The 57,671-nt window shown below is 47.8% G+C and carries 51 protein-coding genes (2 of these 51 running past the window's edge); 15 read left to right on the top strand and 36 right to left on the bottom strand.

Features of this window, described 5'->3' with window-relative positions; genetic code table 11:
- The 6 genes from QGP82_RS18465 to QGP82_RS18440 all read right to left on the bottom strand — a co-directional run.
- Positions 1-1,071, bottom strand: the 5' portion of a protein-coding gene (locus tag QGP82_RS18465; RefSeq protein WP_499060624.1) for a lipoxygenase family protein. It extends 822 nt beyond the left edge of the window; only the first 1,071 of its 1,893 coding nucleotides appear in the window; the start codon lies at positions 1,069-1,071; its stop codon lies off the left edge, out of view.
- A 426-nt stretch (positions 1,072-1,497) separates the two neighbouring features.
- A complete protein-coding gene (locus tag QGP82_RS18460) occupies positions 1,498-2,037 on the bottom strand; it encodes a mechanosensitive ion channel protein (protein WP_163671046.1) in 540 nt (179 codons plus the stop codon).
- Between the two features lie 130 nt (positions 2,038-2,167).
- A complete protein-coding gene (locus QGP82_RS18455) occupies positions 2,168-2,926 on the bottom strand; it encodes a cysteine dioxygenase (protein ID WP_499060623.1) in 759 nt (252 codons plus the stop codon).
- A 178-nt stretch (positions 2,927-3,104) separates the two neighbouring features.
- Complete coding sequence (locus QGP82_RS18450) at positions 3,105-3,632, bottom strand: GNAT family N-acetyltransferase (RefSeq protein WP_499060622.1); 528 nt, start codon at positions 3,630-3,632, stop codon at positions 3,105-3,107.
- Positions 3,632-4,669, bottom strand: coding sequence for an ATP-grasp domain-containing protein (locus tag QGP82_RS18445; RefSeq protein WP_499060621.1), 1,038 nt, complete (start codon positions 4,667-4,669; stop codon positions 3,632-3,634). The genes QGP82_RS18450 and QGP82_RS18445 overlap by 1 nt, the downstream gene beginning before the upstream one ends.
- Positions 4,670-4,933: 264 nt before the next feature.
- Entirely contained in the window at positions 4,934-5,836 is a 903-nt protein-coding gene (locus QGP82_RS18440) for a LysR family transcriptional regulator (RefSeq protein WP_499060620.1), read from the bottom strand.
- A 118-nt stretch (positions 5,837-5,954) separates the two neighbouring features.
- On the opposite strand from QGP82_RS18440, the gene QGP82_RS18435 reads away from it, so the two are divergent.
- Complete coding sequence (locus QGP82_RS18435) at positions 5,955-6,368, top strand: YHS domain-containing (seleno)protein (protein WP_163671051.1); 414 nt, start codon at positions 5,955-5,957, stop codon at positions 6,366-6,368.
- Positions 6,369-6,377: 9 nt separating this feature from the next.
- Here QGP82_RS18435 and QGP82_RS18430 read toward each other — a convergent pair whose 3' ends face one another.
- Positions 6,378-7,379, bottom strand: a complete 1,002-nt coding sequence (locus tag QGP82_RS18430) for a DMT family transporter (RefSeq protein ID WP_499060619.1) — start codon at positions 7,377-7,379, stop codon at positions 6,378-6,380.
- Positions 7,380-7,624: 245 nt separating this feature from the next.
- On the opposite strand from QGP82_RS18430, the gene QGP82_RS18425 reads away from it, so the two are divergent.
- Both QGP82_RS18425 and msrB read left to right on the top strand, forming a co-directional pair.
- Positions 7,625-8,521 carry a hypothetical protein gene (locus QGP82_RS18425; protein WP_499060618.1) on the top strand — a complete coding sequence of 299 codons (897 nt, stop codon included), beginning with the start codon at positions 7,625-7,627 and terminating at the stop codon, positions 8,519-8,521.
- A gap of 333 nt (positions 8,522-8,854) precedes the next feature.
- Entirely contained in the window at positions 8,855-9,427 is a 573-nt protein-coding gene (gene msrB / locus QGP82_RS18420; protein WP_163702854.1) for a peptide-methionine (R)-S-oxide reductase MsrB, read from the top strand.
- 337 nt (positions 9,428-9,764) lie between these two features.
- Here msrB and QGP82_RS18415 read toward each other — a convergent pair whose 3' ends face one another.
- Positions 9,765-10,475 (bottom strand): DUF4336 domain-containing protein, encoded by a 711-nt coding sequence (locus tag QGP82_RS18415; RefSeq protein WP_499060617.1) that lies wholly within the window; start codon positions 10,473-10,475, stop codon positions 9,765-9,767.
- Between QGP82_RS18415 and QGP82_RS18410 the strand changes: the two genes are divergently transcribed.
- Positions 10,474-10,896, top strand: coding sequence for a CGNR zinc finger domain-containing protein (locus QGP82_RS18410; protein ID WP_499060616.1), 423 nt, complete (start codon positions 10,474-10,476; stop codon positions 10,894-10,896). The two genes, QGP82_RS18415 and QGP82_RS18410, sit on opposite strands and share 2 nt — an antisense overlap.
- Before the next feature lie 245 nt (positions 10,897-11,141).
- Here the strand turns inward: QGP82_RS18410 and mazF are convergent, their stop codons facing one another.
- From mazF to glpX, 6 genes are all read right to left on the bottom strand, one after another.
- Entirely contained in the window at positions 11,142-11,489 is a 348-nt protein-coding gene (gene mazF, locus QGP82_RS18405) for an endoribonuclease MazF (protein ID WP_163671057.1), read from the bottom strand.
- Positions 11,483-11,725 carry an AbrB/MazE/SpoVT family DNA-binding domain-containing protein gene (locus QGP82_RS18400; protein WP_163671058.1) on the bottom strand — a complete coding sequence of 81 codons (243 nt, stop codon included), beginning with the start codon at positions 11,723-11,725 and terminating at the stop codon, positions 11,483-11,485. The genes mazF and QGP82_RS18400 overlap by 7 nt, the downstream gene beginning before the upstream one ends.
- Before the next feature lie 572 nt (positions 11,726-12,297).
- Positions 12,298-13,974, bottom strand: a complete 1,677-nt coding sequence (gene bicA / locus QGP82_RS18395; protein WP_499060615.1) for a bicarbonate transporter BicA — start codon at positions 13,972-13,974, stop codon at positions 12,298-12,300.
- Positions 13,975-14,391: 417 nt separating this feature from the next.
- A complete protein-coding gene (locus tag QGP82_RS18390; RefSeq protein ID WP_499060614.1) occupies positions 14,392-15,120 on the bottom strand; it encodes a class I SAM-dependent methyltransferase in 729 nt (242 codons plus the stop codon).
- An 88-nt stretch (positions 15,121-15,208) separates the two neighbouring features.
- Positions 15,209-16,498: a glutamyl-tRNA reductase gene (locus QGP82_RS18385; protein ID WP_499060613.1), complete on the bottom strand. Its 1,290-nt coding sequence runs from the start codon at positions 16,496-16,498 to the stop codon at positions 15,209-15,211.
- Between the two features lie 311 nt (positions 16,499-16,809).
- Positions 16,810-17,847 (bottom strand): class II fructose-bisphosphatase, encoded by a 1,038-nt coding sequence (gene glpX, locus QGP82_RS18380; RefSeq protein WP_163671062.1) that lies wholly within the window; start codon positions 17,845-17,847, stop codon positions 16,810-16,812.
- A 457-nt stretch (positions 17,848-18,304) separates the two neighbouring features.
- Between glpX and QGP82_RS18375 the strand changes: the two genes are divergently transcribed.
- Positions 18,305-18,928, top strand: coding sequence for a precorrin-8X methylmutase (locus QGP82_RS18375; protein ID WP_163671063.1), 624 nt, complete (start codon positions 18,305-18,307; stop codon positions 18,926-18,928).
- A 55-nt stretch (positions 18,929-18,983) separates the two neighbouring features.
- Here QGP82_RS18375 and QGP82_RS18370 read toward each other — a convergent pair whose 3' ends face one another.
- The gene (locus QGP82_RS18370) at positions 18,984-19,643 is read right to left on the bottom strand and encodes a class I SAM-dependent methyltransferase (RefSeq protein ID WP_163671064.1); all 660 of its coding nucleotides are present in this window, start codon (positions 19,641-19,643) and stop codon (positions 18,984-18,986) included.
- A gap of 124 nt (positions 19,644-19,767) precedes the next feature.
- Between QGP82_RS18370 and QGP82_RS18365 the strand changes: the two genes are divergently transcribed.
- The 6 genes from QGP82_RS18365 (at position 19,768) to QGP82_RS18340 (ending at position 30,056) form a co-directional block, all read left to right on the top strand.
- Positions 19,768-20,739, top strand: a complete 972-nt coding sequence (locus tag QGP82_RS18365) for a calcium/sodium antiporter (protein WP_163671065.1) — start codon at positions 19,768-19,770, stop codon at positions 20,737-20,739.
- 132 nt (positions 20,740-20,871) lie between these two features.
- Positions 20,872-23,796 (top strand): UPF0182 family protein, encoded by a 2,925-nt coding sequence (locus tag QGP82_RS18360; protein WP_499060612.1) that lies wholly within the window; start codon positions 20,872-20,874, stop codon positions 23,794-23,796.
- 384 nt (positions 23,797-24,180) lie between these two features.
- Positions 24,181-25,368, top strand: a complete 1,188-nt coding sequence (locus tag QGP82_RS18355; RefSeq protein ID WP_163702863.1) for a sigma-70 family RNA polymerase sigma factor — start codon at positions 24,181-24,183, stop codon at positions 25,366-25,368.
- 46 nt (positions 25,369-25,414) lie between these two features.
- Positions 25,415-26,608, top strand: a complete 1,194-nt coding sequence (locus QGP82_RS18350; protein ID WP_499060611.1) for a DUF1822 family protein — start codon at positions 25,415-25,417, stop codon at positions 26,606-26,608.
- Between the two features lie 21 nt (positions 26,609-26,629).
- Entirely contained in the window at positions 26,630-29,095 is a 2,466-nt protein-coding gene (locus QGP82_RS18345) for a CHASE2 domain-containing protein (RefSeq protein ID WP_499060610.1), read from the top strand.
- 208 nt (positions 29,096-29,303) lie between these two features.
- A complete protein-coding gene (locus tag QGP82_RS18340; protein WP_499060609.1) occupies positions 29,304-30,056 on the top strand; it encodes a DUF928 domain-containing protein in 753 nt (250 codons plus the stop codon).
- Between the two features lie 118 nt (positions 30,057-30,174).
- On the opposite strand, the gene QGP82_RS18335 is transcribed toward QGP82_RS18340, so the two are convergent.
- From QGP82_RS18335 to QGP82_RS18320, 4 genes are all read right to left on the bottom strand, one after another.
- Positions 30,175-32,811 (bottom strand): CHAT domain-containing protein, encoded by a 2,637-nt coding sequence (locus tag QGP82_RS18335; RefSeq protein ID WP_499060608.1) that lies wholly within the window; start codon positions 32,809-32,811, stop codon positions 30,175-30,177.
- Positions 32,812-33,220: 409 nt separating this feature from the next.
- A complete protein-coding gene (locus QGP82_RS18330; protein WP_499060607.1) occupies positions 33,221-35,992 on the bottom strand; it encodes a two-partner secretion domain-containing protein in 2,772 nt (923 codons plus the stop codon).
- 243 nt (positions 35,993-36,235) lie between these two features.
- A complete protein-coding gene (locus tag QGP82_RS18325) occupies positions 36,236-36,550 on the bottom strand; it encodes a hypothetical protein (RefSeq protein ID WP_499060606.1) in 315 nt (104 codons plus the stop codon).
- A gap of 1,565 nt (positions 36,551-38,115) precedes the next feature.
- Entirely contained in the window at positions 38,116-38,556 is a 441-nt protein-coding gene (locus QGP82_RS18320; RefSeq protein ID WP_499060605.1) for a hypothetical protein, read from the bottom strand.
- A gap of 313 nt (positions 38,557-38,869) precedes the next feature.
- Here QGP82_RS18320 and QGP82_RS18315 point away from each other — a divergent pair, with 313 nt between their 5' ends.
- Positions 38,870-39,091, top strand: coding sequence for a hypothetical protein (locus tag QGP82_RS18315; protein ID WP_499060604.1), 222 nt, complete (start codon positions 38,870-38,872; stop codon positions 39,089-39,091).
- A 69-nt stretch (positions 39,092-39,160) separates the two neighbouring features.
- On the opposite strand, the gene QGP82_RS18310 is transcribed toward QGP82_RS18315, so the two are convergent.
- Entirely contained in the window at positions 39,161-39,472 is a 312-nt protein-coding gene (locus QGP82_RS18310; RefSeq protein ID WP_499060603.1) for a hypothetical protein, read from the bottom strand.
- 311 nt (positions 39,473-39,783) lie between these two features.
- Between QGP82_RS18310 and QGP82_RS18305 the strand changes: the two genes are divergently transcribed.
- Positions 39,784-40,263 carry a hypothetical protein gene (locus tag QGP82_RS18305; RefSeq protein WP_499060601.1) on the top strand — a complete coding sequence of 160 codons (480 nt, stop codon included), beginning with the start codon at positions 39,784-39,786 and terminating at the stop codon, positions 40,261-40,263.
- A gap of 68 nt (positions 40,264-40,331) precedes the next feature.
- Here QGP82_RS18305 and QGP82_RS18300 read toward each other — a convergent pair whose 3' ends face one another.
- From QGP82_RS18300 to QGP82_RS18230, 15 genes are all read right to left on the bottom strand, one after another.
- The gene (locus QGP82_RS18300) at positions 40,332-40,643 is read right to left on the bottom strand and encodes a hypothetical protein (RefSeq protein ID WP_499060600.1); all 312 of its coding nucleotides are present in this window, start codon (positions 40,641-40,643) and stop codon (positions 40,332-40,334) included.
- A 1,150-nt stretch (positions 40,644-41,793) separates the two neighbouring features.
- Positions 41,794-42,750, bottom strand: a complete 957-nt coding sequence (locus QGP82_RS18295) for an Rpn family recombination-promoting nuclease/putative transposase (protein ID WP_499060599.1) — start codon at positions 42,748-42,750, stop codon at positions 41,794-41,796.
- Between the two features lie 796 nt (positions 42,751-43,546).
- Complete coding sequence (locus QGP82_RS18290) at positions 43,547-44,185, bottom strand: helix-turn-helix transcriptional regulator (RefSeq protein WP_499060598.1); 639 nt, start codon at positions 44,183-44,185, stop codon at positions 43,547-43,549.
- Positions 44,186-44,471: 286 nt separating this feature from the next.
- On the bottom strand, positions 44,472-45,623 hold the full coding sequence (locus QGP82_RS18285; RefSeq protein ID WP_499060597.1) for a transporter substrate-binding domain-containing protein: 1,152 nt from the start codon (positions 45,621-45,623) through the stop codon (positions 44,472-44,474).
- A 70-nt stretch (positions 45,624-45,693) separates the two neighbouring features.
- Positions 45,694-47,223 (bottom strand): GH3 family acyl-acid amido synthetase, encoded by a 1,530-nt coding sequence (locus QGP82_RS18280; RefSeq protein WP_499060596.1) that lies wholly within the window; start codon positions 47,221-47,223, stop codon positions 45,694-45,696.
- A complete protein-coding gene (locus tag QGP82_RS18275; protein WP_499060594.1) occupies positions 47,207-47,863 on the bottom strand; it encodes an acyltransferase in 657 nt (218 codons plus the stop codon). Before QGP82_RS18275 ends, QGP82_RS18280 begins: the two co-directional genes overlap by 17 nt.
- The gene (locus QGP82_RS18270; RefSeq protein ID WP_006516505.1) at positions 47,847-48,074 is read right to left on the bottom strand and encodes a hypothetical protein; all 228 of its coding nucleotides are present in this window, start codon (positions 48,072-48,074) and stop codon (positions 47,847-47,849) included. The genes QGP82_RS18275 and QGP82_RS18270 overlap by 17 nt, the downstream gene beginning before the upstream one ends.
- 32 nt (positions 48,075-48,106) lie before the next feature.
- On the bottom strand, positions 48,107-48,868 hold the full coding sequence (locus QGP82_RS18265) for a sterol desaturase family protein (RefSeq protein WP_499060593.1): 762 nt from the start codon (positions 48,866-48,868) through the stop codon (positions 48,107-48,109).
- Between the two features lie 3 nt (positions 48,869-48,871).
- Positions 48,872-49,888: an aromatic ring-hydroxylating dioxygenase subunit alpha gene (locus QGP82_RS18260; RefSeq protein WP_499060719.1), complete on the bottom strand. Its 1,017-nt coding sequence runs from the start codon at positions 49,886-49,888 to the stop codon at positions 48,872-48,874.
- On the bottom strand, positions 49,878-50,186 hold the full coding sequence (locus tag QGP82_RS18255) for a 2Fe-2S iron-sulfur cluster-binding protein (RefSeq protein ID WP_499060592.1): 309 nt from the start codon (positions 50,184-50,186) through the stop codon (positions 49,878-49,880). The genes QGP82_RS18260 and QGP82_RS18255 overlap by 11 nt, the downstream gene beginning before the upstream one ends.
- Positions 50,187-50,190: 4 nt before the next feature.
- Positions 50,191-51,345, bottom strand: a complete 1,155-nt coding sequence (locus QGP82_RS18250) for a Rieske 2Fe-2S domain-containing protein (RefSeq protein ID WP_499060591.1) — start codon at positions 51,343-51,345, stop codon at positions 50,191-50,193.
- A 24-nt stretch (positions 51,346-51,369) separates the two neighbouring features.
- Positions 51,370-52,683 carry a P-aminobenzoate N-oxygenase AurF gene (locus QGP82_RS18245; protein ID WP_499060590.1) on the bottom strand — a complete coding sequence of 438 codons (1,314 nt, stop codon included), beginning with the start codon at positions 52,681-52,683 and terminating at the stop codon, positions 51,370-51,372.
- The gene (locus tag QGP82_RS18240; RefSeq protein ID WP_499060588.1) at positions 52,676-53,599 is read right to left on the bottom strand and encodes a ferritin-like domain-containing protein; all 924 of its coding nucleotides are present in this window, start codon (positions 53,597-53,599) and stop codon (positions 52,676-52,678) included. The genes QGP82_RS18245 and QGP82_RS18240 overlap by 8 nt, the downstream gene beginning before the upstream one ends.
- Positions 53,596-54,657 carry an aromatic ring-hydroxylating dioxygenase subunit alpha gene (locus QGP82_RS18235; protein WP_499060587.1) on the bottom strand — a complete coding sequence of 354 codons (1,062 nt, stop codon included), beginning with the start codon at positions 54,655-54,657 and terminating at the stop codon, positions 53,596-53,598. The genes QGP82_RS18240 and QGP82_RS18235 overlap by 4 nt, the downstream gene beginning before the upstream one ends.
- A gap of 21 nt (positions 54,658-54,678) precedes the next feature.
- Positions 54,679-55,395 carry a hypothetical protein gene (locus QGP82_RS18230; RefSeq protein ID WP_499060585.1) on the bottom strand — a complete coding sequence of 239 codons (717 nt, stop codon included), beginning with the start codon at positions 55,393-55,395 and terminating at the stop codon, positions 54,679-54,681.
- 371 nt (positions 55,396-55,766) lie between these two features.
- On the opposite strand from QGP82_RS18230, the gene QGP82_RS18225 reads away from it, so the two are divergent.
- Together QGP82_RS18225 and QGP82_RS18220 are read left to right on the top strand one after the other, a co-directional pair.
- Positions 55,767-56,219, top strand: coding sequence for a hypothetical protein (locus QGP82_RS18225; RefSeq protein ID WP_163662924.1), 453 nt, complete (start codon positions 55,767-55,769; stop codon positions 56,217-56,219).
- A 193-nt stretch (positions 56,220-56,412) separates the two neighbouring features.
- Positions 56,413-56,850, top strand: coding sequence for a hypothetical protein (locus tag QGP82_RS18220; protein ID WP_163662921.1), 438 nt, complete (start codon positions 56,413-56,415; stop codon positions 56,848-56,850).
- A 33-nt stretch (positions 56,851-56,883) separates the two neighbouring features.
- Here the strand turns inward: QGP82_RS18220 and murJ are convergent, their stop codons facing one another.
- Positions 56,884-57,671 carry the final stretch of a murein biosynthesis integral membrane protein MurJ gene (gene murJ, locus QGP82_RS18215; protein WP_163662918.1) on the bottom strand. 817 nt of this gene lie beyond the right edge of the window, so the window shows 788 of its 1,605 coding nt (coding positions 818-1,605); the start codon falls outside the window, past its right edge — the gene reads right to left on this strand; the stop codon is at positions 56,884-56,886.

Genomic DNA, 57,671 nt, shown 5'->3' with positions numbered 1-57,671 from the left:
GCCTTGGAAGTGGGGGCGCAGGAGGAGACTGAGGGGATGATTGTCGGGTAGCTGGCGGTGGGTTGCGATCGCAAATGGCCCAATGAACAAATGAGTCCGCGCCAGATGGGTAACTGCCTCATGGAAGTTCGCATCGGCAACCTGCACAATGGTCTTAGCGCAGAGCCATGCATAGGGATTGGAGTTGGGTGTATGGATGGGAAAATCATTAGGGTTTTGCCCACATTGAATGGCCACCGGACGCAGACGACGATCGCCCACATCGGCTTTCGGTACAGCAAATAAAGCTAGGGGGGCGTAAAGATATTTCTGATCGGCGGGAAATGAGCCATTGATTGCCCCCTCTAGAATGGCGTAATCCGTCAGGTATACACGTCCCTCGGCATAGGCCTCTGTCAGAGAATCCGCTGCTCCCATGACGGCTTGATATTGAGTCTCTGTGATCGGCAGCCGTGCCTCAGGTTCTGTCAGTCGCTGTAGCATGACCGGGTTAGGCCCCGCTACCCGCATGGATGCAAATACCTCATCCTCCTCATAGGTATAAGCGATAGCAGGTAGATCAATGGTTTGGAATAGCTCCTGAAAATCTTTGATGTCATCCCCTTTACCTTTAGGAGAGTCCAGTATTAATTTTTGCTGTACGTTAGCTGCAAAATCTCGGAGGAAATCAGCGCTGACACTTTTGATAATGTCTGTGATCAGATCTTCAATCTCTTCTACATTGATAGATAATCTGCCGAATAAGAGTCTAGGGGTATATTTTGCCCCTTGCCAGAGAATCTTTAAGCGAGAAAAACCTTTATAATCTACCAATGTTTCCTTAACCGTTTCTATCAGAAACATTTTGACATCATCGGCTGCTCCAGATTTACCCTGATCTCCACGATTAGCAATAATGGTGTTAACGAGTAGTTCAAAACCAACCTTGGCCACTAACAACCGCCATCTAGGAGCAAACTCCTCCTCTTCTGACAGTTTGTCTACCATGGCCACAGGTGGGATATGGGTATAGTTATACTGATATTGCTGCTTTTTTTCTTGCAGATTTTGATTTTTATAGCTTGCAGTCATTATAGTCCCCCTCAAAAAATGAGTTGTTTTCTGCAAACACCCATTGATTGATGAAAGTATGGAGATCTGAAAGGTCTCCTGAGAACAGGCTTCCAGATCTTTAAATACACTTTATTTAGCCCATATTCCGCACTTAAATTGATATATTCAAATCCTCTTGAGAAAATCTATGTATTAAAGGTTTTCAGGTGTCAGAAGATTATTAATGTATGTAAAACAGTGGGATGTGAGATCAGATAAGGAACTCATTAAGAGCTCAAAATACTGTTTTCACGAGTGTTTATGTCAAGGATGTGAGGGCAACACACACATGACAAGTTATTCAGTAGTCAATACCTATCTAGCCAAAGTATAAGCATTCAGCTGTGATTTGTATCAAAATGTTGCAAGGTCGCAATAAAGTCCGAGGTACTAACTGACCCATGGTTACCGTTCATCCCAACGAAAGCGATAGAAGAAGTAACCATCCTGGAAAGCTTGTTCATCTAGAACATGATGGATCCAGTTTTCATTGATTAAACGTTGACCAACAGTGACGGCATCTGGTCGAGAAATCTTTAGATGAGCTACTAGCCAATCTACAGCTTCACTGCCGACAAAACATTGCGGATAGCTCTTGAGATGAAACTGACGTTCTTTAATATGGATGCCGCCAACGTTTCTCATTGCCGCAACTAACTCTTGTAAATCCAGAGTAAGCAGGGGACTCACCTTTTCCACAGTCTTATCGTGATACCAGAGGGTGATGGTATCGTACTCTTCGACAAGAATCATCGGTTGGCCTTTAAGTTCTAAAACCTTTTGTCGAGCTTTTTGAATAGCGGTTGACCGATCTTGCTGTTCGTAGGTTTCACCTTTGATATAGAGCTTGCGCTGATATTCTAGGCCCGGTATCTGAACAATTTGGTTGCCAATGCGACTATTCAGGGTGCAAAAATCAACTTGTTCAGCTTGAAGTATAAACATAGATGGCTCCTGATAATCATGGGGGTTTAAAGAAAATGCCTCAGTTTGAGTGAAAGATAATGTCTCTACTGCTGTGGGAAGCCACAAGATGGTTGGAGCAGTGAGTGTTGAATTAAATCCTAACGAACTACTATAAACTGAGTTGTTGGATCTGTTGTTGTAAGCGAGTCAGCCTTTGACTTAAGTCAGGATTGTGACGTGTTTGAAGAATGCGCTGGATGCGATCGCACATCAAACGATGGTGCCGTAGGGTAGTTTCTCGATCAGCTTCTAAGCCATACCGTTTCTGATTAATTTGGTCTTCTGGCAAGCCATAGAAAACGCCACTATCGGTATACTGAAGACTGCCCTCAAATAAATCAAAAATACGAGCGTTCCCCGTAATTGGCCCCTGAGCGTCTTGACAGCCATAAACATGCAAACTGAGAAACGGCTCACGACCAGGGTTGCCCATGTGGTGAATTAAACTATGGTCCACTAGGTGAACCATGCCAGGGCTATAGTGAGCCGGTTGTAAGGTGTATAAGACTCCTTGCGTAAAGGTGTAGATGAAATGTTCTGCGGCCCCAAAGCATTGCACCGCGCCCCATTGGGTGGCTCCATGATCGTGGATAGCACTAAAATCACCAGGCATCCAGGACATCACCATGATTTCAAAATGCCCACCGTCAAAGACGAGCTGACGACCATAGCTATCGGTGACAGGATGATTAAAATCAGCCCACGGCATCAAGTCTTGGGCTGAAATGTCAGCCTTTACGACCATGGTTTGAATGTCTTCAGGGGTGAAATCAGGTGTTTCTTGAAGACTATAAATCAGTTTTTGCAGATTAATGGGGTAGGTGGCAATGGATATATCCGTTGACGCTGGAAAAGCAGCTTGAATCATTTCAAAAACCTCAATTAGGTCTAACAACAGAATGCAAACCTGACGAATGTTATTATTCGACCGTGGGCGAATGCCCTCAGTGCCTCAACTAAGGGCATGGTATCGAGTCGAAATTATTCAAGAATGAGAGAACTCTAAAAAGTAACTATAGAAATTCCTGATGGAACCTAAGTGACTCCTAAGAGCTGGATAAAATGCACTGCATGATAACAACGTCATGCCAGGTGTCATTCATAAAGCCAATCTCTTTTTGAATACCAACGATGTCAAATCCGTAGCGTTGATGAAAACGAATGCTGCCTTGATTAGCCGCTAAAATTTTAGCCACAATGTGGTGATAGCCATAGTCTTTAACCTTCGCCATGAGGGCCTTTTGTAACTCGCTACCATATCCTTTGCCGGTGGCTGAAAAACTTAGATAAGTAGAGGTTTCGCAACAGAATTGGTAGCCGATGCGATCGCTATAGCGTTTGATAATGCTCCAACCGATAACGCTGGACCCTGCATCAGCCACAATCAAGGCTTCACGGGGGTGCATTTTTTGGACGATTGCCTGAATATCCTGTACTGTCTGAGGTTGACCATCCATGGTGATACCGCCATGGGCAATGGCTTCATTGTAGATAGATGCGATCGCGGCATAATCTTGAGGTTGTACTGGACGAATATTCAAAACCACTGTGTCAGCCTGAATGATTTTAGACATCACGCTACTCCAACCATTGTTGAGGAGTCAATCTGCGCATCAGTGCGTTTGGCATAGTCCAGCATCCAGCTAATCAAACGATCCATCACCGGTTGCCCGGTTAATAGTTCCAAACGGGCAAAGCCACCAATATTACCGGCATTAATTTCGCTAATATGCCAGGTACCGTCATCATCCAACAAAAAGTCATAGCCCAGGGTACGCAACCCTAGTGCCTGATACTTGCCCACAGTACGGTGGATGGCATCCACCTCATCAGTTGTAATATCCGCCAGGGTACACCCCCCATCGCTGCTGACATTATTGACCCAGTGACCACTTTGAGAACGGCGTAAATAGCTGCCATAAATTTCGCCGTCTACCACCACCACACGTTTATCTCCAGCGTTGGTGCGCGATAGATATCGACAGAATTGAAGCGGTTCAGTTTGATTAGTCTGTAGCTGCGCCATGACAGCCGCAAATGTCGACCATGATTGTTTCCCGGTCACAATATTGTCAACATGAAAAGTCCCATCCCCATACCAGATTTTGAAAACACCCCGCCCGCCACAGCTGTTGGCCTGTTTAGCAACGATGACTTGAAACTGCTCAAAAAATGCCAGCGCTGTGGTCCAGTTGGCTGTAACTATGGTTTCAGGGATATAGTCCCGAGCAATTCTCAGTAAAAACTCAGATTTCATCTGTTCTTTTTTGCCCGATGGTCGATTGACAAAACGCACCACCTTTTCCCAGGTGACTAAGGCATCTAAATACCCTATGGGAAAGGGCTTGAGGGTACGGCAAAAGACCACATCAATGTCGTGTAAGCTAAGCCAGTGTTGAGCGTGCTCGCCTAGCTTTAAAAATGCTTTATAGGGTAAGTCTCCGACTGATGGGGCTGTTTGCACTTGCGGAAACTGGCTGGTAAACACCTGGGGTGTGGGAATGTGGTAAAAATCTAACTTGGGATCGAGAGAAAGCTTTTGGTAAAAGGTGGGGACATCCAGCGGAGGACTGCCATATTGTGTGGGGTCGCAAATACTCAGAAGTTTCATAGATACTTGAAAGGTCTTTAGCTAAAGAACCGTATCAAGATGAAGATAGCCTTTAAGGGCTATGATCAAACCCTGAAAAATTTCGAAAATCAGCAGTTTTGCTGGACAATGCCTTAAAAATTGTAATTTTTAGTTGAGAATCAGCTCACTCTAATTTAGGCTTGCTTAGATAGCGATCAGGTTTATATTGTTCTTGTTAACATGCATCCTGCTAACGTTCTTTTGATCCTGGCCTTCGCAGATGGTGCACTGATGGTGTTTTCCCTAAGTGGTTCGATCAATAGTTAGATGATCGAGGGAGACGTCTATGTCCAAATCATATTCCATCACAAAGTTACAGAACCATGCAACGGGTTCGACCATTTGTAGTTTGCGCCAGCGTAACCCGATGGTGCGACTCAAGCTTAAGTCAGTCATAGATACATAGGTGATGGCGGTCAGATCTGCCCAAACAGGCATGATGCTCATGCCCATGCCTACCTGAATCAGGGAGATGACCCATTCTTCATTGTTGGAAGAATAGACAATGTTTGGCTGGATACCCGCGTCTGCAAACAATGTGTCATAAGCTCGCCAAAATTCACAATTAATGCGCTCAATATAGGGCTGTCCATCTAAATCTCTAAGGCAAGCACTTGTAGCTTTAGCTAAGGCATGATCACGAGGGACCGCTAAGGTGAGGGGTTGATGAAATAACAATTGAGAATTTTCATCGCTATCTTGTTCCTGTAACCAGGTGATGGCTACGTCAATTTTTCCCTGCTCTAGCCAATCTTTTATATCTTGCAAATAGCCGTTTAAAACAACCACCGTTACATTGGGATATTGCTGCCGAAATGCGCCAATAAGTTTGGCAATATGATGGCTGCGTAATGTATGTAGCGTGCCAATGCGTAATGTAGGCTGCTCTTTTAGTTGTTGTAAATCCTGACGTGCAGCTTGATAGGCCGCCAGAATAGATTTAGCACTTTCCTGAAATCGCTGACCTGCAGGTGTTAATAAAGTGCGCCGCCCACCTCGTTCAAATAAGATGACATCTAATTCTTGTTCTAGTTTTTTGATGCCCGCAGAGAGAGAGGGTTGGGATACATATAACAGCTCTGAAGCTTTAGTAAAGCTCTGAACGTCTGCAATGGTTAAGAAATACCGAATCTGGTAGAGATCCATAACTATAGATACCGTCTATCGGTTCAATCAGAAAAAACGCCTTGTTGAGTTTTGGAAACCGCTTGATGATAGTTCCTGAAGTGAATGAAACGCAAGTTGTTATTAATTTGAGGCTACCATGGCACATCTGCAAAATCTTAACGAAGCAGGGGTTGCATTACAAGGATATGATCCAGTTGCATATTTTTCTAATCAGCCTGTTGAAGGCGATGCCAACATTGCTGTCACCTATGAAGGTGCAATCTATTACTTCAGCAGTGAGGGCAATAAATTAATCTTTGAAGGATCTCCTCAACAGTATGTTCCTCAATATGGTGGCTTTTGTGCAGTTGCTGTGTCCGAAGGTAAAACATTTCCCATTAATCCCCATGTCTATTCGGTAGAAGATGGTCGACTATACCTTTTCTATAATGGCAAGCTAGGTAACACAAAGCCCCAGTGGGAGGCTGATGCAGACATGCGTAAAGCCAATGCCGATGAGCACTGGAAAAATGGTGATTTGACCGTAGTATACCCCACAGTAGAGTACTAGAAATATGGATTATGGTGCAGATGCAGCGTTTTCAGGTTCCTCCATTACCATATCCATCGTTGTTTTTGGCTTTTTACTCTGTCCTCCGAGGCTGGCGATTAACACCCCAACAATCACAATTGCTAATGTTACAACCTGAATGGAGGAGGGACGTTCTCCATTTAATAAGAATGCATAGGTGACACCAAAAATAGGAGACAGTACCGTTAAACGTCCGATGGTGCGAGAATCTAAGTTGTTAATGGATGCATACCAAAGAAACTGGGCAAATACAATTACAATCAATGAATAGATTGCCATGAGAATCCACAGCTGACCACTAAAGGCATCTCCAAAGTGATCTGGACCAAAGAGGCGTATAGCGATAAAGAAAAAGAGAATTGACGATATAAAGTTGCGTGAAAATACAACAACGGGTAATGTGGCGGTTTTGGCAATCATCAAACGATTGACCAAGGAGGTGGCTGCAAATACCACTGTCGAAAGCAGAATATATAGATCACCTTGATTAACTTGGAAATTGCTAGTTTTCAGGGCAATGGTGATGACGCCAACTACAATGAGAGAAAACCCCAACCATTCGAGGTTGCGAATCTTTTTACCCAGTAACATAGCACCGACTAAGGCAAATAAAACAGGTCCCAATCGCCCTAGTAAGACAGCATTCGTGACCGTGGTGTATTGCAATCCGGTAAAAATCAATCCAGATAGTAGTGTGGCTAAACATCCATTCAGGATGAGTCCTGCCATGACCATCGGCTTGAGCGCTTTGAAGTCGTTGAGAATATTGCCAAAGCCAAACCAGAAGCCTACCACCAGTGAGGCACAAAAGTTGCCCACAAACAGCACATTACAGAAGGATATTGCATCAGCAATGCCGCCGCTCAAGACAGCTGCCTGGGCTACTAAAAAGGCAATCAGGGATGGACGCGATGCAGCCAGGGCACGGGAGGCCACCAGCATGATTTTGGGGTTGGCAAAGTTGGGTTGGTGAGCCGGAATTTCACTCATTACAGGAAGTTAGGATCGGTGACAGCTTAGGCAAGAGTGTACTAAATTCCATAGGGTTAGAGATGAGCTAATGCTGAACTGAGATGAAATAATGCCAGTAGTTAAGCTTATATTTTGTGAGCGATCGCAAAGGATATAGTTTGCTCAGTTTAGGGGTGTTTTAGACCATTCATACAGAGTCAATAAGCTGAGCAATGTTCAGTCTATGATCAACACTTAGTGAGTGTAGAGTGCTAGCTAGACCCATGAGCCGAAAATGGATTCGCTATCAATGGTTTCAGGATATCCCCCGTAACGTAACGCGGCGTGAGTATGAGCAATACCAGTTGCGTAATTTCGCGACCATTGCTTTGGGGGGCATGGCCGCATTGATGGCCATTGGTGGGATATCTGGACTGACGCTACAAACGTCGCGGAAACTGGCTGAGATTGAGGCAATGTCAGTTGAGGATGCCGTTGCCTATGGGGGCGATCGCATCGAGCTGATCCAACTAGAGGGCTATCTGGTGACGGATGACCCTTTGGTGATGCCAGATGATGAGGCCCAGAAAGTGATTCGCGGTCGGGTGAATCTGGTGGCCAGAGCTGACACGGACTCTGATACGACAGACCCCGAGGCACTTGTGCGGCGAGAAACGCTGTTTGAGTGGGAAGAGACAGCAGCGTCTGTCTTGTTGTCCGATGGCGATCATCGTATTCCCTTAGCCTTTGACCTGGCTGTGTTGCCGATGGAAGATGATTCTTTTGGATTCTCTCCTCGTAAGGTTCGAGAGGGAGAGTCTTCTAGAGTTAGCCGTCCTGTTGCGATTGAATATGGTGATGAGGTTTATCCATTACCTTTAGAACAGTGGGGGGAGGTGGATAGTGTGTTTAAGGATTTTGAACGAGAGACATTGCCCTATGGACAGTCGGTAGTAGTCGTTGCAAGTTTGGAGACAACGGTTGACGGTAATCGACTGATTGATCCCCTAGGTAATCGGTTACAGGTGCTGATGGGGACTGGAGAGGAGATTCGTCGGGAAGGGCAGCAGGCGCGAGTGATGTTTTTGCTGTTACCGATACCGTTAGGGTTTGCCAGCTTTAGGCTGGGAAAATCAGCGCGGCAGTTGCGACAAGGGTTTATTGAGCGGTCTAACCAGTAAAGAGGACTGCTGCACTACCGCACGAACTAATGGGATAGTTGCCTAGTCAGTATTGATAGGCCATACTGGTTGACCTTGTAGAATAGATGTACTTTCGAATAATTCGATCAGTACGTGATTGGGTGCAGACATTCATGTAAAAATTCTATGTCACGCTAGTTCCAGTTGATTTGAGAAACGACAACTGCTGTCAGAAACTGCGTTGATTGTTATGCTAGATAAGAACTTGGTTGGACGACACCATATTCTCCGGTTGTGAGAATCGTATTACGATGTGTCGTCGGTTTTAAGAACCATTGACTTTTTGCTATTGACGCTGTGATTAAGGGGCTGATGAAACGACTTTACAGGATTATTCTGAGCTGTGTGCTGCTAGTGGTATTAACTCTCTTTGCTCCAATCCATGCTGAGGTGGCTGCTCTAACAATAGAGCCTGTTATAACCGAGGCCAAGGCTGGGTTTCAGAAACCGGATGTCGATGCGTTGAAGGCCATGCTGACAGAGCAACAGTATGCCGTTACCCAGCAAGATGACACCGAACCGCCCTTTAGAAACGATTACTGGAACAACAAAAAGCCAGGTATCTACGTTGATGTGGTATCTGGAGAACCGCTTTTCTCGTCTCTAGATAAGTTTGCATCGGGGACAGGCTGGCCCTCATTTTTTCAACCGCTTGAATCTGTCAATGTTGTTGAGCGAAAAGATCGGTCATTTTTCATGGTCCGGACTGAGGTGCGCAGTCGCCAGGCTGATTCCCATCTGGGGCATGTTTTTGAGGATGGGCCAGCACCAACGGGGCGGCGTTACTGTATTAATTCGGCGGCGTTACGCTTTATTCCATTGGTTGATCTAGAAACGGAGGGATATGGTCAGTACGTTGCCAGCTTTGAGGCTGATGATATCTAGCTGTCCATGGAGTCTAAGTAACGAAACCCTCTTAAATTCATTTGCTTGTAACCAACGCCCGCTAAGGCAGCTGGGGTAGTCATCTAGAAGATAGGACCATCACTGATGCGGCTACTCCGCCTGCCAAGGACAACAACCAAAATAGTTTGATGATTTGAGGATTCGTTGGGTTACCCCGCAAGAAGCCTGGATGTTTGACTAGCATTGTAGTCGAGATACTTGCTGCCGAACTTGCCTTCGAGGTAAGTCTCTTCGGGAAGAATGGCTGTGATCTGGACAAGTAGGCAAGAAAGCGTTGTTGGATTAAGCTTACCCTGCCCACAGACAATCCCCTGCGCTAGGCTTTCAACACATTCTGCCATGCCTTTGCTGCTACCGCCTTTGCATCCATTTCGATCAAGTTCCCGTGTGCAATAATGATACGTTCAAATTCCCACGAGAGAATTTTTTCTAGCCCTTTTCTCACGATCTCTTTGTTACCCCATCCCAGCTGATATTCAGGCGCGGGTTTAGGGGTGTTCCACATGTGGAATACGGCTTTCCACCAGAATTTCAATAGAAGACCTGCTTCATGCGTATAATTATCGCCAATGTTCTCCAATAGATCCACAAGAATGAGTGTTCGGGTTGGTTTGTGGAGAAAGGCGACTTCGTTCATAATACGTGTGCCTTGGATAACGACCTGCTCGAAATCTAACGCCCAACGCGGATCGGGTCGGTTTCCCAAGATCCAGTCAAAACTGAGATCAGCGCGTTTCTTTTCCAGACCTGGGCAGAGAAAGGTTTCAGCGTTGGGGTAATCGGCTTGGAGGTCGGAGACATGGAGGTGGTGAAAGTTGCCGGGGGCAATAATGTAAGCGACTTCGCCGAGTTGATCAATTTCTGATTTGAGGAGTGCATCCAATTTGCACGGGCTATGTAGCCACAGTTTGCCATCGTTTAGCCTCACTATGGTCATACGGCTGAAGAGATCTATTCCGCCGAAACGGATGCCATACTCCACAATGTAAATCGTGCCCGGAACATACTCATCTATTGAATAGGCCATGATGGCGATCCCTCAGTCGGTTTTTCATAGCGATGCCGAAACTCACTTGACACATTCACGGCTTCATATTCGAATTCTTGCACTCCGAGACTTGGTACGGCGCTGCGTGTTAAAGCAAGTCTCTCCCGAACTCCTTACTGGTGGCGTATTTCAAATTTCTTTCGGAATGAAGTTCGAGGAAGATGGCCCAGTTCTTGTTCCCGAAACTGACTCAGCGAGCGAGCGTGTGATTGGTCAGCTAGTTGCAATCATCTACAACAGTATGATTGACGGCACTTGGGCGCGGTTCAAATGCTGTGCGCTGCCTACATGTGGTTGGGCTTATTACGATACGACCAAGAGTCGGACTAAGCGCTGGTGTTCGATGCGAACTTGTGGAGCTCGAAGCAAGGCTAGGCGATATTACGAACGGCCTCGATAGTTGATTAGGTGGCTGACAGCAATTTATCCTGCGTGCTGATGTTTGGTTAGATCTTGCACCCTGCGCGATTGTTCTTCCGTGGCTTCCGAGACTTTATCACATAGCACCAAGCATTTGTACTATTACTGCGGAGGAACTTTGGAGTTCAACGGCGGTAGTAACTTTAGCCTCTTATCAACTGCTTACGCTCCGCCGTTGCAACGCAGTGTTGGGCTGCTGATAAATACAGGTGGAGATTTAACCCTCTAGAAGATTAGAGGTTCAACCTTTGCTTGCACCTCCTCAATCAGTTCTTCTGGTACAGTTTCAACGAATTGAACTTTACGAGCTTTCCAATCCAGACACTTGATTTGATCAGCAAGTACCACCCCTTGAACCTGTAGCCCAGGTGGTAAAAGAACTTCGAAGGGATACCCTTTCTGCTGTCTAGTAACAGGCATAAACAGTGCTAAGGAGCTTTTAACGTTGTAACTACGAGGCGAAACCACCAGAGCAGGTCGATGTCCTCGCTGTTCATGCCCTTTAGTTGGATCAAAGTCTAGATAAACAATATCTCCTCGCCCTGGCGTATAGCGTTCTGTTGGATTTACCAAGCTTCATTCCCCACAGCCACACCACTTTCCACCTCAGAATGCAAATTTTCTGGTGTAATACCAGCGACTAATTCCTCCAAGGAATAACGCCTACGAGGTTTGGGTTTGACTACCAAGTTACCATCAAGCACCATAAGCTCGACTTCAGTACCTTCAGTTATCTGAATTTCTTTGACAATGTATTGGGGAATCCGAAGAGCTAAGCTATTACCCCACTTAGCAACCATTGCAACCATAGGAGCTCCTTGCATCTAGGGCGTTTAAACTATCACAATCTAATCTTTTAGATGTAGATACACTGTATCTACATCATAGTCGCTGATCACAATCTTTGGCAATAGTTAAAACGCATCAAACATGAGGCTCGAACTGCCTACAATCATCTAAAAGGTTTACTTACAGTATTGCTGAAGCTGTTCACTGTATGCCACCAAATTCATGTACCTCATGATGCTGACCATTGAAATGATCACGGCAACAGTGTTGATAGCCCATAATATCTTGGCTCTATGCCAAAACCTGATACACATACTAAATCCCAGTATCAAAGCTGTTGTTAACCAAATTATCCACATGCTGAGTGCGGTGAAAAGCTCGCCAACGGTATCACAGTCTGGAACAAATATGCTTGAACCTGTGTATTGGTTGGGCGCAAGCAAAAGCGCCCAAAATGCCCACCATAGCAACCACAGTAGCAGAGGAATCTGAAGCAGAAAAGGTGTTCCGGTGCAGCGAGGTTGTTATGTCGCGATAACTAGCTAAAAGCAGGAAGACAAAATTAGACTCAAGATGAACTTCAGTGGCAGAATTATGCAATTGCTTGCTGCTGCTGCTGCTTTACGAACGATAAACCTGCAGTTAGAGCTTGTAGGCGATCATCCATCCAATGATCATTGGGAATAAGTTTGTTGATTCCCAGCGTTTCTAACCGACGTTTAACTTTACCCGTTGCCCCTACGACAAGTACCTCTCGACCCTCTTCGGTGGCTTCTTGAATGGCGTTTTCGATGGCTAAAGAAGAAGTGACGCCTAAAACCGGAACTTCTCCGAGGTCAACAATGAGTACATCATAGGAGTCAATAGCATCATGCTCTCGGGAAATAGCCTTGGCTACGCCAAAAATCATCGGTCCACTGAGATGGAACAGTAGCACCCGACCATTGGCTGAATCTAACACCTGCTGTTCTTCCGGTGTCATCACAATTTGGTCATCTGCATCCGTAATCGCTTTTACCGATTCAGATTGCATTTCATCTAGACGGGCAATGGTCAGAATATTGGCAATAAACACACCTACGCCGACTGCTACCATCAAATCAACAAAGACCGTCAGTGCCACGACGCTATAAACAATTCCAGCTGCCTTCCAGGAAATCCGATGAACTCGCTTAAGAAAACCCCAGTCGATGATATCGATGCCCACCTTTAAGACAATGCCGGCCAACACTGCTAATGGAATTCCTGATGTCAAGGGAGCCGCCCACAGTACGACCACAAATAGAATTAGGGCACGGCTAAGGCCAGATAATGCTGTACGGCCTCCGCCTTGAATATTCACGACCGTAGCCGTCGTAGCTCCTGAACCTGCAATGCCGCCACAAAGACCGGTAATGATGTTAGCAATTCCCTGACCAATCAATTCTTTATTGGACTTGTGCTGAGACCGGGTCAAACTATCTGAAACCAAACAGGTTAATAGACAGTCAATGGAGCCGACCATGCCTAGGATCATGGCATTCACAAATATGAGCCTTAAATTACCAGGGGTAAACGTCGGCAGTTGCAAGGTTGGTAAACCTGGCGTGATTTCTCCAATTGTGGCAATGGTGCGAATATCGATATCCCGCAAAAGCGTCAATGATACTAGCGTTCCGATGACCAAAGCCACCAGTTGAGGGGGTACTACTTTCTTGAGATTGTTGGGATAGAAAAACAAGATCACTAAGGTCAGAATGCCTAAGGCTGTTTCCCAGGGATTTAAATTGGCGATTAGACTAGGCAAATTGTTAATCACGCCAATGACCCCACCTTTGGGGGCTTCTTGACCGAGAAAGGGCGCAGTTTGCATAAAGATTAAAATCACGCCAATGCCAGTCATAAATCCTGAAATGACGTTGTAAGGCAGCATCGTAATGTATCGCCCTAGCTTCAGCAGCCCAAAGCCAATCTGAAACACTCCCGCCAGCATGACCACGGTAAACGCCATGGCTAAGCCATTTTCAGGATCGCTGGCTGTGGTTTCAGCAATGACCGCAGTAATAATCACCGTCATTGGCCCCGTTGGCTCAGAAATCAGGCTGGGGGTACCACCAAATAAGGCGGCAAAAAAGCCGACCAAAATGGCCCCCCATAACCCTGCAGATGCCCCAGCACCAGAGGCAATACCCAGTGCTAATGCCAAGGGTAGAGCAACGACTGCAGCTGTCAGACCGCCTAAAACATCGCCTCTAACATTATTGAACTTGATACGATTCGTGATTGGCATAGGTTGCTTTTGGATGAAAATAGGGCGAGTTTGACCTAAACCGAGTGGGACTGAAACTCGCAAAACAGCTGTGTGTCTGCAACATTCAGATGAAGTTTAGCTACTTCATCATCTCCCGTTTTGGCTAAGGTCACAATGCGCAAGTTGCTGCCGCTAGCTTTTTCTAGATGCTGGAAATGAATGGTTAATGAATGATTAACGAGTCAATGGCATGTCAATTAATTGTCTCGCTGGGTAGAACCATCAGCCTGGACGAGAGAATTAGGCATGCAATTTCTGTACTGAAGCGTTTGTGTGTTGAAACTATCGAAGACACGTTGGTTCTGCAACATTTGTTCCGCAAGAGAGACGCTTCATGACTGACTCTTCTCGGCTTTCATAAGTAGAGTTGTTTGAGTAGAGTCGACAACAACTTTCCTATGACGCTTTCTCAAAAAATAACAAATGTTGCTGAGGCAGCCGTTCATCTGTTTTTATCCAGGTGAGTCCCACAGCAGCCATTTCTTTTTTGGCTTGTTTTTCACTCATCTTGTGTAGGCGCTTGATCATAATTAACGGATTCTCTGCCCGATATTCTGCTAGCACTACACGACCGCCAGGCCTCAACCCGGCTACCACCCCTGTCATCACCTCCCGAGGAGATGCAAACTCATGGTATGCATCCACCATGAGTACCAAATCCACCTGCTCAGATGGCAAATGAGGATTATCTTCTTCTGCCTGAATTGTTTGCACATTAGTAAGGCCCTGTTCATCGCCAGCTGCTTCTAACCGCTGAATCATCTCTGGCTGTAGGTCTACTGCCAAGACCTGCCCATCAGGCACTTTTCGAGCCATGCGAAAGCTTATATAGCCGGTGCCTGCACCGATATCGGCCACTGTATCCGTTGGACTCAGACCCAGGGCATCCACGGCCATATCAGGTCGTTCCTCTGTTTCGCGGCTAGGACGCTCTAACCAATAGGCTCCCTGGTGACCCATTACCTGGGAGATTTCGCGGCCCATGTAGACTTTGCCGATGCCGTCACTGCTGGGCTGTTTGTAGCTGTAAATGCTGTTGACGGTGCTGATATCAGCCTGGGTGCAGCCCAGACAGAAGATTGCAATTAATAAAGGAATCAGACGACGTAGCGATACGAGCACCATAGCAATTGGTAAAAAATAATGTAGGGGCGTTCCATGGAACGCCCCTACATTGTGATGTAATGCCCGTATTAATGGGTATTTGGGTTTTTTAACGCTTCGCCTTCGCCCTTTTCGCTTCCAGGTTAAACAATACTTGCAGCGTTTCCATGGCTTGCTTGCGGGACTCAGCATCTTCCTGCGCCCGTAGTTGGGTCATGGGGTCATGCAGAATCTTGTTGACAATGCCACGGGATAGGGCCTCAACTACACTGCGGTGCTTGTCAGAGAAGTCTGCACCCAGACGAGATAGGGCTTTTTCTAGCTCTTGCTCGCGGATAGCTTCTACCTTAGTGCGTAGACTGCTGATGGTGGAGACAGTATCCAGGGAACCAAACCACTTGATGAATTGTGCTAACTCCTGCTCCAGAATACCTTCAGCTTCCTGGGCCATCTTGCGACGGCTTTCCTGGTTCTTGGCCACGACTTCCTTGAGGTCATCAACGGTGTAAGCCTTCACTGCATCGAGTTCCTCTACGTTCTTATGAACATTACGGGGAACAGAGATGTCAAAAAGGCTTAAAGGACGACCGGCCAAGCAAGGCTTAACGTTGTCATGATGCAGCACAGGCTCTTCTGAGGATGTGCAGGTAAAGACGACATCAGCTTTGGTGACAGCGGCTTCCATGATGTCCATGGTGCCGGTCTTGATGTTCACATGGCTGTATTCAGCGGCTAGATCATCGGCTCGCTTGATGCTGCGGTTAAGCAAGGTGATGTTTATAGCTCGCTTAGAGACTAGGTGTTTCACTAACAGGCGACCCATTTTGCCTGCGCCGATGATGGTGATATGGCAATTGGTAAAGTCAGGCACCTTCATCTGAGCAAGTTCAGCAGCAGCAGAACTGACAGAAACTGCCCCTGTACCAATGCTGGTCTCGGTACGTACGCGCTTACCAGTTTTAATGGCATCTTTAAACAGGCGGCTTAAAATGCGACCTACGCCCTTGTACTTCTGGCTTTCTGCTAGGGCGTGTTTCACCTGAGCTAAAATCTGGCCTTCACCCAGTACCAAGCTATCTAGACCGGAGGAGACGCGTAGCAGATGCATGATGGCATCTTGCTGAACCAAGATGAAGAGGTGGGGACGCAGGTCTTCGATGGATAAATCACCATATTCGGCTAGAAACTGAGTGACTTCGCGAATGCCGTTTTCAGTGTTGCTTAAGACTATGTGGAGTTCTAGACGATTACAGGTGCTGAGGATGGAAACTTCTTTGACGTGAGGATAGCTGGTGAGTCTTGCGATCGCACCTTCAACCTTAGGTGTGGGAATACTGAGCTTTTCCCGAACCTCGACTGGTGCAGTCTTATGGCTAAGGCCAATAACGGCAATATTCATTCTTCCTCCAAAAAAGATCCTTTATTAAATGCCCGACGTGCCGGACGATCGCAGTAAAAGTAAATGTCTTCAACAGTCATGAAATAAGCGCTTTAGCGATACCGTGCTAAATGCGCTACCTATTGAAACTAGAGAAAAACGGACCCCCAACTCAAGGTTTCTCAACAAAAGTCCATCATTTGGTGCTAACCGTTACCAAATGACACATAGACATAAGAACACCCTAGCCATTTGTCAACAGCTAGAGTGTTTTTAAAATATGTAAGGTGCGTGGTAACGCACCCTACCCATGGGTGACTTAAGGCCTAAAACTACTTCAGGGAAACGTAGCTGGGGTTTTCAGCCATGTGGATGGTGTCCACAAAGCGAGCAGTCTTGGACTGGTTGGAAATTACCAGGGTCTGAGTCCGAGCACCGCCCTTGAAGAAGCGAACGCCATTCATCAATAGACCAGGCGTAATACCACAGCCAGCAAATAGGACAGTCTCACCGCAGGCGAGCTCTTCAGCGCTGTAAATCTTATCGGGATCAGTGATACCCATTTCATTCAGTCGAGCCAGGTTAGCTTCCTTGCTCTCACCGATGAGGCCGGTCTTAACAATGGCAGGATCGTAGATTAGCTGACCCTGGAAGTGACCGCCCAAGCAGCGCATGGCAGCAGCGGAAATGACACCCTCAGGAGCTGCGCCAATACCCATCAGAGCATGGGTGTTAGTACCGGAGAAACCACAGGAGATAGCAGCAGAGACGTCACCGTCGCTAATGAGGCGAACGCGGGCACCCGCATCACGGATTTCCTTAATCAGGTCGTCGTGGCGTGAACGCTTCATCACCACAACGACAAGCTCGTCGATGGCGCGGTCCAGGCACTCAGACAAAATCTTCAGGTTCTCAGTGGCAGACTTGGTGATGTCTACCTTGCCCTTAGCAGCTGGGGGGGCAGCTAGCTTGTTCATGTAGAAGTCAGGTGCTGCAAACAGACCGCCCTTCTCAGAAATAGCCAATACAGCCATGGAACCGGGCTGACCATAGGCACAAAGGTTAGTACCTTCGCAAGGGTCAACGGCAATGTCGATTTCGATTAGCTCGTCAGGGTTGCAAACCTCGTCAGCATTGGGCTGGGTACAAACACCCACTTCCTCGCCGATGTAAAGCATGGGAGCATCATCACGCTCACCTTCACCAATCACGATCTTGCCGCGCATGTGAATCTTGTTCATGCGCTCACGCATGGCTTCTACAGCCACCTCGTCAGCGATATCCTTTTCACCCTTACCCATCCAGCGAGCAGATGCGATCGCAGCCTGCTCGACAACTTCAATAATTTCTAATCCGAGGGTACTTTCCACTGCGTATTTCCTCCAAACTGCCTGCTGTTATTAAGGCGGCACTGCTGATTGTCGGCGCATCTGTGGCGGGCACTGATAGCCCATCCTCCAGAATCGTTCCTAGAACCACCAGTGGCATTAAGACTATATGAGCGCCTTTAATAGCTTCAGAATATCAGACCGAGGGGGCACCTTTCTTACTGTCTAGGCCACTCCAAACGGTTGATTCAAGCTCCCTGCACGCAATGTGTGGCATACAAAAATGGTCTAAGCATCCCCTATTAAAGAGCCTAAAGCCTTAGCTCATCAGAGGTTGGGAATAAGCATTTGTACTTATGCCTTGCACCATGATTTTGGCTTCACGTCCGAATTCAGCTGTCAAAAAAATATTCATGTGACGTATTAAGTTGCCTTGATACCAGAAAAACAGCTGACGATGCTAGTCTATTGAAACTAGCGGCGAACGCAGGCAGCACTTATGGAATGGCACGTCACGGATGCAAGGAGCTTACGCATAATCGATCAGGAAATTGGTCAGCATACATTTGCTCCAGCCGAATATGAGATAGTGCGTCGAGTGATTTACGCTACAGCAGACTATGAATATAAGGATTTAATTCAATTTTCTGATCAGGCCCTCCCATCTGGAGCTGCTGCGTTGGCAGCGCGTACTACAGTCGTTGTCGATGGTCCCATGGCTCAGGCCGGCATTACCCCCAGGCTGCAAAGTACCTTTTCCAACCCGGTGTACTCCGCTATGGATGCCATTACGCGACCTCAAAAAGATCAGTCTCGGGCCGCTTGGGGCATTGAAACCCTGGCAAAGCGTTATCCAGAGGCAATTTTTGTGATTGGCCATTCTCAACCAGCCCTGGATAGTCTGGTGCAGCTGATTGAAACCGATGTGATTCGGCCTGCTTTGGTGATCGCCACACCTGCGGGGTTTTTGGAAGCAGAGGTGACTAAATCTCGGTTAAAAGACAGCTTGATGCCAAGCATCTGTATTAGTGGCCGTAAGGGCAGCACCGTCGTCGCTGTGGCCATTGTGAATGGGCTGATTGATTTGGCTTGGAAGGCCTATGGTGGCAAGCAACGGGGATAATTGGTGTTGAGGAACGGGCAATGCTGGACGGTGGGCCCTGCCCGCCCTACCTGACCTACTTGACCAAAACCTCCATTCGTTCGGCGATCAAGGCATAAAACGGATCGCTACTGGCCATGCCCATCATTTGCAGAATGGGATTGATGGGGGGACCCTGGTTGGCAATGACTTCAGGTTGACTAAAGCCTTTGACTGACGCGAAGTAGCTTTTGACGAGGGCAATGTGGCGAGCATCGCTGCTGTCGCGCCAGGCTGAGATCGCTTTTTGGTAAAACATCCGATTAGAAAAGCTGACAATGGCGATGCCACCGGGCTTGAGGACGCGATAGATTTCAGCGAAAACAGTTTCAGGCTGTTGCAGATACTGCACGGATACGGTGTTGAGTACGGCGTCAAAGGTGCAATCCTTAAAAGGCAGCGTCTGATTGTCGTTTAAATCCTGGACAAAGTAATGATCGAGTCTGGGATTTTTGGCCAGTTCCTCGGCATTCATACCGTGGCCTTCTACCTGCGCAAATTGCATATCCGATGGCAGATGTGATACCCAACTGCTCATCATGTCTAGAATGCAGCTGTTCGGGGTGAGTCGTTCCTGATATAACTCAGTCAGCTGCTCAATAAACCGTTCGTCCACATGGGTTACAAAACGGGGGTGTTCGTAGAACAAAGTATCGTTAGATTCGTCAAGTTTCTGACGCTGACTAGCGGCAAGCATAAATGTGAAGTCGTATTCGAACAGCAGGCCAAACTACATCCAGTTCTAAACGTTGCTTTGGTGGCAATGATCATAGGGTTCTGGATGTGGTTACATTTATTTTCTAACCTACTTCCGGGTTTCTATGGATTCTTTACCGCTACTGCTGTTGATCTTTGTGCTTGGCCTGGCCACGTTGGTTAAAGCCTCTGATTTTTTTACTGATGCTGCTGAAAAACTAGGTCTTGCCATGGGGTTACCCCCCTTTATTGTGGGCGTAACCATTGTCTCCATGGGGACGTCGCTACCGGAATTATTGTCCTCATTGTTTGGCATCTTTCAAGGGGCAGCGGAAGTCGTGGCGAGTAACGTCATTGGTTCTAACATTGCCAATATTTGCTTGGTGGTTGGTACGGCGGCCATCATGAGTACTAAGATCTTGCGGGTCATGTATAACCTGATCAGCGTCGATCTGCCGTTGTTTGTGGGGTCAGCATTTCTGTTCTCCTTGATGGCCTCATCAGATCAGACGTTTACCCGTGGAGAAGCGCTGATTCTTGTCATTGGCTACATTGTCTATCTGTTTTACATTCTCAAGAGTAGTGATGAAGCCACTGATGATTCTAACCAGGAGGCTGTGGATCCATCTGCCCCGGCCTTTACGACAGCTCAGTTAATGAGGGAGGTGCTGATCCTGGTGCTCAGCGGAATTTTTATATTTCTAGGGGCCAACTATACGATTGACTCGTTGATTCAAATCTCTGATCGTCTCAATATTGGCAGAGATATTATTGCCATTAGTGCTGTTGCCCTGGGAACATCATTGCCTGAGCTGATGGTAACCATTAATGCCGCCCTTAAGGGTAAGGCAGAGTTAGCGGTGGGTAATGTGATTGGGTCCAACATTTTCAACATTTTTGTAGTCGTGGGTATTCCTGGGTTAATTCGGCCACTGCCGGTATCAGATGCGATTCTTACCCATAGTGTGCCAACGTTATTGGCGGCCTCATTGTTGATGTTTTTTATTGTTCAAGACAACAAGATCACCATTTGGGAAGGGTGGTTATTTATCATGTTGTACATCTGGTTTATGGGCACCACATTCCAGGTGATCTAGGCCAGGTGATCTAGGCCAGGTGATCTAGGCGGTCTCGATAGAGACTGGCGGTTTGGGAGGCCTGGTCGAAGATCTTGTCTAAGATAAAGTAAGACCGCTTCGATCTAACTGCTTCGATCTATCTAATGCACTATGGCGACTCTGCAAGACCGGCCTCTGCAAGGGGCTACCCCACGACAATCTGCGAGAGCCTCTTGGACATGGGGACTGATTGCGATCGCACTTTTCCTCAGCGTTGATATCCTCACCTACTTTGCGGCAGAAGGTCTGTGGTTTCGCTCAGTTAACTATCTGGATGTTTTTTGGCTGAGGCTACGCACCCAGGTGGTGTTGGGCACAATGACGTTTTTAGGCAGCTTGTTATTTGCCGGTCTAAATCTCTGGCGAGCCCGGCAGCTGAGTTTTGATGACTATTGCATTGTTCCCAGTGCTGAAAATCGACGCAGAGGCATTGGTTTAGGGCGGCTACTGCCCCTGGCCATGGGGTTGGCACTGCTGCTTTCAGTTTCTTTGCTGTATCACGGACAGCTAGCCCTGACCCGCTGGCATTCCATTGCGGCTGACCCCCTGCCCACTTTGCCCCTGTGGCTGAATGTGGATACTGGCTGGCGGATTATACAGCAGCTTATGGCTCAACCCTGGCAGTTGGGGCCGCTGATGGTCATTATGTTGGGGGTGATGATTTATCCAGGGGTGGGCAGTGCGATCGCAACTTTGCTCCTCAGCCTTAGCTTTAGTTTGGTCCTGTCCTCTAAGTGGTCACGGGTACTGCCAGCCCTCAATCCCACCAGCTTTGAACAATCTGATCCCCTGTTCAATAACGACATTAGCTTTTACATTTTTCGCCTGCCTGTGCTAGAGCTGGCAGAATTCTGGCTGTCTGGCCTGTTTTTATTTACGTTAGTGGCGGTTGCCCTGATTTACTTGTTAGCAGGCAAACGTCTCAGTCAGGGACGATTTCTAGGTTTCTCTGCCCCACAACAGCGGCACCTGTATATCTTGACAGGTCTACTGCTGTTAACCACCAGCATTAACCATTGGCTGAATCGGTATGAGCTGCTTTACTCTCGCCAGGGGGTGACCTACGGCGCTAGCTACACCGATGTCATGGTGGATTTGCCAGTACAGACAGCCCTGAGCATCATTACCCTGAGTTTGGTGGTCATAGCATTTAGTAGATATCTCTTTGGGTTTGCCAAACATCGATCCAGGTTGAGAGTCCCCTCCTTTGCAATTCTGATTGCGACGTATTTAACGGTCGCTCTACTGGGTGAAACCCTTGCTCCCTGGTTAGTGCAACGCTTGGTGGTGCAGCCCAATGAATTTCAGCGAGAGCGTCCCTACATTGAGCGCTCCATTGCGTTTACCCGTGATGCGTTTAACCTTACCGATATTCAAGAAGAGAGTTTTAATCCTCAAAATAATCTCACAGTCGAAAAGCTAAACAATAACGATCTGACGGTGCGCAATATCCGAGTTTGGGATACGCGCCCCCTGCTTGAAAGTAACCGGCAGTTGCAACAGATTCGCCTGTACTATGAATTTTTCGATGCTGATGTAGATCGCTATACCCTGACCAAGAGTGACGGCACCACCGAACGTCGTCAGGTGCTGATCTCTGCCCGTGAACTCAATTATGAGCAATTAGAAGATACGGCTCAAACTTGGGTGAACAGACACCTCAGCTATACCCATGGCTATGGCTTCACCATGAGCCCGGTGAATACGGCAGCCATTGGCGGTCTGCCAGATTACTTTATTAAAGACATTGCCCATGTGCCCAGTAATGAAGATGTTGCCCGCAGCATCCCCATTGGGCAGCCACGAATTTACTTTGGCGAATTAACTAACAACTATGTCATGACTGGTACTCGGGTCCCCGAACTGGACTACCCAGGAGAAAATGACAATGTTTATACCACCTATGCTGGTACCGGTGGCATCTCGCTGGGGGCTTGGTGGCAGCGATTGCTGTATTCTAAGCATCTCAGCGACTGGCAAATGTTGTTTACCAACGATTTTACCGCCGATACAAAACTGTTGTTTCGGCGCAATATTCAAGAGCGTGTCAAAGAAATTGCACCGTTTCTGCAATTTGATGGCGATCCCTACCTGGTGGTGGCCGATGCCAATGCCCAGGCCGCCTCTGATACCTCTAATCCGATCGATCCCGAGGGTAGCTATCTCTATTGGATCATCGATGCCTATACCACGAGCGATCGCTATCCCTATTCAGACCCCGGTGGCCAACCGTTTAACTATATTCGAAACTCTATCAAGGTGGTGGTGGATGCCTTTAATGGCTCAGTCTCGTTTTACGTTGCTGATGCCACTGACCCCATTATTCAAACCTGGGCTGAATTGTTTCCCAAAATGCTTCAGCCTTTAGAATCAATGCCTCCGGCGTTGGTCGCCCACATTCGCTATCCCGAAGACTATTCCCTGGTGCAGTCAAATCAGCTGTTGGTTTATCACATGACCAACCCACGTATTTTTTATAACCGCGAAGATACCTGGCGAGCTCCCAATGAAATCTATGCCAATGAATCCCAGGTGGTAGAACCCTACTATTTGATTATGAAACTGCCCAAGGAAGCGGCAGAGGAATTTGTTCTGCTCCGGCCATTTACCCCATCGCAGCGGAACAACCTGATCGCGTGGCTCGCATCGCGTTCCGACGGCAATCAGTATGGTCGGATGTTGCTCTACCGCTTTCCTAAGCAGGAACTGGTGTACGGCCCTGAGCAAATCGAAGCCCGGATCAATCAAGATCCAGAAATCTCTCAGCGGATCTCCCTATGGAATACCCAAGGCTCACGGGCTAATCAAGGCAATTTGCTGGTCATTCCTATCGAAGAATCATTGCTGTATGTAGAGCCGTTATATCTAGAGGCTGAACAAAACCGGTTACCAATTTTGGCCCGTGTGATTGTGGCGTATCAAAATCGTATTGCCATGGCAGAAACCCTGGAGCAATCTTTGCAGGCAATCTTTAATCCTCAGCGTTCAGGGGGCTCGACGATTTTACGAGACTTGAATGCCGAGCTTTTGAACTAGTACCCCGATGGCAGAAATTTAGCAGCCTATGGCATCCCCCCCATCCACTCATCCACTCATCCCCCCATCCACTCATCGACCCATCGACCCATCCGCATTTGATAATGGACAAACGTACGCCATAGAGCCCCCGTGAGCTATCAAGTTTCGACCGCGTCAACAATTCAAGTAACCTTTGATAAAATCAATCCAATCAATAGAGGTTGCCTATCGTTTTTGGAGAAATTTGCCTTAACCATTCAGGCTCCTATAAGGAAAGTGCGATATATACAGTTTTGGAGGTTGTCAATCATAGAATGGTAAAGGTGAAAACTATCAATTGTGATTTTGCCGGATGTTGCTCGACCCTCATGTAAGCGTGCTTAAGGCTCCTTTATTTTTGATATGCATTCTCGACAGAGCCTCATCGAAATCTTTTCAACCTTTATTGAATTTCGGTCAGATCGCTTTAATCGTTGGGTAGTAGATCCTAGATTGCGGAGAAATTTTGAGCAGCACCAAGATCAGTTGGCCAATACGGAGCCTTCAGAAGATTTTTGGTCACTTTATTGGCATTCACGTTGGAAAAAGCAGCCAGACGATATTGCGCTTGGGCATCTAGCGGCCTATTTGCAGGAAGCCTGGTACTGGTCTGCTCAGCGGTCAATGCGCATGCTCAGCCGCACCTCGTATCGATTGTCAGACTGTTTTCAGCTGGCCAATATAGATCTAGCGAAAGTTTTAGCAGGGTATGATCCCCGACGCGGTGCCAGCTTAAAGGGGTATGCCAGAATTGTTTATGCTTCTTTGATTAGGGATACGCTACGCCAGCGTCAAGAAGCGGATATTTGTACCGTGTGGACGCTTTTGCGGCGGGTGAGTAAACAGCGCATGGTAGAGGCATTGCGCCATGCTGGATTATCACCTACGGCGATTGCCCAGTATCGGTTGGCCTGGGTTTGCTATAAAACCCTCTATGGTGCTGCCAAAGCCCATAATCGTAAATTGCGAGCACCGGATCGGGAGCAGTGGATTGCGATCGCAAACCTTTACAACGCCGAACGGCTCATGCAGCTATCTGAACCTGGAGCTGTCCTGACACCAGCAGACCTGGAGCAACGGTTGGCCCAATGTGCTGCCTGGGTGCGGGAATACATGTACCCGACCGTCCAATCATTAAATGTCCCCAGCCCTAACCGAGAGGTGGGTGAACTCCAGGATGAGCTTTCTGACTCACTGCAATCATCACTTATTAACGCCATTATTGAGCTAGAAGATGGTCAGCAGCGCCAGATGCAGCAGGCTCACATCAACACAGTCCTGATCGCCGCTATCGGTAAATTGACCCCAGATAACCAGGCGATGCTGCATCTGTACTATGGTGACGGCTTGACCCAAGTACAAATTGCCCAGCAGCTAGATATTAAACAATACACAGTGTCCAGGCGTTTGACCCGCACCCGCGAAAACTTACTGCGGGCCTTGATAGCCTGGGCCAAAACCATGCATATTTCGCCTTCGCCAGACCTAATCACCAACATGAGTGTTGCCCTGGAAGAATGGCTGACGGTTCACCACCGCAATCAGTCTTAGATTACTAGATTAATAACCAACCGTTGCCAGCGATGGAGTTGCGCGCATGAGCCTCACATTTGCCCAGCCTACTGAATGGTGGCTAGAAATCCCACCCAATATCCAAACCCAATGTTGGCAAGCCAGGGAGACCTTAGTCACGCCTGGTCGTCGTGAGGAATTCTATCTAAATCAGCTTTGTCTGCGGGTGTTTTTACCCTGGTTTCAGCAAGAATATGCCCGAGAGACATCCATCTGGCCCAATGTAGATAGCTTGCCGAATATTTGGGAAATGGTGGGCGGTAGCTGTCTGACCATGGGGGCTAAACGGCTGGTGCTACTCCCTTCAGAGACATTGGATACAGGCGGATTAGACATTCCTCAAGAATGGGTAGATATTCCAGATTGGGCCGCCGATTATTATCTAGCAGTCCAAATTGATTTAGAAAACCACTGGCTCAGGGTGTGGGGCTATACAACCCACCAGCACATTAAAAAAGTGGCTGATTACGATGGGTGCGATCGCACCTATTGTGTGTCAAGCCAGGACCTAAAACGCGATCTCAATGCCTTCTGGAACATCTGTCAATTTTGTCCAGATGCTGACACTCGGGCGGTGATACCGCCGTTACAGCCCTTATCTCCCGCTCAGGTAACTCAAGCCATGCAACAGTTAAGCCAACCCAATACAGTATTTCCTAGACTCATGCTCCCGTTTACCCACTGGGCGTCGCTAATCCAGGGTGAAGACTGGCGTCAGCAGCTATATCAGCGACGCATGGAAAACCAGCAAGCAAAGTTGGTTAAGGCCACGACAAACCTGAGCCAGTGGTTGCACAACCTATTTGGTGAAGACTGGCAACCCCTTGACTCATTTTGGGGCTTGCAGCATCCTGCCTTTGCATACAACATGCGACGGGCCAGAGAGTCTAAAGGATTTTGTGCACCAAGAATTAAATTCGTTACATTAAATGCTGAAGTAGAACCCCAGACGGTAGCATTACTGATGGTGTTAAATTCAGAGTCCGATGGGCGTATGGGTGTGCGGGTACAGGTACATCCAGCCGTTGAGAATAATCATGTGCCGACTGATCTCATTCTCTCTATTTATTCCAAAGATGATGAGATATTGCAGTCTGTTCAAGCCCGTACTCAAGAAGACTACATGCAGTTACCGTATTTCAGGTGTCAGCCGGGTACTCAGTTCCGTCTTCAAATTGACCTTAGTGATGACACCTTTAGCGAAACCTTTTCGGCTTAATAGATTCTCTGAGATGCTTCTATGAATCCACTGGTTGTCTTAAATTTAGGTCCAGGGAATTGTCAAACAGGCTTTAACAGCGTTAATGCCCAGCTCTTATTTCCAGATAGTGAGCTGCCTGTACAATACCGTGGTCGTGGTAGTCTGCCTGCGGCTAAAAATCTCCCTGAGCTCTACGAGCAATGGCGTCGTCTGTACGAAGCCTTGAATAACCGCTTTCGCTCGCGGCTATCGGCAAAAGATCTGATTGAATTTGAACCAGAACCCATTACTAATGTTTCCAGGGTCGACTTGCTAGAGTTGAGTGAGCGTTTAGAGGGGGAAATCAATCAGTGGCTAAATTCTCCTGGCTTTCGTAAGATCGATCAGCAATTACGGGTGAAACTTGATCCTAAAGAGAATGTTAGGGTCATTATCGAAACGGACGATCCTCTACTTCAGAAATTACCCTGGCATCTCTGGCGATTTTTTAAGGATTACACCAAAGCAGAGGTGGCTCTGAGTTCTCCAGAGTATGAGGTTGCCAGCCAGACCACCACGGCCATCAGTCGTCGGATGAGAGTTTTGGTGGTTTTAGGGCATAGTGAGGGGATCGACACTCAAGTCGATCGCCTGATGCTTGAAGATGTTGATGCTGACACTATTTTTTTATCGAACCCTAACCGAGCTGAATTAGACCGACAGTTATGGGATGACAAGGGCTGGGATATTTTCTTTTTTGCTGGCCACAGCACGAGCCATGCCGTTGATGGGAAGGGCAAATTTAAGGAGCAGCTGTTTCTAAATTCGGATGAAAAGCTCTCTATTGATGAATTGCGGAATGCTCTGAGTGCATCTATTAGCCGTGGTCTCAAACTAGCTATTTTCAACTCCTGTGATGGTTTAGGTTTAGCGCGGGCGTTAGCTGATCTAAATATTCCTCAGCTGATTGTGATGCGAGAGCCGGTGGTTGATCCGGTGGCCCATGCGTTTTTAGAGAACTTTTTACAGACCTTTTCCCATGGAGAGGCGTTCTACACTGCCGCTAGATATGCCCGAGAGAAACTACAGGGGTTAGAGGGAAAATATCCCGGTGCTAGCTGGTTACCTGTGATTTTTCAGAACCCAACGGAAGCGCCGATTGTTTGGACTAAAGGAGCAGAGCCACCTCAATCACAGTCGTTATTGATCGAGCCACGGGAGCCCCAGCCCCAGCCAGTTAAGTCTAAGACATTATCGGATATTAACTGGCGTCATCTGTTGGTCACCAGCTTAGCTGTTACCCTACCGCTTGTCGGTGTCAGGGCCTTAGGGCTTTTGCAGCCGTTAGAGCTATCTGCCTATGACCATTTAATCCGGTCTCGGCCCGTGAGCTGGGAGCAGCCTGCTGTTGATCAGCGTCTGCTGGTGATAGAAATTGATCAAGATGATACCGATAAATATGGCTATCCCATTCGAGATGGCGTGTTAGCTGCGGCATTGGACCAACTACGGCAACGCCAGCCTCGGGCCGTGGGCATTGATATGCATCGCTATCAGGTGAATGAACCTGGTCGCGAGGAGCTGCTTGAGCAGTTTGAAAAATCGCCTGATCTGATCACAGTGTGTTCTTTTGATCAGAGTGATCGAGAGATTTTGGGGCATCCTCCTGAATTCTCTCGTTATCAAGCTGAACATCAAGTGGGTTTTAGTGATCTCGAAATTGATGATGACTATCAGCGTAACCGTCCGGTTGTACGTCGTCATTTATTGTCTTACGACCCCCACTTAGGCCCTATTTCTTCGGCTTGTTCCACACCCTATAGTTTGAGTCTTAATCTGGCTCTACGTTTTTTAAGAAAAGAGGGGGTGCAACCTCTGAATGCGAATACACAGCAGAATTGGCACTTAGGCCCTGTTGTGTTTAATCGGTTGGCTGTACGGACGGGTGGTTATCAGCAGTTAGATGGTCAAAGTAGTCAAATTTTGTTGAACTACCGATTTAAGCCTAAGCCTGCGCACCGCATTAGTTTTACGGACCTGCTGGAAGGACGATTTAATGATAATTTAATTCGCGATCGCATTGTGCTCATGGGGGTGACCGATCCCATTGCTAATGATATTCGTGAAACACCTTTTGGCACATTGCCAGGGGTCTGGGTTCATGCCCACGGGGTAAGTCAGCTGCTCGCGGCTGTTTTAGATGAGCGCCCCTTAATTTGGGTATTGCCCCAAGTCGGCCAGTGGCAGTGGGGGGACATGCTCTGGATTTGGGGATGGGCCGTTGTGGGCGGTGTGTTGGTGTGGTGTATTCGCCGCCCAGTGATGGTGTTACTGGTTGTGGGCGGGGCCAGTGTGGGCCTGCGTCAGGTTTGTCTCTTGCTTTTAGTGCAGGGGGGATGGGTACCCCTGGTACCCGCATTATTTGCATTAGGTGGAACTGCTGGAGTTTTGTTAGCGTATAAGCATGGTTATCTGCGCGTTATTACTGGTGCAGTGTCAAAGTTAACAATACGGGTTGGGTCCTGATAAAGAGTGCTGCGTCAGCCTTAGCGAAGCAATGCCTTTTAGGCTATTGCCTCCAGGGCGATGGGGTGAAGTGTGGCTCTTCATCCCTTTAGATTCTTTACCAGCTTTGCCTGAAATTTTCAGCTTGACAGACCATTAAACTACGGACTACTAAATCACTGTCGAATCGTTGGACCTGAAAACGTTCTAGATATAGAGGAGTTGATAAATGCGATCGCAAAACCGTTTAGCCCTCGTCAGTTTTGCATGGGTAGCACTTTTGAGCCCCCTGGGTTTCATGCCCATTGCTTCAGCTATTCCCAATCCGATTGACAATGGTCGTGGTCGGAAAGCTGAGCTACCCGATGCCCCATCAACACCACCACCATCGGGTAATCGCCAACCCGGCGGTAGCCTCAGCGGTGGTCCGGCGGTGTGTCCTCAAAAACCCCAGGAATTAACGGCGATTACCCCGGCCAATGTCCATGGCAAAACCCTGGCGGGATATCCCACAACCTTTTGGTTTTACATGCCCTATACCGTGGATGAGGTGGAGAGTGGAGAGTTTTCCATCTTGACTGAATCTGAAGATGATCGGGTGTATGAAACCTCATTTGAACTGCCTACCCAGCCAGGGTTTGTCAGTATCACGTTGCCAGCTGATATCGCCAATAGCCTGGAAGAAGGTCAGTATTATCACTGGTATTTGAATGTATCCTGTATTGCCAGTGACGAGGCTGTAAGCGACCTAAATATTGATGGCTGGGTACAGCCGGTGGCGGCGGCATCACCCGTGCAGGGCAATGCCCCATCGTCTGATATCTGGTACGACAGGGTTGACCAGGTTGCATCACAGCTGCAAACAGCGTCTCCCAATGATGGGGATATTAGACGTACCTGGGCTGACTTGCTAGAGTCCGTTGACTTGGGCGAGTTTACTCAATACCCGGTGGTCGGTCCAGTAACGTTGACAGATGGTTAGTTGACAGATGGTTAATTGCAAGGGGATTGAATAAATTGCTTTGAAACTGCCTAACCCTTGTGGGGGTGTTGCCTTGTGCACACCTTGCCCTAGGCAGTTGTGAGATCCTTTGATTTTGTTAACGCCAATTGCCCACCAATACATAGGTGGCCCAAAGGTGGGGGGCACGATACCCCTGTGCAATCAGGGCCAGCTGAGCATTTTGTAATGCTTTTGCTCGGCTAGTGCCTGGCTGTTTTAGTTCCTCATAGAACCGGATCATCAAGGCTGTGTTGGGGATGTCCTGCGCTTCCCATAGGGTGGAAACGGTGCTGCGTGCCCCTGCCTGTACGGCAATGCCAGCCAGGCCCAGTATGGCTCGATTATCGCCGGTGGCGGTGGAGCAGGCGCTCAATACCAGCAATTCGATGGGGGTTTCGCCCTGCACACTGGCCGATTGGATCAGATCCCCAAGTTCTTGGCCACGGATTAGTTTTTGGTGGGCCACGATAAAGGTTTCTTCTGGATCGGAGCTAAAGACACCATGGGTTTTGATGTGAATGCCTGAGAAACTGCCCGTACTCAGCTGTTGCTGTAGTGCTTCTCTCTGAAAGTTTTCATTGGTTAGGGGTGGCTGCGGGCCAAACAGCTCACTGATTTTGTCTAACTCAGCATCGAGCTTTTCAATGGCAGGAAACTGTCGGTTTTCGATTTCCTGGGGGGTGCCCACACCTCCTGTAAACACCCTGAGTTCTTTGGTAAGGGGTCTGGGGGTGAACAGTTCCAGCTCAGGGGCGATTGCGATCGCATACTTCTCCACCAGATATTGCTCCCCATCATTTAAAACCGCCATGGGAATATTCCGCAAAGCACCATCCAACACAAAGACCAGGGTTTGTATTTCATAGTCCTGCAGCGCTGCCTCAATCGTTTCTGAAAACAGCCATTTATAGATCTCTTTAGCAGCCTTTCTCACTTCAGGTGTGCGGTTGGGGGCATTACTGAGATCCCGCCGCAGCTGTTCTAACTTGGTTTCAGCCGTTTCCTGGGGGATCTCAAAATCAGCAAAAATCTTCTGCCCCTGCAGCTGTAGAATCACCGCAATCCGATCTGGCAAAATAATCGGATACAGAATCGCAGCATCGGTATCCGCCTCAAACTGACTGATGGTGGTGGTGCTGGCTAAGTCACAGCGCAGAAAGTTTTCGAGCTCACTCAGCTGTAGGCTATCAATCTGTTGGATGGCAAGGTTCAACGTTTGATCGCTGAAGCTGGCCTGCTCGCCATGGCTCAGCAATAACTCCACAAACTCACGATAAACAGGCTCAACATTATCCCGAAACGAAAATTGCACCTCGGCATCGATAAAGAGCAGATTTTTACGGACCTGTTCTAAGGTTTTGACGGCAGCATCATAGGCCTTAACAGCTTCATCCTGTTTGCCTTGTTTCCTTAACAAACGCCCCTGTTGCCATTCCCAACGATAGCGACCATCTAGAAATTGCGTCTCATTGGTGAGCCACAGGGCTTTTTGAGTCAGCGCTTGAGCTTGAGGCCATTGCTGGAGCATTTCGTACAGCTCACCCCGCTGGCCAATGCCATAGGATTCTGCAATGGTGTCATCCAGGGCCTGGGCCTGTTGGATGGCAGTGACCAAAATTGCGTCAATCTCTTGCCAGCTGGGAGTGCCTGCTTGACTGATCTGAATGTTTTTGGGCTGTGCCTCCTTGGGCTGTGCCTCGCTGACCTGCATCAGGGTAGCTAAACTCTTGGCGAAATTGAGTTGGGCATAAATAGCAGTGCGGCTGGGCGGTAGCTGGGGAATGGAGGATAGCAGATCTGGCCATAGGGCTTGGGCAGCGGACCATTCTTCAAGATCTATTAAAAAACTGAGCCGGTTAAGATTGGCCTGCACCTGATTGAGGGACGCTGCTCCAGTGCTGGCGACCTCTTCATAGGCGGCAAGCGCCGCCGTTTGATGTACTAGCGCCTCATCTTTTTTGCCAATGGCACTGGCACTATCACTGAGGGCGCGTTCAGTATTGCCTAGATCCAGTAACACTGAGGACTGAATCTGGGGTCGGTTAGCTGTCTTGGCGATGGCCAGGCTCTGTTGCAGGTTTTCCTGGGATGCCGTTAGTTCGCCAAACTGTCGTTGGGCATTGCCTAAATGCCAGAATCCTGTGGCCGTTAATACTGGGTCCAGCGCTCCATTTTGCAAAATTTGAGAGATTTCCTCATTCAAAATGGTTTTAGATTGCACGTGCAAGCCTAAGGTTTGCAATGCTTTTGCCTGGTTGATCAGGCTCAGTAAAACACCTCTCTTATGGTCTGCTTGTCGATAAGCCGTTGTTGCCTCACGCCAGCTTAGTAGGGCGGCTTCCATATTGCCCTGGCCCCAATACAGGCGGCCCTGGGTGTTTAGGGCTTTGGCCAGGGTTTCTGAATAGGCGGCTGAGTCGATGGGGGTTTCTAGTAGGCTGAGACTTTGGGCAATTGTTTCGGTGGCTTGGGGCCATTGCCCCAGGTGTTGGTGGGCCAGGGAGAGATTGCTAAGCAGTAGGGCCTGGGTGAGACTATCGGATGGGGGTTGGTCGTTTTGTAAGGCCTGGGTCCAGCTGGTGATGGCGGCGGCGAATTGCTCTGATTCATACTGCCGGATGCCTGTATGTAGGAGGGAGCTGGCTGAGGAGGTTTGGATTGTTTGTTGCTTTGTGTTGTCCTTGAGGAGGCTACCGTGTATACACAGCTCGGCAGGGAGTTCAACATTCTGCATGACCCCCCTTAATCCCCCCTTGGTAAGGGGGGAAACTCCGGTCCTCCCCCTTACCAAGGGGGAGTTAGAGGGGGTTAGACAACCGCAAACGCTAGTATCCAATCCTTGTGTATGCACCGTAGCCTTAGTAAGGGGAGAAACTCCGGTCCTCCCCCTTACTAAGGGGGAGTTAGAGGGGGTAGTGCAACTGTGAGTGCTAGTTTTCAGGACTTGTGTGTACTCCGTAGTTTCTAAAGGGAAACTAGAGTTTTGCTGGATTGCTGAATAATCTGTAGACCTCCCTGAATTAGCTGCCATTACCCGATGGCTAACCTTTGGGAAACTAAATGTGATTAGAAAACTGAGGACGGTTAGCAGTACAAAACGTAAGTAGCGGTATCCTGGGGTTTGCCGGAACGGATAGTTCATCTTAAAACGCTCCGTTTAAGGTTACCTGGCAGGAACTATGGGTGTCTGGGGTGGTCACGAGCAGGACAATGTTGCCTTGTTCGTCTCTGTTCCAGCCTTGGGCTTCGATCAGTGTGTCGGTAGTGTCAGTTTGTTGTGTACTGACGGGCTGAGGGATGGTTTGGCCTGCTGGGTAAATGTCTTCTTGAATGCCGTCGCTACTGAGGGGCTCGTACGGGTTTGAGGGCAGTCCGCCCTGGCCTGTGGCGATAAATTGTCCGTTGCTGCCTGTTTGACATCCCTGGCTAATTTCTGGAGTGGCTAGACCGCTGGGTAATGGATCAATGCCTTCGTCTGGATCCACTTGCAGTGTGTCAATGATGACTTCGCCATCAATACCGGCTTCTGAGCTGGCATCAATGTCATTGGTCCTATTGCCAAATGTGGCTTTGTTTTCTTCGATGCCGAAAAGGGTGTTGGCTTGAATGGCAATGCGGCCACCGTTTCCTTGTCTGGCAATGGCTTGAATGTCGTTACCATTGGGGCCATCTGGGGATAGGGCGATGATAAAGGGGGTGGTGATATTGACGTTGCCACCGTTGGCATCATTAAATGCTTCGGCAGAGATGAGACTGTCGCCTCGCAAAATTAAGGCATCTTCTATTTCTAGGTTAATATTGCCGTCTTCCCCTGCTTGTACGGAAGCGAGGAGTTTACCGTCATTGAGTACGACGGTTTCTGCAATCACATCCAGCATGCCGCTGTTGCCGGTGCCTTCGCCGCTGACTTCTACTTCTGCTCCATTTTGTACTCTAAATTGACCGTTGGTTTGAATGTCGATGTCGCCTGCTGGGCCTGCCCCTGTGGATCGGGTGGATAGGCTGCCGTTACCGGTGAGGGTAATGCCTTCTGGGACTAGCGCTACGACTCTGCCGCCGTCGCCACTACCGCTAGTTGCGGCTGAAATGTTGGCATTGTCTTGGAAGTTGACTGTCACCGCGTTGTTGTTATGGTTGGGACCCAGGGTAATCAGGCCAGCATTGGCAGGGCCTTGAGTTTCTGCCAGGATGCCGGTAGTTTCACCGGAAAGGTTGATTTGGTCGATATTTAGGGTGATGCTACCTCCCTGGGTGGAGGAGTCGGCGGTGGCGGTAGCGGTGGCGGTAATGCGGGCTCCTGAGTTGGCGGTCAGTTGGTCGGTATTGAGGGTAATGTTGCCGCCCCTACCTAGGGTGTTTGTTTCTGTTGTAATAAAACCGTTTGAGAGGGTGATTTGATTGGCACCATTGATGACAATATTTCCTGCATCGCCTTCTGTAATCATGCCTTCATCAGTAAAGTTACCGACAGCCGAAATGCTGGCAAGATCTCGAATATTTAACTCTGGTGTATTGATAATGATATTACTCGCATTTCGTTGGCCTTTAGTTGCACTGGTGATGCTACTACCATCGTTAGTGAGAGAAACAAATTCCCGCGCATCTATATTAATTAAACCAGCCGCTTCTGTATCAATGGCTGGACCAAATGTTTGTGTTGATATACTAGAGCCATTGACCAGAGATAGTGTTCCAGTTTGAATTTCAATTTTACCGGCACTGCCAGCAGAAGCAGTCGTTGTTCCATTAGCTTCGGCAATGATTCTACCGCTATTGCTGAGTACAATACTATTAGCGGTTAAAGAAATCTCTCCGGCATTTCCTGCTCCATTTGTTCTGACGCTGAAAGTAGCACCATTCTCCAAGGAGAGTGTGTCAGTTAAAACGATCAGGCTACCCCCGTTCCCAGAATCTATAGTATTGACACCAATACCTGAATCATCAAAAGTTATAGACTCGTTTGCATAAAGCAAAATGTTCCCAGCATTATCTGGGCCAAATGTGGTGCTATCAATGGAACTCTTGGTGAATGCGATAGAATTGGCTCTGATAACAAGGCTACCAGCAGAACGATCAACGCTATCGGAGGAGAGATCTAAGCGGGCGTTTTCTAAGATAACATTAGCTAAGGGAACATTATTTGGATAGCTGAGACTGATACTGCCACCATCAATGTCTAAACCGACTGTAGCGGCACCATCAACACCACCTAATTCCACTCTACTACCGCGAGCTGTGATAGACCCTGTACGGAAACTAGTGGGAGCTCTTTCAATAATTACATCACCCCCCACCAACAGTAAGCTGTTACCCTCCTGCACACTTAACCCAAAAGCAAAAGAAGTTAGGTTGAAGGCACCAGATTGATTAATGATGGGCTGAGGCGCAGATTGGCTAAATAACAACGCAGAAGGATCAACGGTTAGTCTAACCAAGTCAGAGGTTGTATCAGTAGTACTAAAGCTACCTTGATCGCCAAACTGGATTGCATCGGCTGTCGTGGCAACAAATGAGCCACCCAGTTCTAAACTTCCCCTGGGACCAAAAATAATGCCCTGGGGGTTTATCAAAAACAGATTGGTGTCACTGGTAACATCGGTGCGGATGGTCCCCTCAATCATGGATAAGGGGCCATTCACTACCCGAGCGAGAATATTGACAAGGGCGGGATCATGATCAAACGTAACTATGCTTCCCTCAGGTACTGAAAACTCACTAAAGCTATGGAATAAATTGGTACCAGTGGAGTCAACAGTGCCCCCTGTGATAGTGCAACTGACGGCGCAGGAGCCAGGGTCTGGAGTGGCCGTAGTGCCATCGGGTATAACCTGTGCCCATGCAGCTTGACATGACAGTAAACCGCAAACAAAAAAATTGCTGGCAACCCAAAATCTCAAAATATATCGTTTTGCCATCACGACTGCGCTTTAGCCTTCCAATATTTTCCTGCAATTAGGATACATCTACAAGTCAGTCCTGGCGCATCTGAATCAATCAAATCTATCTATCTACATCTAAATCGTTATGTGGGTACAAGGCTTTTTACCCACATAACGGTAAAGAGAGTGTTCAAAACAGATATCGGTTTTACAACATCAATGACTGTTTTGAAATTAAGTAGACTGCATTCTCCCTACATAAGTCTGCTTAGAGGAGAGCTATGATACGGTGTAGGATAAAATGAGATGGCCTCCTCCATATACGCCAGCTGTGCATTCACAAGCCCCTGGTCCGGATTTTGAAGCGCTAACCGCTGAGATAAACATTCCTCGACAGGGGTTACCATTTTGATAAACCCTAATAAAATCCGTTCCATTGATTACCCCTGAAGCACCACTGAAAGTAACAGTGTCATGAGATTGGGTAATGCTTGCAGTACCAATAGGTTCATTCCCATGACGAAACTCTAGTGCTGGGCCATTGAAGGGGCCATCACCCATATATGTGACGGTGTTGAGTGTGAGTGTTGCCATTTGTTTGATTCTCAGTAATAAAAATGGACATGTTTTAGTGACAAAGAGAGGGGCAATCCCTGGCCAATAGCGCAAACTCAGGGGACTTTGCGGCTATTACACATCTCTTGGTGACGACTCTTACTTTAATATAATGCTTCGCTTCGCTTCTGTTCGCATTACCCCGGTGGGTACTTTTGATACAGGGCGGATACCCGTGAATTATTTGTTTGAGTCAGAGCGAATCTGTTAATGCCCGTACACTAATAGTTTCAAGCACTACGCAACAGTATTTTGCTGTTTGAATACTGTTTGCCTTAACGCACTGAACCACTCAGTATAAAAGTTCTACTTAGGATTGAAACCAGATTTTGCGTTATCTGCAATCTGATTTACTTCGCCCCAGTACGATTGTGATTAAGGAATGCTGATCGGCATAGGTGTTTCCCAAGTGGTATATGTGTTTCCCAGTTGGGATCAAGGCTCAGCTCTTGTATTTGGCGATGAAGCGTCAACCCGCCTTGGAGTCAAAGTCGCAAGGCTAACTGGAACAAAACCCACTAAAGGGGTTAAGAGATTGGCAAACGCTATATGTATGGAGTTTCACAGCCAATTTTGTCGCTTTAGCGACAGCCCTCGATTAGCGCTCGGTTTTGAACCGGGCGTGGGTTTGAGGCTCGTCTCTTTATGGCTACCGTGTATACACATCTCTAAAGGGAGTTCACAACCCTGCCTTACTCCCTTAATTCCCCTTCGTAAGCTACTGAATATACATAACTGGAAGATGATTGGCATCGAGCATGATAAACAACGGTTCCCCTTACCAAGGGGAACCAACGGAGGGGTCTTCGGTTATTAGCGCAAGTGATCCACACACCTCCCTGACGGTTCCCCTTACCAAGGCAGGGTTGTTTCGTGTTCACCAGAGAAAATCTGTAAGGCTTATGACTTTGTTTATCCTGAATCGAGATATGATCGGAGGGAACCAAAACCGGTTGCTTGGGGTCCCTCCGAGTTCCCCAAACCCCCTGGGCAGGGCCGGGAGGCCGCCCTACAACCCAGCCTACTGAGTTGTCCTCAATTGCATTAAATTAAGGGTTACGGCGGGGTCGATTAATCAGGTTATCGCATTGTTGTTTGGCACGGTCCATCTCCACGTAGAGCATGCTGTTTCTCAAATGAGCTTTCAATGCCTTCAGATTTTCTATCTATACAATGAAACAGCCCTGCCTTACCAAGGGGAACCATGAGCAGACTGTCTTGAAACACTCCTAAGAAACACAAGCTAATCAACCCTAAAATAGACTGATTGTCGACAGAATCACGACAATTGTGTTTCTTGCCGGTTGAGCGAACAGCAGGGCTGTTCGTAAAAGGCTCAGCTCTTGCATCTGGCGATGAAGCGTCAACCCGCCTTGGACTCAAAGTCGCAAGGCTAACCGGAACAAAACCCACTAAAGGGGTTAAGAGACCGGCAAACGCTTATGTATAGAGCTTCATAGCCAATGTTGTCGCTTTAGCGACAGCCCTCAATGAGCGCTCGGTTTTGAACCGGGCGTGGGTCTGAGGCTCGTCTCTACTCAACTCTAAGCGATGATGTCATACCTAACATGGACCTCACCCAACGGAGTCTTAATGACTGCATCAGCATCTTTTTGAGGTAGATTGACATCTAATATTGGCTGAGTACACATACTGAAAAAGGCACCATCCCAATACTGCCAGAGATTACCAGGTGCCGTTAGATTAAGGGCAGTATCAGCTGGATAATCAACCCACTTCGAAGTTTGATCGATGAATAAAGGTGAACCTATTTTCTTGTCTATAAAACGAATGTCTAGCTCGGTGTCACTTGGCCAGTTGCCGACAAGCATGACCTTTTTCAAAACTATTTTAGATATTGCAGTACCTGGCCCATGGCCGCTTGCTGATGCCGCAGAGTTTTGATTACCCAAAACAGCTAAAACGCCGGTTCCAACAGCCACAAAACCATATCGAATAAATTGACGCCTGTTCGGATTGGTCATGACACTAAACATGCTCCGTGGGAATAGCTTAATTGGGGAACTACTACACTGATGAACGTTTACGAAGGTTCAGGAACTTTAGCGATATTATGGGTATTAGCACTTTATCTTTAATAAGATAAAGATACCACGAACTCAAAGTGGCAAGCTGTTATTACAGTTACATCAAACAACCTAGAGTTCCGATGTTTGGGCTCTTGAGGCTGTTTATCTATCGTTTATAAAAGCGGTTAGCGGTCATATGATTTGTACTACCATGATGACATTGCTAAATAAACTTTAAAGCTATGGGATTAGTTCCCAAGCTACTGCTTTGCGCATTACGAATCAAGCAATTAAGGCGAATCCTGAAGAGGTGGGTCATTATTGGTTGAGATCGATGATTCATGCTGAAAGTAGCAACTCTAGCAGAAGAGCTAATTGGGACTTCGAAGCTCTAAGACGAGCTTATCGACAGGAAAATCAAAATAATCCAGCTGCCGTATCTGATGACACATTACGACAACATTTTTTCTCGCCTGAGTCTCGTCGATAATGCCGTGAAGCCTATAAAGTTATCGATTTTCTCGAAAAACATCATGTCTAGAGACAATCAATTCTCAGCTTATGGCACAATGTCATATCTGACATAAGTATCACGGTTACCAAAACGAATAACTGCTTCAACATTTATTTGGGTGGGTCTATTATTGAGCGGCGTGGCGGCCATGCTGAAATAAGAGCCATTTACAAATTGCCAGAGATTTCCAATACCGGGAAGTACTAAAGTAGTGTTAGGTGGGTAATTGATCCATTGAGAGGTTTGACTGATTGTCACCGGGGCACCTATTGGCGTACCAATAAAACGAATATCGATTTGGTAGCTGCCAGACCAACCACCTTCAAGTTTAACTTTCTTCAGTGTTATCTTTGCCATTGCAATTAATTTCCTTTCATTGAGGGGGGCATACTCACAGAGTCAAGAGCATAGAAACCCTCTGGTTAGTATTGAAAATCCAGGGATTTAGCATCTACAACATATCTCTTGGTGACGATTCTTACTTAATATAATATTTCGCTTCTGTATACCACGAGTTTAGAGTTGCAAGCTGTTATTACAGTTACATCAAACAACCTAGAGTCCTGATGCTTGGGCTCTTGAGGCTGTTTATCTATCGTTTGTAAAAACGATTAGCGGTTGCATGATGTGTACTACTATGATGATATTGCTAAATAAATTTTAAAGCTATGCGATTAGTTCCCGAGCTATATGGCAGCTTTCTTTTAACTATTGCTATGTCCGTAGGATGTAGTTTTGCGATGCCAACCTTAGCAATGCCAGTCTGCTATGTATCGCAAGCAGACGAAATTATAGATTTAAGCCATCTATGCGTCATCGAAGAAGAGTCTCCTGAAGAAGAGCTTTTACCTGTGGAGCCTATGCCTGGGCAGGAAGATTTTGTTCGAGGTCTTGAACTCTATAATGATGGTAACTTTACAGCTGCTTTACGCATTACGAATCAAGCAATTAAGGCGAATCCTGGAGAGGTGGGTTATTATTGGTTGAGATCGATGATTCATACTGAAAGTGGCAACTCTAGCAGAAGAGCTAATTGGGACTTCGAAGCTCTGAGACGAGCTTATCGACAGGACAATCAAAACAATCCAGCTGCTGCGTCTGATGCAACATTACGACAACATTTTTTTCCTCCTGAGTCTCGTCGATAATGTCGTTAAGCCTATGCAGTTATCGATTTTCTCGGAAAAACAATTTCTAGAGACAATCAATTCTTAGCTTATGGCACAATGTCATATCTGACGTGAGTATCACGGTTACCAAAACGAATAACTGCTTCAACATTCGTTTGGGTTGGAGTATTATTGAGCGGCGTGGCAGCCATGCTGAAATAAGAGCCATTTACAAATTGCCAGAGATTCCCAGCACCAGGAATTTCCAAAGTAGTGTTAGGTGGATAATGGACCCATTGAGAGGTTTGGCTAATTGTAACTGGGGCACCTATCGGCGTACCGATAAAACGAATATCGATTTGGTAGCTGCCAGACCAACCACCTTCAAGTTTAACTTTCTTCAGTGTTATCTTTGCCATTTCAATTCATTTCCTTTCATTGAGGGGGCATGCTCACAGAGTCAAGGGTAGAGAACATCTCTGGTTAGTATTGAAAATCCAGGAATTTTGCATCTACAACATATCTCTTAGTGACGATTCTTACTTAATATAATGTTTCGCTTCTGTTCGCAATGCCCGATGGTTGCTTTTGGTCCATGGCAGATATCCGTGAATTATTTGTTTGAGTCAGAGCCAAAACTGTCAACGCCAGTGGCCCACTAGGGTCAAGCACTACGCAACAATATTTTGCAGCTTGAATACTCTGTGCCTTAACGCACTGACTGCTCAGTATAAAGAGCATACCTAAGATTGACACCAGATTTTGCGATATCTACCATCTGGTTTACTTCGCCCAAGTGTGATTGTGATTAAGGAATGCTGATCGGCATGGGTGTTTCCCAAATGGTTATATAGCGATTCCCAGTGGGGATAACCTCAGCTCTTGCCCCTGGCGATGAAGCGTCAACCCGCCTTGGACTCAAAGTCGCAAGGCTAACTGGAACAAAACCCACTAAAGGGGTTAAGAGAACGGCAAACGCTATATGTATAGAGTTTCACAGCCAATGTTGTCGCTTTAGCGACAGCCCTCGATTAGCGCTCGGTTTTGAACCGGGCGTGGGTTTGAGGCTTGTCTATACCCTAGGGGTGATTCACTTGTCAAAGCATATTACTTAATACGACACCTGGGAAAGACGCCATTGGTTATCCAGGCCGCCTTTATGGCTACCGTGTAACGCATCTGAAAGATTATTAACATCGACTATGACGGCAACGGTCCCCCTTGGATAAGCTACGGTGTAAACACATCTCAAAAGGGAGTTCACCATCCTGCATTATCCCCCTTCGTAAGCTACTGTGTAAACACAACTGGAAGATGATTAGCATTGAGCATGATAAACAACGGTTCCCCTTTGTAAGGGGAACCAACGGAGGGGTCTTCGGCCATTTTCGCAAGTGATCCAGACCCCTCCCTGACGGTTCCCCTTACCAAGGGGAACCATTAGCAGATTGTCTTGAAACAATTGAATCTTAAGGGGTTTGGACTTCGACGGTGAGGCTTCGATGGTGAGCTCAGCCGCACCGCTCAGCCGAACGGAACCTGAACAACCTTTGACCCCTAACCCACACCCTAATCCACCATCAACCACGCCTTAAGATCATCCAAACTAGTCATCTCAAACACCTCATCCCCCAGCGCTTCTAGCCGCACCAGCGATAACCGATCAATCTGTTCCACAACATCCTGAGGCATCTCCCCCAGCTTTCGAGTTAGCTGTCGTAAAATCAGTGACCTCGCCTGTTCTAAGCGCCCTTCTTCTAAGCCCTCTAAGCGCCCTTCTTCTAAGCCCTCTAAGCGCCCTTCTTCTCGTGACGTATCCACAACATTATTGAGATCTCGATAATACTTAAGACTATTCTGATAAGAATCTTGCTCAGTAGGTGAAAAATTAGCAATTTCGGCAATTTCAAACAATTGTAGAAAGACCGGATCTTGAAAAGGCTGGGGCCGATCATCTAGCTCAGGCAAATGTCTAAGCACATATAGCCATTGGTCTTGATGCGAAACCAGTTCTGTCAATGACTTCTGGAATTTAGGTAGTTCAATATAAACAAATTTGAGCTTATCGTAGAACACCTCGCAATGCTGATTCTTAAGTTCTACCGTGTGCAGGTAAGTGTCGTCATGTTTATGATCATCAAACACAAAGTCCAATACCCCAATGGAATAAACAGGGGCTAAGTGATAGTTCCAATCCCCCTTCAGTGCTTGCTCTTGAATGGGGAAACTGGCATAGAAAACACTGCGGTCTTTGAAATAGTTTTGCTTGGCCTTTTGAATTTCAACAATAAAACGTTCCCCATTCTCTCCCTGGCAATAGAGGTCAAAAACGGCTTTGCGGTCAATGGGCGTATTTCCCAACACCTCAGTCGTTTTGTAGGCGAGAGTCTGTATGTGGTGATAGGCAGGCAGTAACGTATTCAGAAAGTCGATCAGCAGTTGCTTATTAGGTTCAGAGCCAAAGACGCGCTTAAACCCAAAATCAGTGAGAAGATTGATATAGCGTTCTTGCAATGGGAAGGACATAGCGGCAACCGATGGCCAGACAAGGCAGATTGAGATAGTTTATCTGTTCTGGTTTAATTGTAGCTAAGAATTTTGCCAATACCTATACTGTACAACTATCTTTTAGGTGGCAGGGGGGAGATATTTGATAGTTAATGGGGATCCCTCAGGGGAATGCACATCAATAAAATCCCAATCGCAAAATATAATATGTTGTAGGATGTCCTCACCTTACGAAGGCTACCCTGTATACATAAGTCGGAGAGTCGCTCCAAATATCGAGCCCTCATCCCCCAACCCCTTACTCCCTAAGGGAGAAGGGGGGCCTGACCTCAAAGTCCTTCGCCCCCAGGGAGAAGGATTTAGGATGTAGACGCCAAAGCGGCTTCTCGCAGAGTGGGCCAATTCAAGGTCAGGTCTACTTTTTGGGACATTATCTTCTAGATGTGTATACACCGTAGCCTTACCAAGGGGAACCATTAGCAGACTATCTTGAAACAAGTGAATCTTAAGGAGTTTGACTATTCTCTCCGATTTATGTATACACGGTAACCCTTTTATGGACATATTTACATTTACTCAAGCAAGCATACCTAGAGTCTCTCCAATGCTGGGGGGACAAAACTCAAAGCCCCCAGCATTGCGAGTTTGACTTCGACGTGAGGCTTCGACGGTGAACTCAGCCGAACCGCTCAGCCAAACAGAATAAGAAGTCAGGAGTCAAGGAGGATATAGATCCTGACACCCAATAACCAACATCTCACCCAGCCAACATTTTCCGGCTTAAATTGATACCCATTTTATGGACGAAACTCTCTTAGCTGGCGAGAGACTTGGTGTAAGACTCTTCTATTATCATCACCATCTGCTGCTTAGCGTACGTGTTCTTCATGTGTTTTTTGACCGTGTTCAGAGCAATATGTAGCTCCGCAGCAATTTCCTGATAGCTATAACCAATGCGATGAAGAATCCAGACATCTACTTCTCGTGGGCTGAGCCCATACCGGATCGCCTCAGTTATCGCTAAAATCTCTTTAGACTGTTTTTGGTTTTCTAAGATCACCAGAATGTAAGGACGATCACCACGGTTAAACCATCGCGCTCGAATGCGCACATGTCCGTGGGATTGTTTAAGTTTTAATTCTGATTCAGTAGCTGTTAGATGGTTAGGGAAGTTCTTGCGACTGTTAATCAGAATTTGACAGGTATTCCAGATTTCCTGGGGGACTGAGTTTGTAGAAGGAAAATCTTGGTTGATGCGATCGCACATACATCGTGCCGAGCTATTACTCTCAACACATTGACCATCTTCGGTCAAAATCAAAATGCCATCACCATCATCACCACAATTCTGCACAATAGGCGTGATGATAGTCTCATTTGAAGAAGCCAGTGAATTGGATAAACATGCAGGTTGCAGATTGGCAGGCCGATTCAGGGAGCTTTGAAGTGTCATGGTCATCTCGGGATTGTCAAACTTAAATGCGGGAATTCGAGTGATCCGAGCCCATTAAAGGGTCTAACTGTTGTAGATGCAGATGGCATACCCAATCCGAATTCATGAAACCCGATTCAAAATAGACAATCCTGTAGGGGCATTGCCCTGGGGATGCACTGCGATACCGGGCGCTATCAATCAGGATTTTGTATTACTGATATATAGGGTAAAGTCGCGAAAAATATGCATATTTCCCCTAACTACGCCGTAAAGCAGAACGGTCTACGTATTTTCCACAAGTTCTTTATCTAGCCCTGGACTCCAGCTCCGATGCGTTAAACCACTTCTCGTGTAGTTGTTGCAAAAAGCCCTGCTGCTGATAGTCCAAAATCAGCTGATCGATGGCCTCCAATAGATTGGCATCATTTTCACGCACCGCGATACCGTAGCCCTCATGGGTCAATAACGTACCTGCTAGCTCAAACGAGTCAGGATTGAGATTAATAAAATGACGCAATGCCGGAGCATCCTGCACCAGGCCTTTAATTTTGCCATTTTCTAATGCGGTGACGGCGGCGGCAAAGGATGGATAGGTGACTAATTTGACCGGTTGACTCTGTAAAAATACTTCCCCGGTTGTGCCCTTTAATGCACCCACTGACTCACCACTGAGGGCCGCCAAATCCAGCTGATTTTCACTCAGCTGATGCACCGTCAGAGACGCAATAAAGTCTGCCACGATAAAGAAGCTTAGCCCCATCCATAGGGTGGCAATCAAACGCCCAATAAACTTGGTCGGGGTGACATCGCCATAGCCAAAGGTGCCCAACGTGACCACGGCAAACCAGATGCCCTGACTGACACCTCGCAGCGGATTCCCCGAAAAATGGTCATTATGTTTGTGCTCTACCAGCCAGATCAGGCCACCTACAGCGGTGCTACTGGCGAAGATCAGCACAATGGGGCGGAAATTTTGCCAGTTAAACATGCCGCTGGCAAAGGTGATCACCGTCGTCTTGGGTTTGGTGACCATTAGCTGTAGCCCAGATTGATAAAACGGATAGGAAAAGTCAAACCCTGCTGCTTCCCGTTGAGCTGTCACTGAAATACCCGAAATGGCCGCATCAACGTCACCGTTTTTGAGGCCCACCAATAGGTCACTGACAGATTCGTAAGTCACCCATTCGGTCTCTAAGGCCAGATCATCAGCGATGCTTTGCCATAGGTCGGCGCTATAGCCATAGGGCAGGGTGGCAGGTTCTAGGGAAACAAAGGGCGGTAGTTCTTTAGTGCCGACGCGAATCGTTAGCTTGGGTTGGGGTTGGCTGACAGGCAGCGTCTGCCATGCCTGGTCCAACGATTGGTCCCATGTCTGGGTAGATTGGCCCAGGGCAGCTGGTGGTGCTAACCATAGCCCCAGAGCTGTGGCCATCAGTGCGCCAAGGTATCTGAACATGACTCGCGATTTGTGAGCGGTTTTGCAATATGGATAATCTTGTAGGGGAATTCCCTTAGGGTCAACCGCTTTAACGCAACGGGCTGTAATGGGGATTACTTAAAAGGGTCTCCGCTGTTTGTATGGCAGTCGTTAATAGATGCGGATATTTCACATCACCCAGGCGTTTACCGTGTTGATAGTGGTAATGCATCAGCCGTTGCGGGATATCTGATGAAGCGTAGATCCGTGCAGGCTGTAGTTGCCCCAACAGCCGCGCCTGTCGATAGTGAAAACTCTGGCAAAGTAACTGGTCTAAAACCTGGGCTGTATGGGTTTCGCATCGGCTGATGTGATCAATGAATAAGCTGTAGTGGGGCTGGGGTGATAAACAAGGTACCAGGCATTTAAACGCATTGTCTGGCAGGTCTAGCTGAGTTTCTAACTGAGTTAATATCTGGCTGACAAAGGTTAAGGTGAGTTTCTCGCCCACCATGTCGCTGGTGCTATGGCTGCGGCCTAAAAAGCGTAGACAGGGGGTGGATTGATAATAGTGGGTGGGTTGGATGCGATCGCCCATGCGATACCGGTAGAGTCCACCTTTCTGGGAAATAATTACGCTGTAGGTGTGCCCTAGCTCCAGCTCATGCAGCAGGTGAATAGCGCCCGCTTCATCTTCAAACTCAAAGAAAACCTCTGTCAGCATAGGCACACAGCCATTTGCGCCCAGCAGCGGTACGGTCATGGGTGCTTCGGTGGCCAGTAACCCTTTGCCCTGGATCAGGGTATGGGGAAAATGGTTTTGCAAGGCACTCACCTGATCGGCTGCCAAAACACTGTCCCAGCAGGAAATGAGTTTTAGCTTGGGCCACAAGGCTTCCCAGTTGATGGTTTCCTGACTCAGTAGGTGGGAGCGGGCTGGGGAGAGCTGGTGGGTGAGTTGCGATCGCAACGCCACTCGATGAATGTGAATATAGTCCAGCTGCACCTTTAAAAAGCTAGGACTCCAGATAGATATCGTCTCTAAATTCTCTGCTAACAACAAGGTTTTACACAGGTTTGCCTGAAACACCTCAGGGGTTTGGGGTTTATGGGCATCGGGCGGTGACACTAGAAATGGCTTAAGCAACCACCGCAGCCATAGATCTAAATATTCAGAGTCGTCCTGTAACCCCGCTGGCGTTTCTCCAGGGGCCAACAGCTTGGGAGAAATGCACATATACACGTTCCCCGTCTCAAACCCTGGACCATTGACAATCAGGTCATGGGCCCAGACGCAAAATAAAGTGTTAAAAGACTTTCGCAAAGCACGAGTATAGGGAATCTGTTTGGCGGGACCGCTACTGCCCGATGTTTTTTCATAAAAGAGAACAGGATCTGTATTTAGAGAATTGTTGTCTTCGATCCAGGGCTGCAAATCCCCATAGGTGACTATCGGAATCTTGTGCCAGTCATCAACAGACTTAATTCCTAACGATTTGCCATACTTACTTTGCATTAATTGTTGAAATAATGCGTTTTGCAACGTTTGCTGGGTAGCCTGCGGTTGTGACAACGTTTTATAAAATCGCTTGGCGGTTGGGGCCAGCAGTGAGCCAAATCCCCTAATCAGCCAGCCCATGGGTTTTCTCCTCAGCGCTATGCTCCTCAGCACTATTAACAGTGCTATTGGGATAAATCTCACTACCGGCTTCTAAGTAGCTGCCTACGGTGATCATGGCCCCTGGCCCAATGTAAGAACCTGCGCCGATAAAACTACCATCCCCAATGGTGATGGGCTTTAGATAAAGCATCAGGTTATCCCGTCGCGGCTTAATGATGTGACTGTACAGGCCCACGCGATGGCCAAACACCACGCCATCGCCAATGGTCAACAGCCCGCGATCGGCAATTTCTAAGGCCGGTGTCCAGTACACCTGTTTGCCTATGGTTGCCCCCCATAGCCGCAGCCATGCAGAGAACACACCGGGCACCAATCTCAACAGAGTTTCTAACGCCGGAAACGCAATGTAGATCAGTTGAAACTGATGACTGCCCCACCAGGGAGAATAATCACTGCCCTGGAGATAGCTGATGCCATTCTCAAGGGGATAAACAGAATGATGGATGCGATAAGACAGTATGGGAAACCCATAGAGAAAAAACAGGCACAGCATTACGCTCCATAGGCTGTGTTCCCAGATGCCGTAGGCTAAAGAGACTGTCGCTAAACTTAATGTTAGGGTGGGAAAAAAAGATAAAAATTTACTTAACAGAGTCATGGTTGATGTCGCGGCGGGGACCAACCCAGATGGCAGCCCCCGTGACCAGCGGAAGCAGGGCGGAAATCCCCCCAAATAGCAGGGGATAGGTTTTAACGGCGGGAACGGTTAAAACAATGGCAAAAACAAGGCCACAGTATAGTAATGCTGCAAAGGGGATCGCGCAGATGATAATCAACATCAGGCGCTCATTGGATTCTATTGAAGACATGGGGTAAAACAACAAACAAACTGAACAGACGATCAGTCTAGCGAATGTGTCTGCATACATGTTGCTTGCGGAGTTGCTCGTGGATATAGTAGCTGTCGCCATAGGCTGAAAGGAAATGTCTGTCCTAGGGCTAACGGCCATTGGTCGGACTGCTGCCAGGTGCCATGGAGACGATCCCACAACTTAAAATTGGCACCATAGTTGCAAGCCTGGGCCGCACTCTGGTGATGCCAGCCATGATCCTGAGGCAATATTAACCAGCCGGATAGACAGTGGTATAACCAGCTGCCTGGCTGAGGACTAAACTGGCTATGCCGCCACAAATCTAAGGCTGCGGTGAGGCTGACGCCTAAAACATAGGCGGTGGGGTCGTTCAATAGATAGATAAACAGTCCATGGACCCATAAATACACAATTAAAAAACTACTCCATAGGGTATTACGGGATGTGCCTAAAACATCCATGGTGCTGACGGTGTGGTGTACCTGGTGGGCAAACCAGCCCCAGGGACTATGGAGAAAGCGATGATTCCAGTAATAGAGATAGTCCACCGCAACAAAGCTAAGAACAAAGGCGATCAGAGGGTGTAATGCTAGACCCTGTTGCCAGTGGGGAAGTAGTTGCTGGTACAACGTTTGTAAACAGGTGAGTTGAACCAGGGGGATAAAGAGTCCCTGTACCCATAAACCGGCACTGTCTAGCATCCAGTCATGCAGAGTTTTCTGGGTAAGTTCTGACCAGCTACACCAGGCGGTGAGGCTGACTAAAAGAACAAAAGTACCAAAAATAATCATGGTTTATACCCAAAAGGTAATGTCAGCGGATTGGTCCGGCAAGGTGCGTGGGTCCTTGCCGGATGAGATCGCATCTCGAATGGATTCGACAAAAATGTGAATGGTGTCGGCGGGGGTGTGGTGAAAGTGGGTGCCATACTTTGCGATCGCATCCCCCTGCACTCCCAAGACCCCAATGTCCTGGTCAATAATGCGCTGGGCAGTCCATCGCACCAATGGCTTGGCCAGCTTATTCCAAATGCCGTAGTTAAATGTCACATCGGTATACACCAGCGTGGAATTCTCCGTTTCTGGAATCGACTGACTCGTGATAAAACAGCGGCGGTGGGGACCCATGGTATATTCCACGCTGGTCACATTGGGCATATGAAACGAGTCTCGATGACAGATTTCATGGCCCTGGGGGTTTAAGAACCAGCGGGACCAGCCCAGGTTATTGGTTTCATTGCGATAGGTGGCGGTGACGCGACCCTGATGTCGTGTGACCGTCATGGCTAGCTGCTGTTGCCGTGCAGTTCGAAAGATTCCAGGATGTACGGAAACCGTGTGGGGAATATCGATAAAGTTCTCCGCGCAGTTAGTGACATTGTTGGCAAAGCGATTGATCACTCGCACCGTTTCCCAGGCTGGTGCTTGAAAGTGGGGCATGGCAAAGGGCTGAGTCTCCAATCCGCCCCGCAGTCGCACATACACATAGCCATCCTGTTCACAGGTATCGTAGGCTTTGGCACAACGATTGGAGTTAGCAGCGAATTGTTCTCCTTCGGCGGGCACCTTGGTGACCTGCCCTGTGGGGGCATATTGCCAGCCATGGTAAGGACATTGCAGCTGTCCTTGATGCACCTTGCCTCCGGAGAGTCTGGTGTTTCTATGCAGGCAGCGGTCTCTGAGGGCAACGGGTTGGCCATTTTCTCCTCGAAAAATAACGAGCCATTCATCTAAGACGGTGCGTTGTAAAACAGTTTTAGGTTTTAGCTGTGTGCTCAGGGCAACGACATACCAAAAATCCTCAAACTGAATTGGGAGGGTTATCGGGACTTCCATAGGGATAAATTTTCAGGTCGTGGGTGATATCAAGCTGACAGGCAAGGCGTGCATTGGGACAATCGGGAGCCAGTACCTCCAGCAGTTCCTGCTCCTCAGGCCTAGGGGGCGGAACATCTCCTGTGACGGTGACTAAACAGGTGCCACAGATACCGGTGCGGCAGCCGAAGAGTATGGGAGAGTTTTGGACGGTCAGGGTGTCAGCGAGGGGGGTGTGGGCTGCAATGGTCACGGCGGCGTGATCGGTGTCAGGGAAAGAGATTTTGCAAGACATGCCCTCATCCCCCAGCCCCTTCTCCCCAGGGAGAAGGGGAGAAAGAACCTAAACTATTCTGCCTTGGTAATTTAGAGTTAACCTTCAAAGTCCCTCTCCCCAGGGAGAGGGATTTAGGGTGAGGGCCAAAATCCTGAGAACCAAGATGCTCCTGGGAGAAAGCATTAGGGTGAGGGCTCGACCACCTCGAAGGCACCAACCCATTTACATACCTCACGTAGTGGGCAATGGGCGCATCTACCGGCAATAGCCGTTCAGTGCTAAACCGAATATTGTCATAAATCATGCCATCTTCACCGCGCAGGGCGTAATAGCTCAGCCGTGTTAGCCACAGCAGTAGGTGAGTGACTAGCCAACCGATGATGCCTGGACGTTTTTGGGTGACATAAATCGGCTGAATAAATGTCTCCCCCGACTTTGTAGGTCTATAGGCATAGAGCATATATAACTGGGGGATCCAGCGCACCGCTTTCATCATGGTCAGTAACCCCAGGCAACCGTGGGCATAGCGCATGGAGTAGGCATAGCGCGGTCCTAAAATGGCTCGACCTAAACGCTCTCGCCAGTTGGTATGGAGAAACTCTCCGCTGAGGGTAAAGTCAATGTGTTCTCCCTCTTGTTCCAGTGAGAGTTCGAGATCCACGGGTAAATGGTGCACGGTTTGCAGGTGCTGCACATCAATGCCGTTGATCATGCAAATGTGATGATGACATTTGCGGGTTAGGGGGCGATCGGCGACAACGGCCAGTTCATGGTGCTTGAGTTCATCAAATTCTGCCACCGCTGTCGGTGCCACACTATCTGGGTAAATCCAAATAAAGCCGTACTTTTCTTCCGTGGCATAGGATTGCAGCGTAGCCCCAGCAGGAATGTGATCCTGGCAAGGAATATCCTGGCATTGACCGTCGCCGTCAAAGGCCCAATGGTGAAAGAAACAGCGTACGTGGTTACCGTCGACACTGCCAATGCCCAGGTCAGTGCCCATGTGGGGGCAATAGGCATCCAGGGCTCGGATGTTGCCGTCTTGACCCCGAAAAATGGCAATGCGTTGGCCACAGATGTCAAAGGATTTAACGGTTTCTTTGGGGATCTCTTTAGAGGCTGTGACCAGGTACCAGCCCCTGGCAACAATATCCCAGTTGTTAAATATGGTTGTCATGGTTATTTGTTTTCAATACGCTTATCAATCATTCGGGCAATTTTTCGGATAATCGTTTAAGTTGGCGGGCTGAGCGTAGCTGAAGCCCGCTAACACCCGATCCTGAAAAAATCTAAATAATGCTTGCCGCTGTGTGTGCAGATACCCCTCAATGGAAGCGTTTTGCATAATCGCCATGGTGCGATTGCTGGGCCAAACATAATCTAAGGGGTCTAGATACGCTTGGTAGGAGGCCGTGGCTTCCTGGTGGGTTTTATAACTGCGGTGTAAGCCCTCAGATTCTTCTGTGAAACAAGCCTGCATCATGGCTTTAGCGTCACCATCGTCCATGGAGAAGAGGGGCGATCGCAACAACTGATACACCTTGGGATACAACGCCGGATCATGCCAAAAGATGCCGTTGACGGCGACTGAAAACTGCTGATGGTCCTGCTGACAGCCACGAATGCCAAGGTTGGCCACGAATGCTTCAAATGGTGTGGGCTGAGGCAAACACTGGATCACCTCATGGGAGAGCAGGGTGGAACTATTAAAGTGAAAACTCTCATCCATAAAGTGGTAGAACGAGATTTTTGATGGAATCGGAGCATTCTTCTGATCGTTATGGGTTTGGTAATAGCGACTGAGCTGATGCTGCACCAGTTTGCCATTGAGGGTGCGCAGTCCGCGCACTGTAAAATACTGACAAGCAAGAAAACTGTTGCAGGCAGAGATGAGCCCAAAGGCCTGGAGCTGTAGTTGCTTCCACCAGCGTTTTAGCTGGTTAGTATCTGCAAAAATCATGGTTTCGGTAAACGGTCCCCGCATGGGATAGCTAAACAGTCGCTTACCCAATAGGGCCTGTTCCGTTTGGTCTGCCACGCTGCGAAACGCGCTGATGTGGGCGCGCTCCTGGGAAGATTCCAGGTCTAACATGTCGCAGATGGTGCGAAACCCATCGTGGGCATACAGGGCCGCGGCACTGGTCTGGTTAAAAAAGATGGTGGCAATTTCAGCGGAGATAATTTGAGCATAGTAGGCCACCCAATACAGCTGATTTAATACTGTTCTTTGGTACTCGCTGGCCTGGTGCCATAAAGGAGTGCCATACAGCAGTGAGAAGGTTTCAGGATTCCAAGGGCTATCACGGCAAGCGTCATAGCTAAATGCCTGGCCAGCGTCATCTAAAAGCTCAGTATTATCTTGCTTTTGATTACGTCGATAGTTGATTTCTAATCGGCGCTGTAACGGGGTGTTCAGTAATATGTTCCTGGGGTCAGATTGACTGTTACTTGGCTTGTTCTGCTTTTCTAGGTTCTCTTTATTGAGTAGCTGATCGGTATGATAATTTTTATCCATAATTAGCGGCCTCCTCGGCATTGAGGGGGGTGAATAAATCTTGGTCTGCGAGCTGGCTAACGATGCCATGGCTGGTGCTAGCCATGAGATGCTTTAAAAGCTGTAGCCGTTGATGGCTGTGAGTCACAGTGTCTAACTGTTGCAAGATTTGGATACGTTGGGGGCGAGAAAGATGACCTTTTGTGGTTGCGATCGCAGCCACCACCCGCTGGGGACCTACGCGCACCATTTGCAAAAAAGTCGCCAGACAGTCCACAATGGCCGCTTTACTGTTGCCTGATATCTCAGTCTGATTTAGCAAGGTGACTCCGGTGCCATGGTGTCGTGCCTCCGCCTGCAGAAAACTTTGGAATAAGGCCCTCAGTGACGAGTCGGTACAGGCCCTGGCCAAGCTGCGATAGTGGGTTAGCCCCCACCCCTCTAACACGACTTGCAAAACAAATAGGAGAACGGTTTTGTCAGAACTCTCAACAATGTCAGAGAGTAATTGTAAAAATGGATCGTTGAGTTCTGTAGGAGCTATTGCTGATGCAGCATAAGGCTGTAGCTGAGCCAAATGCATGGTTTCATCTGCCGCAAACAGACTATAGAGCATACGTTCTTGGTTACTGTCAGCCAGCAGCACCATCTTAGCCATATACCCCACACCGGCCTGTTCGATGGATAAAGACTCTTGCAATAATCCCCGGTTTAACTGTTGCAAAATATGGTGTTGTTCGCAGTCAGCAGACTCTTGAAAGATAGATACCCGATCTAAATCAAAATATTGGGGCTGCCAATAGATAGACGAGGCGTTAGACCCATTGATGGTCTCTCGTTCTCCTAGGGCAGCGGTCAATATGCGGTTTATCTTGTTATTTTCCGTTAATGTTGGCAGGTCAAAACCAGATACTTTTCTAAGGTTAGGTATGGTCATGTTACGCTCCTCCAATCTCCCCAACTCAAAGCTTTTTGTCGATTGAGATGTTGGGCAAACTGAACGATTGATTGGTCTGCTTTTAAAGGTGTTTTAAACTGAAATCGGATGCCCTGAAAGACTTGAATATCTCCGGTGGCAAAGTAGGCGGCGACCTGTCGAGTTATCCATAGAACCACTGGATTCATGAACCTGCCAGCAAACCGCTTAGGGGTAATTAATAGGGTCCAACCCTCGGTTTTTCCGCCTGGGGTAGGCCGTAGGGCAAACATAATGTGAAAGTGAAAAAAGTCTGGCCCGACGGTGACTGTGCCGGTGCTGCCATACCAGTAACACATCTTATAGGTCACTTCATTCTGATACAACGGACGAATGAGTTTAACAAACTTTGAGGCTTCCCCACCGCGGGTTGTGTTGTCTAAACATAGGGCATTGTCATTCAGCGCCTTGGCTTTAAATCGCACTGCTAGGGGCAAATTGTGAACTGAGTTAAAGTGATGGGCATCAATGGCGTTGATCATCAATACATTAGGGTGGCAGTTACGCTCAAAGCGATAGCTTAAAGCCGCATCACAATCCATACCTTCTAACTCAGGCACATACGGCGGTGGATATTTGGGAGTCTTACCGGTCCAAACCCAAATCATGCCGTAGTGTTCAGCCGTAGGCCATGGGCAAAGCTTTGCGTTAGCCATGATCGTTTGGTGTTGGCCACAGGCTGGAATCTCAATGCACTGACCATTTTGGTCAAATTGCCAACGATGCAGCGGACAGCGAATAGTCTCACCATCGATCGTTCCCTGGGCCAATGCGGCCCCCATGTGGGGACAATGGCCGTCTAACGCCACCACCTGGCGGGTGCGGGTGCGATATAGCACCAGTTCTCTTCCCATCAGGGTGAGGGACTGTGCCTGCCCTGGTTTTAAGCGATGGCATGGCAACGCCCAATACCAGCCTTCAACAAATCGATCAGAACGATTAAAGACAGGATTTTTCTCTTGCGTTTGCCCAGCGAGCTGATCAGTGTCATGGGCTGTGGTTAACGATTCGATATTCATAACAGCTAGGCCACTAAACAGCTAGGCCACTAATGTATGATTGCGACTAAACCACATGCGGCGACCAGCAGCCGTCAGGTTTTCAACGCAGATTTCTGCCAGGCACACTAACTCATCCCCTTGACTATGATCTGGATTGGCTTGCTCAAAAAACTGGATATGGGGATCTGAGCACCGTTCTGGTGGCACGGTTCCCAGAATAGGAGAGAGCTTTTGGGGCTGTGTAAACCGTACAATCCCAGATACTGGGTCATAGGTGTTGCCAAATTGTTGTCGAGCGAGATTGTCCATTAACTGCTGCATGGGTTCTGGTGTGGGCTGATCATAGCGAGGATAAAATGTTTTCCAGAATGTGGGTAGGAGGCGGTAGGTGCGAAAGCCGGATGAAATCAGTAACCAAAAAAGACGTTTGTCAGGGTGACGCAGCTGATTGATAGCCTGAATCCAGGCTCGGGGTAAGGTGGCACTACTCCAAGCCGTAGGATCAACAATCGTGTCCCCAGAATAAACAACACTTAAAGGCTCCCCATTTACGATCACATCGTAAAGTCGTAGGGTGGAAAATCCTTTTAATTGCTCCATGGTGTCTTTGATCAATAAAACCCAATTTTTATGGGCCAAATCCGTTGAAAATATGTCTGGTGTCACACCACTAAAATGGTGCTTGAGTAGACGATACATGGCTGCACGGTCGTCCGTCTTTAATTTTTGAATAGAAACCAGTTGGGAATGCATCATGGTTTGGAACTCAGGTGATTGCGTTACTCCCATTGGTGTAGTTAACGGGTGGTCTAGCCAACGGGATTAGCAAAGTTCTGCTGAGTGAAAACTTTGCTGTGTCTGTTTGAATTTAGCCTGATCTATTTGTGAATAGGCAATGAGGCTAATGAATGCATACCGTAGAGTGTGTGGTACTACGTAACGATGCGTAGTGAGGCGAAGTTATAGGCGATGTCACCCACAAGGTTCCTTATTTGGCAAAATTTGTGGTTAATCGGGCAAAAAGAATTATCTGTCATAAAGGTTTAATGAAATCAATCAAAATGCCCCGTACTCTTTCTGAGGGCTCGTTAGCTTAAGAATACTTTTGTCCCCTGTTTAATAATCCTATGTCGTCACAGCCATCTGTTCAGACGGGCCAACCATCGCAGCAACCATCCAAGCCACGTAGTAAGGGCAAAGCGATCGCAAGACTAATTTTGCTTGCACTTTTAGCGATGGGCACATGGGTGACCCTGTTCACCACCGGGGTGGTTACCTTGGGTGGGGTTCCCTACTCGATATTGATAAAAGTGTGGCGAACTCCAGCCACCCGCGCTGCTCTGTTGCGCAGAGATTCGTACGCATTACATGACCTGATGGATAACATGGGCATTGAAGCCGAAATCAAGAGGTACTACAGCAAGCGTATTAAAGACCCGGTGGAGTTAGACCAGCATATTCATCAAATCCTCTACGACCGGACCCGTTACGTGGGGGAGAACTATGTGGTGGTGAGAGGCAAGCTCATACCGAAAAGCTATGACATGGTTGAAGAATTGTATGAATGTCCCGAATGTTAGATTCCAGGGTTAGATTCAGGGATAATTATGCAGCAATCCATATCAAGGTGACTTAATCTGAGGAAAATCCTGGAGGATTAGCCGAAAATTACCTTTTTATAAAAGTTTCATAAATTCACCTACGGGTACTTAGTGCTTTTTCGAACGACTCGCTAGGTTAAGTACATTCCACATTACTTTCCTGTTTCCCGTCATGTACTCACTTCGGTCTGTCCAGGCTCGCCAAAAGTCCAATAAAACCATGGGCAAGGTGATTGTTGCGGGAGCCGTCGGTACGCTCATGGCTGTCGGTACATGGGTTGTGTTATTTACAACCGGGGTGGTGACCTTAGGCGGGGTTCCTTACACCATCCTCCTGAAAGTGTGGCAAAATCCGGCGGCACGCTCTGCACTCTTAGGTGGCGAGGAAACCGAACTCCATAATTTAATGGGTAGTTTGGGCATTGAATACGACATCAAAGAGTACTATCGCGATCGCATCCAGGACCCCGTTAAATTAGATCAGCATATTCACCAGATCCTCTTTGACCGCACAGGCTATGTTGGGGAAAACTACACCGTTAGGGGCCGCACCCTGGTCCTAAAAGATCCTAGCAAGCTTGAAGAGTTACGGAATTGCCCTAATTGTTAGTTAGTGAATTGGTTAGCTGGTTAATCTAAGATTTTATCGTCGCAGTAGTTTGGCCTTCAATTGATCAAACAGCAGTTTTGCTTCAGGTATCCCTAGAAGCATAGCGGCAGCAGCAAATATCCCTAAACTGACTGCTCCAGCTACACATAAGACCACTAAATTTACGAGAAAACCTTCAGTACCCAGCCAGGTTTCTAAACCCAAGCGACTTAACCAGGCAGCAGCCCCTGACACACCACTGCTGAGCAGCAGCAAACCTAAGGGCTGAGCCCACTCAAGCCAGGGCAGCCCGTTGATTTTGCGAGATAGCAGTATCAACAGTGCCACCATGGATACTAAGTTGACGCCTACGGTGGCTAACACCAAGCCGGGGGCTCCGTATCGGCTAATTAAAATAAAGTCCAGTAGAGCATTCAGCCCAATGTTGAACAGACTGATGCGAAAGGGTGTATCGCCATCGCCGAGGGCATAGAACACCCGCACCAAAACATCTCGCCCCAGATAGACAAACATGCCGACACCGTAGGCAATGAGTACTGATGTGACCAATTGGGACGCGTTTTTATCAAAAGCCCCCCGCTCATACACCACCCGCACCATGGGTAAGGCTAAGGTGATGAACAGGGCACTTAAGGGCAGCATGGTCAATGCTGTCAGCAATAATCCCTGACGGATGCGTTGTTTTAGTTCATCCCAGTGAATGGGGTCCGCTAACCGGGCAAAAATCGGTAAAAAGGGCACCAAAATAACATTGGAAATAATCCCTAGGGGAGTTTGCACCAGGAGATTGGCGTAGTCTAGCGCCGCAATGGTACCGGGTA

It is taken from the genome of Leptothoe sp. LEGE 181152 (genome assembly GCF_032906605.1).
In the GTDB taxonomy this organism is placed as follows: Bacteria; Cyanobacteriota; Cyanobacteriia; order Phormidesmidales; family Phormidesmidaceae; genus Leptothoe; species Leptothoe turfae.
Note: the sequence above shows the minus strand (reverse complement) of the source record. Positions and strands in the feature narration are given on the sequence as shown.

What these genes read in the sequence shown, in the direction of transcription:
- QGP82_RS18460 (WP_163671046.1), bottom strand. Translation starts at nt 2,037, where the DNA reads ATGTTTATACTTCAAGCTGAACAAGTTGATTTTTGCACCCTGAATAGT.
- QGP82_RS18455 (WP_499060623.1), bottom strand. Translation starts at nt 2,926, where the DNA reads ATGATTCAAGCTGCTTTTCCAGCGTCAACGGATATATCCATTGCCACC.
- QGP82_RS18450 (WP_499060622.1), bottom strand. Translation starts at nt 3,632, where the DNA reads ATGTCTAAAATCATTCAGGCTGACACAGTGGTTTTGAATATTCGTCCA.
- QGP82_RS18445 (WP_499060621.1), bottom strand. Translation starts at nt 4,669, where the DNA reads ATGAAACTTCTGAGTATTTGCGACCCCACACAATATGGCAGTCCTCCG.
- QGP82_RS18440 (WP_499060620.1), bottom strand. Translation starts at nt 5,836, where the DNA reads ATGGATCTCTACCAGATTCGGTATTTCTTAACCATTGCAGACGTTCAG.
- QGP82_RS18435 (WP_163671051.1), top strand. Translation starts at nt 5,955, where the DNA reads ATGGCACATCTGCAAAATCTTAACGAAGCAGGGGTTGCATTACAAGGA.
- QGP82_RS18430 (WP_499060619.1), bottom strand. Translation starts at nt 7,379, where the DNA reads ATGAGTGAAATTCCGGCTCACCAACCCAACTTTGCCAACCCCAAAATC.
- QGP82_RS18425 (WP_499060618.1), top strand. Translation starts at nt 7,625, where the DNA reads ATGAGCCGAAAATGGATTCGCTATCAATGGTTTCAGGATATCCCCCGT.
- msrB (WP_163702854.1), top strand. Translation starts at nt 8,855, where the DNA reads ATGAAACGACTTTACAGGATTATTCTGAGCTGTGTGCTGCTAGTGGTA.
- QGP82_RS18410 (WP_499060616.1), top strand. Translation starts at nt 10,474, where the DNA reads ATGATGGCGATCCCTCAGTCGGTTTTTCATAGCGATGCCGAAACTCAC.
- QGP82_RS18415 (WP_499060617.1), bottom strand. Translation starts at nt 10,475, where the DNA reads ATGGCCTATTCAATAGATGAGTATGTTCCGGGCACGATTTACATTGTG.
- QGP82_RS18400 (WP_163671058.1), bottom strand. Translation starts at nt 11,725, where the DNA reads ATGGTTGCAATGGTTGCTAAGTGGGGTAATAGCTTAGCTCTTCGGATT.
- bicA (WP_499060615.1), bottom strand. Translation starts at nt 13,974, where the DNA reads ATGCCAATCACGAATCGTATCAAGTTCAATAATGTTAGAGGCGATGTT.
- QGP82_RS18390 (WP_499060614.1), bottom strand. Translation starts at nt 15,120, where the DNA reads ATGGTGCTCGTATCGCTACGTCGTCTGATTCCTTTATTAATTGCAATC.
- QGP82_RS18385 (WP_499060613.1), bottom strand. Translation starts at nt 16,498, where the DNA reads ATGAATATTGCCGTTATTGGCCTTAGCCATAAGACTGCACCAGTCGAG.
- QGP82_RS18375 (WP_163671063.1), top strand. Translation starts at nt 18,305, where the DNA reads ATGGAATGGCACGTCACGGATGCAAGGAGCTTACGCATAATCGATCAG.
- QGP82_RS18370 (WP_163671064.1), bottom strand. Translation starts at nt 19,643, where the DNA reads ATGCTTGCCGCTAGTCAGCGTCAGAAACTTGACGAATCTAACGATACT.
- QGP82_RS18365 (WP_163671065.1), top strand. Translation starts at nt 19,768, where the DNA reads ATGGATTCTTTACCGCTACTGCTGTTGATCTTTGTGCTTGGCCTGGCC.
- QGP82_RS18360 (WP_499060612.1), top strand. Translation starts at nt 20,872, where the DNA reads ATGGCGACTCTGCAAGACCGGCCTCTGCAAGGGGCTACCCCACGACAA.
- QGP82_RS18355 (WP_163702863.1), top strand. Translation starts at nt 24,181, where the DNA reads ATGCATTCTCGACAGAGCCTCATCGAAATCTTTTCAACCTTTATTGAA.
- QGP82_RS18350 (WP_499060611.1), top strand. Translation starts at nt 25,415, where the DNA reads ATGAGCCTCACATTTGCCCAGCCTACTGAATGGTGGCTAGAAATCCCA.
- QGP82_RS18345 (WP_499060610.1), top strand. Translation starts at nt 26,630, where the DNA reads ATGAATCCACTGGTTGTCTTAAATTTAGGTCCAGGGAATTGTCAAACA.
- QGP82_RS18340 (WP_499060609.1), top strand. Translation starts at nt 29,304, where the DNA reads ATGCGATCGCAAAACCGTTTAGCCCTCGTCAGTTTTGCATGGGTAGCA.
- QGP82_RS18335 (WP_499060608.1), bottom strand. Translation starts at nt 32,811, where the DNA reads ATGCAGAATGTTGAACTCCCTGCCGAGCTGTGTATACACGGTAGCCTC.
- QGP82_RS18330 (WP_499060607.1), bottom strand. Translation starts at nt 35,992, where the DNA reads ATGGCAAAACGATATATTTTGAGATTTTGGGTTGCCAGCAATTTTTTT.
- QGP82_RS18325 (WP_499060606.1), bottom strand. Translation starts at nt 36,550, where the DNA reads ATGGCAACACTCACACTCAACACCGTCACATATATGGGTGATGGCCCC.
- QGP82_RS18320 (WP_499060605.1), bottom strand. Translation starts at nt 38,556, where the DNA reads ATGACCAATCCGAACAGGCGTCAATTTATTCGATATGGTTTTGTGGCT.
- QGP82_RS18310 (WP_499060603.1), bottom strand. Translation starts at nt 39,472, where the DNA reads ATGGCAAAGATAACACTGAAGAAAGTTAAACTTGAAGGTGGTTGGTCT.
- QGP82_RS18305 (WP_499060601.1), top strand. Translation starts at nt 39,784, where the DNA reads ATGCGATTAGTTCCCGAGCTATATGGCAGCTTTCTTTTAACTATTGCT.
- QGP82_RS18300 (WP_499060600.1), bottom strand. Translation starts at nt 40,643, where the DNA reads ATGGCAAAGATAACACTGAAGAAAGTTAAACTTGAAGGTGGTTGGTCT.
- QGP82_RS18295 (WP_499060599.1), bottom strand. Translation starts at nt 42,750, where the DNA reads ATGTCCTTCCCATTGCAAGAACGCTATATCAATCTTCTCACTGATTTT.
- QGP82_RS18290 (WP_499060598.1), bottom strand. Translation starts at nt 44,185, where the DNA reads ATGACACTTCAAAGCTCCCTGAATCGGCCTGCCAATCTGCAACCTGCA.
- QGP82_RS18285 (WP_499060597.1), bottom strand. Translation starts at nt 45,623, where the DNA reads ATGTTCAGATACCTTGGCGCACTGATGGCCACAGCTCTGGGGCTATGG.
- QGP82_RS18280 (WP_499060596.1), bottom strand. Translation starts at nt 47,223, where the DNA reads ATGGGCTGGCTGATTAGGGGATTTGGCTCACTGCTGGCCCCAACCGCC.
- QGP82_RS18275 (WP_499060594.1), bottom strand. Translation starts at nt 47,863, where the DNA reads ATGACTCTGTTAAGTAAATTTTTATCTTTTTTTCCCACCCTAACATTA.
- QGP82_RS18270 (WP_006516505.1), bottom strand. Translation starts at nt 48,074, where the DNA reads ATGTCTTCAATAGAATCCAATGAGCGCCTGATGTTGATTATCATCTGC.
- QGP82_RS18265 (WP_499060593.1), bottom strand. Translation starts at nt 48,868, where the DNA reads ATGATTATTTTTGGTACTTTTGTTCTTTTAGTCAGCCTCACCGCCTGG.
- QGP82_RS18255 (WP_499060592.1), bottom strand. Translation starts at nt 50,186, where the DNA reads ATGTCTTGCAAAATCTCTTTCCCTGACACCGATCACGCCGCCGTGACC.
- QGP82_RS18250 (WP_499060591.1), bottom strand. Translation starts at nt 51,345, where the DNA reads ATGACAACCATATTTAACAACTGGGATATTGTTGCCAGGGGCTGGTAC.
- QGP82_RS18245 (WP_499060590.1), bottom strand. Translation starts at nt 52,683, where the DNA reads ATGGATAAAAATTATCATACCGATCAGCTACTCAATAAAGAGAACCTA.
- QGP82_RS18240 (WP_499060588.1), bottom strand. Translation starts at nt 53,599, where the DNA reads ATGACCATACCTAACCTTAGAAAAGTATCTGGTTTTGACCTGCCAACA.
- QGP82_RS18235 (WP_499060587.1), bottom strand. Translation starts at nt 54,657, where the DNA reads ATGAATATCGAATCGTTAACCACAGCCCATGACACTGATCAGCTCGCT.
- QGP82_RS18230 (WP_499060585.1), bottom strand. Translation starts at nt 55,395, where the DNA reads ATGATGCATTCCCAACTGGTTTCTATTCAAAAATTAAAGACGGACGAC.
- QGP82_RS18225 (WP_163662924.1), top strand. Translation starts at nt 55,767, where the DNA reads ATGTCGTCACAGCCATCTGTTCAGACGGGCCAACCATCGCAGCAACCA.
- QGP82_RS18220 (WP_163662921.1), top strand. Translation starts at nt 56,413, where the DNA reads ATGTACTCACTTCGGTCTGTCCAGGCTCGCCAAAAGTCCAATAAAACC.